This is a genomic window from Paenibacillus sp. GCM10027629 (genome assembly GCF_042676425.1).
Lineage (GTDB): Bacteria > Bacillota > Bacilli > Paenibacillales > Paenibacillaceae > Paenibacillus_K > Paenibacillus_K terrigena.
Genome location: NZ_JBHTGZ010000009.1, coordinates 911,454 through 969,124, shown reverse-complemented (window position 1 = coordinate 969,124; position 57,671 = coordinate 911,454). Strand labels below are relative to the sequence as shown.

54 protein-coding genes and 3 pseudogenes are annotated in these 57,671 nt (G+C 42.4%); 46 read left to right on the top strand and 11 right to left on the bottom strand.

Translation table 11 applies throughout. From position 1 onward, the window contains the following. Positions 1-1,027: 1,027 nt before the first annotated feature. Together pyrH and ACFQZR_RS13920 are read left to right on the top strand one after the other, a co-directional pair. On the top strand, positions 1,028-1,765 hold the full coding sequence (gene pyrH, locus ACFQZR_RS13925; RefSeq protein ID WP_379346767.1) for a UMP kinase: 738 nt from the start codon (positions 1,028-1,030) through the stop codon (positions 1,763-1,765). 31 nt (positions 1,766-1,796) lie between these two features. After that, positions 1,797-1,940 carry a VOC family protein gene (locus ACFQZR_RS13920; protein ID WP_379346765.1) on the top strand — a complete coding sequence of 48 codons (144 nt, stop codon included), beginning with the start codon at positions 1,797-1,799 and terminating at the stop codon, positions 1,938-1,940. 310 nt (positions 1,941-2,250) lie between these two features. On the opposite strand, the gene map is transcribed toward ACFQZR_RS13920, so the two are convergent. The 3 genes from map to ACFQZR_RS13905 form a co-directional block, all read right to left on the bottom strand. Then, a complete protein-coding gene (map, locus tag ACFQZR_RS13915; protein ID WP_379346763.1) occupies positions 2,251-2,997 on the bottom strand; it encodes a type I methionyl aminopeptidase in 747 nt (248 codons plus the stop codon). A 7-nt stretch (positions 2,998-3,004) separates the two neighbouring features. Then, the gene (locus ACFQZR_RS13910) at positions 3,005-3,589 is read right to left on the bottom strand and encodes a TetR/AcrR family transcriptional regulator (RefSeq protein ID WP_379346761.1); all 585 of its coding nucleotides are present in this window, start codon (positions 3,587-3,589) and stop codon (positions 3,005-3,007) included. 272 nt (positions 3,590-3,861) lie between these two features. Continuing rightward, complete coding sequence (locus ACFQZR_RS13905; protein WP_379346759.1) at positions 3,862-4,704, bottom strand: AraC family transcriptional regulator; 843 nt, start codon at positions 4,702-4,704, stop codon at positions 3,862-3,864. A 113-nt stretch (positions 4,705-4,817) separates the two neighbouring features. On the opposite strand from ACFQZR_RS13905, the gene ACFQZR_RS13900 reads away from it, so the two are divergent. The 8 genes from ACFQZR_RS13900 to ACFQZR_RS13865 all read left to right on the top strand — a co-directional run bounded on the left by ACFQZR_RS13900 (position 4,818) and on the right by ACFQZR_RS13865 (position 10,446). Next, a complete protein-coding gene (locus ACFQZR_RS13900; RefSeq protein WP_379346757.1) occupies positions 4,818-5,648 on the top strand; it encodes a phytanoyl-CoA dioxygenase family protein in 831 nt (276 codons plus the stop codon). 18 nt (positions 5,649-5,666) lie between these two features. Beyond that, a complete protein-coding gene (locus ACFQZR_RS13895) occupies positions 5,667-6,008 on the top strand; it encodes a hypothetical protein (RefSeq protein ID WP_379346755.1) in 342 nt (113 codons plus the stop codon). 58 nt (positions 6,009-6,066) lie between these two features. Then, positions 6,067-6,357, top strand: coding sequence for a hypothetical protein (locus ACFQZR_RS13890; protein ID WP_379346753.1), 291 nt, complete (start codon positions 6,067-6,069; stop codon positions 6,355-6,357). A gap of 198 nt (positions 6,358-6,555) precedes the next feature. Beyond that, positions 6,556-7,014, top strand: coding sequence for a hypothetical protein (locus ACFQZR_RS13885; protein ID WP_379346751.1), 459 nt, complete (start codon positions 6,556-6,558; stop codon positions 7,012-7,014). 331 nt (positions 7,015-7,345) lie between these two features. Further along, complete coding sequence (locus ACFQZR_RS13880) at positions 7,346-8,131, top strand: stalk domain-containing protein (RefSeq protein ID WP_379346749.1); 786 nt, start codon at positions 7,346-7,348, stop codon at positions 8,129-8,131. 347 nt (positions 8,132-8,478) lie between these two features. After that, on the top strand, positions 8,479-9,111 hold the full coding sequence (locus ACFQZR_RS13875) for a LysE family translocator (protein WP_018759652.1): 633 nt from the start codon (positions 8,479-8,481) through the stop codon (positions 9,109-9,111). Between the two features lie 238 nt (positions 9,112-9,349). After that, positions 9,350-9,790, top strand: a complete 441-nt coding sequence (locus ACFQZR_RS13870; protein ID WP_379346746.1) for a VOC family protein — start codon at positions 9,350-9,352, stop codon at positions 9,788-9,790. A gap of 164 nt (positions 9,791-9,954) precedes the next feature. Beyond that, on the top strand, positions 9,955-10,446 hold the full coding sequence (locus ACFQZR_RS13865) for a GNAT family N-acetyltransferase (protein ID WP_379346744.1): 492 nt from the start codon (positions 9,955-9,957) through the stop codon (positions 10,444-10,446). A gap of 150 nt (positions 10,447-10,596) precedes the next feature. On the opposite strand, the gene ACFQZR_RS13860 is transcribed toward ACFQZR_RS13865, so the two are convergent. Then, entirely contained in the window at positions 10,597-11,484 is an 888-nt protein-coding gene (locus ACFQZR_RS13860; RefSeq protein ID WP_379346741.1) for a helix-turn-helix transcriptional regulator, read from the bottom strand. A 255-nt stretch (positions 11,485-11,739) separates the two neighbouring features. On the opposite strand from ACFQZR_RS13860, the gene ACFQZR_RS13855 reads away from it, so the two are divergent. The 6 genes from ACFQZR_RS13855 to ACFQZR_RS13830 all read left to right on the top strand — a co-directional run bounded on the left by ACFQZR_RS13855 (position 11,740) and on the right by ACFQZR_RS13830 (position 16,230). After that, positions 11,740-12,573, top strand: coding sequence for a phytanoyl-CoA dioxygenase family protein (locus ACFQZR_RS13855; RefSeq protein WP_379346739.1), 834 nt, complete (start codon positions 11,740-11,742; stop codon positions 12,571-12,573). Between the two features lie 125 nt (positions 12,574-12,698). Then, positions 12,699-13,622 (top strand): NHL repeat-containing protein, encoded by a 924-nt coding sequence (locus tag ACFQZR_RS13850; protein ID WP_379346737.1) that lies wholly within the window; start codon positions 12,699-12,701, stop codon positions 13,620-13,622. A 394-nt stretch (positions 13,623-14,016) separates the two neighbouring features. Beyond that, entirely contained in the window at positions 14,017-14,565 is a 549-nt protein-coding gene (locus ACFQZR_RS13845; RefSeq protein WP_379346735.1) for a hypothetical protein, read from the top strand. Positions 14,566-14,764: 199 nt separating this feature from the next. After that, positions 14,765-14,929: a hypothetical protein gene (locus ACFQZR_RS13840; RefSeq protein ID WP_379346733.1), complete on the top strand. Its 165-nt coding sequence runs from the start codon at positions 14,765-14,767 to the stop codon at positions 14,927-14,929. A 245-nt stretch (positions 14,930-15,174) separates the two neighbouring features. Beyond that, the gene (locus tag ACFQZR_RS13835) at positions 15,175-15,639 is read left to right on the top strand and encodes a MarR family winged helix-turn-helix transcriptional regulator (RefSeq protein ID WP_379346731.1); all 465 of its coding nucleotides are present in this window, start codon (positions 15,175-15,177) and stop codon (positions 15,637-15,639) included. 72 nt (positions 15,640-15,711) lie between these two features. Then, a complete protein-coding gene (locus ACFQZR_RS13830; protein WP_379346729.1) occupies positions 15,712-16,230 on the top strand; it encodes a VOC family protein in 519 nt (172 codons plus the stop codon). A gap of 112 nt (positions 16,231-16,342) precedes the next feature. Here ACFQZR_RS13830 and ACFQZR_RS13825 read toward each other — a convergent pair. Then, positions 16,343-16,554 (bottom strand): annotated as a pseudogene (locus ACFQZR_RS13825) (IS110 family transposase); the annotation flags it as partial. A gap of 290 nt (positions 16,555-16,844) precedes the next feature. On the opposite strand from ACFQZR_RS13825, the pseudogene ACFQZR_RS13820 reads away from it, so the two are divergent. The 6 genes and pseudogenes from ACFQZR_RS13820 to ACFQZR_RS13795 all read left to right on the top strand — a co-directional run. Then, positions 16,845-17,057, top strand: a pseudogene (locus tag ACFQZR_RS13820) (NAD(P)H-dependent glycerol-3-phosphate dehydrogenase); the annotation flags it as partial. A 194-nt stretch (positions 17,058-17,251) separates the two neighbouring features. Further along, the gene (locus tag ACFQZR_RS13815; protein ID WP_379346727.1) at positions 17,252-17,614 is read left to right on the top strand and encodes a VOC family protein; all 363 of its coding nucleotides are present in this window, start codon (positions 17,252-17,254) and stop codon (positions 17,612-17,614) included. Between the two features lie 241 nt (positions 17,615-17,855). Next, on the top strand, positions 17,856-18,140 hold the full coding sequence (locus ACFQZR_RS13810; RefSeq protein ID WP_379346725.1) for a class I SAM-dependent methyltransferase: 285 nt from the start codon (positions 17,856-17,858) through the stop codon (positions 18,138-18,140). A 49-nt stretch (positions 18,141-18,189) separates the two neighbouring features. After that, entirely contained in the window at positions 18,190-20,664 is a 2,475-nt protein-coding gene (locus tag ACFQZR_RS13805; RefSeq protein WP_379346723.1) for a LamG-like jellyroll fold domain-containing protein, read from the top strand. Between the two features lie 591 nt (positions 20,665-21,255). Then, on the top strand, positions 21,256-23,289 hold the full coding sequence (locus tag ACFQZR_RS13800) for a DUF5054 domain-containing protein (RefSeq protein WP_379346721.1): 2,034 nt from the start codon (positions 21,256-21,258) through the stop codon (positions 23,287-23,289). 665 nt (positions 23,290-23,954) lie between these two features. Continuing rightward, complete coding sequence (locus ACFQZR_RS13795) at positions 23,955-24,704, top strand: IclR family transcriptional regulator (protein ID WP_379346719.1); 750 nt, start codon at positions 23,955-23,957, stop codon at positions 24,702-24,704. 65 nt (positions 24,705-24,769) lie between these two features. Here ACFQZR_RS13795 and ACFQZR_RS13790 read toward each other — a convergent pair whose 3' ends face one another. After that, the gene (locus ACFQZR_RS13790) at positions 24,770-25,708 is read right to left on the bottom strand and encodes a dihydrodipicolinate synthase family protein (protein WP_379346717.1); all 939 of its coding nucleotides are present in this window, start codon (positions 25,706-25,708) and stop codon (positions 24,770-24,772) included. A 299-nt stretch (positions 25,709-26,007) separates the two neighbouring features. On the opposite strand from ACFQZR_RS13790, the gene ACFQZR_RS13785 reads away from it, so the two are divergent. The 8 genes from ACFQZR_RS13785 to ACFQZR_RS13750 all read left to right on the top strand — a co-directional run bounded on the left by ACFQZR_RS13785 (position 26,008) and on the right by ACFQZR_RS13750 (position 34,480). Next, entirely contained in the window at positions 26,008-26,517 is a 510-nt protein-coding gene (locus ACFQZR_RS13785) for a GNAT family N-acetyltransferase (protein WP_379346715.1), read from the top strand. A 523-nt stretch (positions 26,518-27,040) separates the two neighbouring features. Beyond that, entirely contained in the window at positions 27,041-28,681 is a 1,641-nt protein-coding gene (locus tag ACFQZR_RS13780; protein ID WP_379346713.1) for an alpha-L-fucosidase, read from the top strand. 246 nt (positions 28,682-28,927) lie between these two features. Then, positions 28,928-29,143, top strand: a complete 216-nt coding sequence (locus ACFQZR_RS13775; RefSeq protein ID WP_379346711.1) for a hypothetical protein — start codon at positions 28,928-28,930, stop codon at positions 29,141-29,143. Positions 29,144-29,149: 6 nt separating this feature from the next. Then, positions 29,150-29,341: a hypothetical protein gene (locus ACFQZR_RS13770; RefSeq protein ID WP_379346709.1), complete on the top strand. Its 192-nt coding sequence runs from the start codon at positions 29,150-29,152 to the stop codon at positions 29,339-29,341. Positions 29,342-29,654: 313 nt separating this feature from the next. Continuing rightward, the gene (locus tag ACFQZR_RS13765) at positions 29,655-30,218 is read left to right on the top strand and encodes a GNAT family N-acetyltransferase (protein WP_379346707.1); all 564 of its coding nucleotides are present in this window, start codon (positions 29,655-29,657) and stop codon (positions 30,216-30,218) included. Between the two features lie 291 nt (positions 30,219-30,509). Continuing rightward, entirely contained in the window at positions 30,510-30,758 is a 249-nt protein-coding gene (locus ACFQZR_RS13760) for a hypothetical protein (RefSeq protein ID WP_379346705.1), read from the top strand. 506 nt (positions 30,759-31,264) lie between these two features. Further along, complete coding sequence (locus tag ACFQZR_RS13755) at positions 31,265-31,603, top strand: hypothetical protein (RefSeq protein ID WP_379346703.1); 339 nt, start codon at positions 31,265-31,267, stop codon at positions 31,601-31,603. A gap of 117 nt (positions 31,604-31,720) precedes the next feature. Next, a complete protein-coding gene (locus ACFQZR_RS13750) occupies positions 31,721-34,480 on the top strand; it encodes an endo-beta-N-acetylglucosaminidase (protein WP_379346701.1) in 2,760 nt (919 codons plus the stop codon). Between the two features lie 9 nt (positions 34,481-34,489). Here the strand turns inward: ACFQZR_RS13750 and ACFQZR_RS13745 are convergent, their stop codons facing one another. Next, entirely contained in the window at positions 34,490-34,720 is a 231-nt protein-coding gene (locus ACFQZR_RS13745; protein WP_379346699.1) for a hypothetical protein, read from the bottom strand. Between ACFQZR_RS13745 and ACFQZR_RS29005 the strand changes: the two genes are divergently transcribed. The 7 genes from ACFQZR_RS29005 (at position 34,700) to ACFQZR_RS13715 (ending at position 39,622) form a co-directional block, all read left to right on the top strand. Further along, the gene (locus ACFQZR_RS29005; protein ID WP_483874914.1) at positions 34,700-34,888 is read left to right on the top strand and encodes an ArdC-like ssDNA-binding domain-containing protein; all 189 of its coding nucleotides are present in this window, start codon (positions 34,700-34,702) and stop codon (positions 34,886-34,888) included. The genes ACFQZR_RS13745 and ACFQZR_RS29005 overlap by 21 nt on opposite strands. Positions 34,889-35,137: 249 nt before the next feature. After that, entirely contained in the window at positions 35,138-36,559 is a 1,422-nt protein-coding gene (locus tag ACFQZR_RS13740; RefSeq protein WP_379346697.1) for an RCC1 domain-containing protein, read from the top strand. 454 nt (positions 36,560-37,013) lie between these two features. Beyond that, positions 37,014-37,484, top strand: a complete 471-nt coding sequence (locus ACFQZR_RS13735; protein ID WP_379346695.1) for a HEAT repeat domain-containing protein — start codon at positions 37,014-37,016, stop codon at positions 37,482-37,484. Between the two features lie 53 nt (positions 37,485-37,537). After that, positions 37,538-37,876 (top strand): hypothetical protein, encoded by a 339-nt coding sequence (locus tag ACFQZR_RS13730; protein WP_379346693.1) that lies wholly within the window; start codon positions 37,538-37,540, stop codon positions 37,874-37,876. Continuing rightward, the gene (locus tag ACFQZR_RS13725) at positions 37,873-38,460 is read left to right on the top strand and encodes a hypothetical protein (RefSeq protein WP_379346691.1); all 588 of its coding nucleotides are present in this window, start codon (positions 37,873-37,875) and stop codon (positions 38,458-38,460) included. Before ACFQZR_RS13730 ends, ACFQZR_RS13725 begins: the two co-directional genes overlap by 4 nt. A 595-nt stretch (positions 38,461-39,055) precedes the next feature. Continuing rightward, the gene (locus ACFQZR_RS13720; RefSeq protein ID WP_379348841.1) at positions 39,056-39,241 is read left to right on the top strand and encodes a methyltransferase domain-containing protein; all 186 of its coding nucleotides are present in this window, start codon (positions 39,056-39,058) and stop codon (positions 39,239-39,241) included. 192 nt (positions 39,242-39,433) lie between these two features. Continuing rightward, a complete protein-coding gene (locus ACFQZR_RS13715; protein ID WP_379346689.1) occupies positions 39,434-39,622 on the top strand; it encodes a hypothetical protein in 189 nt (62 codons plus the stop codon). A 407-nt stretch (positions 39,623-40,029) separates the two neighbouring features. Here ACFQZR_RS13715 and ACFQZR_RS13710 read toward each other — a convergent pair whose 3' ends face one another. Continuing rightward, on the bottom strand, positions 40,030-40,500 hold the full coding sequence (locus tag ACFQZR_RS13710) for a VOC family protein (RefSeq protein WP_379346686.1): 471 nt from the start codon (positions 40,498-40,500) through the stop codon (positions 40,030-40,032). Between the two features lie 164 nt (positions 40,501-40,664). Here ACFQZR_RS13710 and ACFQZR_RS13705 point away from each other — a divergent pair, with 164 nt between their 5' ends. The 5 genes from ACFQZR_RS13705 to ACFQZR_RS13685 all read left to right on the top strand — a co-directional run bounded on the left by ACFQZR_RS13705 (position 40,665) and on the right by ACFQZR_RS13685 (position 47,135). Then, positions 40,665-41,099 (top strand): Lrp/AsnC family transcriptional regulator, encoded by a 435-nt coding sequence (locus ACFQZR_RS13705; protein WP_379346684.1) that lies wholly within the window; start codon positions 40,665-40,667, stop codon positions 41,097-41,099. A gap of 1,214 nt (positions 41,100-42,313) precedes the next feature. After that, complete coding sequence (locus ACFQZR_RS13700; protein WP_379346682.1) at positions 42,314-43,024, top strand: response regulator transcription factor; 711 nt, start codon at positions 42,314-42,316, stop codon at positions 43,022-43,024. Positions 43,025-43,028: 4 nt separating this feature from the next. After that, the gene (locus ACFQZR_RS13695) at positions 43,029-44,108 is read left to right on the top strand and encodes a sensor histidine kinase (RefSeq protein ID WP_379346680.1); all 1,080 of its coding nucleotides are present in this window, start codon (positions 43,029-43,031) and stop codon (positions 44,106-44,108) included. A gap of 357 nt (positions 44,109-44,465) precedes the next feature. Next, entirely contained in the window at positions 44,466-45,296 is an 831-nt protein-coding gene (locus ACFQZR_RS13690; protein WP_379346678.1) for a hypothetical protein, read from the top strand. 1,305 nt (positions 45,297-46,601) lie between these two features. Beyond that, positions 46,602-47,135 carry a hypothetical protein gene (locus tag ACFQZR_RS13685; protein WP_379346676.1) on the top strand — a complete coding sequence of 178 codons (534 nt, stop codon included), beginning with the start codon at positions 46,602-46,604 and terminating at the stop codon, positions 47,133-47,135. Between the two features lie 180 nt (positions 47,136-47,315). Here the strand turns inward: ACFQZR_RS13685 and ACFQZR_RS13680 are convergent, their stop codons facing one another. Together ACFQZR_RS13680 and ACFQZR_RS13675 are read right to left on the bottom strand one after the other, a co-directional pair. Next, positions 47,316-47,522, bottom strand: coding sequence for a hypothetical protein (locus tag ACFQZR_RS13680; RefSeq protein ID WP_379346674.1), 207 nt, complete (start codon positions 47,520-47,522; stop codon positions 47,316-47,318). 205 nt (positions 47,523-47,727) lie between these two features. Next, positions 47,728-48,006 (bottom strand): hypothetical protein, encoded by a 279-nt coding sequence (locus ACFQZR_RS13675; RefSeq protein ID WP_379346672.1) that lies wholly within the window; start codon positions 48,004-48,006, stop codon positions 47,728-47,730. A gap of 339 nt (positions 48,007-48,345) precedes the next feature. Between ACFQZR_RS13675 and ACFQZR_RS13670 the strand changes: the two genes are divergently transcribed. Continuing rightward, positions 48,346-48,762, top strand: coding sequence for a hypothetical protein (locus ACFQZR_RS13670; protein WP_379346670.1), 417 nt, complete (start codon positions 48,346-48,348; stop codon positions 48,760-48,762). A 493-nt stretch (positions 48,763-49,255) separates the two neighbouring features. Here ACFQZR_RS13670 and ACFQZR_RS13665 read toward each other — a convergent pair. Further along, a pseudogene (locus ACFQZR_RS13665) lies at positions 49,256-49,816 on the bottom strand (chromosomal replication initiator protein DnaA); the annotation flags it as partial. On the opposite strand from ACFQZR_RS13665, the gene ACFQZR_RS13660 reads away from it, so the two are divergent. From ACFQZR_RS13660 to ACFQZR_RS13650, 3 genes are all read left to right on the top strand, one after another. Further along, on the top strand, positions 49,801-50,325 hold the full coding sequence (locus tag ACFQZR_RS13660; RefSeq protein WP_379346668.1) for a VOC family protein: 525 nt from the start codon (positions 49,801-49,803) through the stop codon (positions 50,323-50,325). The pseudogene ACFQZR_RS13665 and the gene ACFQZR_RS13660 overlap by 16 nt on opposite strands. A 282-nt stretch (positions 50,326-50,607) precedes the next feature. Then, a complete protein-coding gene (locus ACFQZR_RS13655; protein ID WP_379346666.1) occupies positions 50,608-56,904 on the top strand; it encodes an Ig-like domain-containing protein in 6,297 nt (2,098 codons plus the stop codon). 533 nt (positions 56,905-57,437) lie between these two features. Continuing rightward, the coding region (locus tag ACFQZR_RS13650) for an LptM family lipoprotein (protein WP_379346664.1) at positions 57,438-57,671 on the top strand (234 nt) is incomplete at its 3' end.

The following is a 57,671-nucleotide window of genomic DNA, read 5'->3' as shown; positions in this document are numbered from 1 at the left end:
TGCTGGCTAGAACCAGCAGCTTACCGTGAGAAGGTAGGCACTTTATCTAAATCACCTTCAGTCATTGATAAACGATACAAAGACCCTTACTGATCAGTATTGCTAAAATTATTAAAAAAATGAACTATTCTGATGCAGTATATAGATCAATATGTATCAAAACTGAGGTTTTAATTTCGAGCCACCAAAACTAAAGGTGGTTTTTTTATTTTTTTCATACCGCCACAGCAATGTAGGATGCAACGTAGGGGAATGATATATGTTCTTGTCATCCGACACCACAATCCGACATTGTCGGGGGACAAGAACTTGTACCGATTGCCGTAAAGGACAAGAACCTAGTCCGATTACCGATTAGATAAGCATTTAACTACAGTTCACTGCTCTAGTTCATTAAGCTAACGGGCAGGATAGTGTAACAATGCATTGTATTTATGATACGGATCACCGCAATGTATTCTATAACTTATCGAATTTGCTAGCAGATTTCACTTTGCAAATTATGGTTAATTAAATTTTGAAATATTTCAGAACTAGAAGCGTAAAATTATGACCAAATATAAACTTGTAATTTTCTCTTTTTCGAAGAGTATACTTTTTGACATGCTTAATAAAGGCGGAAGCGGGAAGGTATTGGCTTCCAATGATAGTCCGTTACAGTTATGGAAGTAAGGTGTAGAACACATCAGAATGGCTTTGGAGCGGTCTAGCGAGGTGTCGAAGGGTGGGGGAGTTTACATCAATTTTGTACTTGGCACTTTCAGAAATGGCGTTAGCACATCCATCGACCGACTTTGAATATAATTTAAAGCGATACGATAACAAGTAAAATATGTAGGTTACAATAATTGCAATTTACCTTCACGTAATGTAAAATTACTTGATGGAAAAAACATGTAGGAGTGGGAGTATGAGGTGGAAACGGAAGACTTACATTCAGTCGACTTGCGTAATTTCATATTTCCATTCCATTAGGACACTAAAGCATTTATTGCTTTAGTGTTTTTATTTTATGGAGGTGTAATAATTGTCAAGGTACAAAAGGGTTCTCGTTAAGCTAAGTGGTGGAGCAGTAGCAGGAAACTCTGAATTTGGTTTTGAGCCAGAAAGGTTAGACCATATTGCGGATGAAATTATGTCAGTAGTAAACTTAGGCGTTGAAGTATCGTTAGTTATAGGTGGGGGTAACATTTTCAGAGGTAATATGGCGGAAAGCTGGGGGATAGAAAGGGCAGAAGCTGATAACATTGGAACGCTTGCGACTGTAGTAAATAGTTTAATGCTTCGTGGAGTTCTTAAAGCCAAGACCAAAAAGGAAGTACGAGTAATGACGGCAATACCTATTACTTCAGTTGCAGAACCATACATCCGTCTAAGAGCAATCCACCATCTAGAAAAAGGCTATATTGTAATTTTTGCAGGGGGGAACGGTCAACCTTACGTTACAACAGACTATCCTTCAGTACAAAGATCCATCGAGGTTAATTGTGACGCTTTATTAGTTGCAAAGCAAGGTGTTGATGGTGTTCTTAATGCAGACCCTAAATTTGATAAAGATGCAAGGAAATTTCGTTCGCTTCATTACAACGACGTTTTAAAACACAACTTAAAAGTAATGGACCAATCAGCTTTCATTTTAGCAAGAGACTACAATCTGCCAATGCATGTGTTTAACTTCGATAAACCAGGCTCGATGAAAGAAATTTGTGAAGGTAAGAATAACGGTACGATAATTAGTGGCGAATCAGTTTTAGAGTTGGAATGAAATATGTTAGAACTAGGGACCCCAACCTACGATGTTTTTCAAAACAAACGATATTCGGCAAACGCTCCAGTTTCTGAAGGAATCCGGGATTGTCATACATAACGAGGTGTTAGAAAACAACATCGTAATTTTTGAAGATCCTGATGGAAACCGATTGATGGCAATCCAAATGTAACAGTGCTAAGCTAACGGGCAGCATTCCTATTATGAAGAAATACGAGGTTTGGGAATAAAAAGACTCCTTGGTATGATGTTTATGGGTCCCCGAGTTCGGGAAGCCAATTGCGTTTGAGAATAATCGGGAAGGTTTTGAATTATTCGTAAGTTGGTTCGAGAAACTTACGACCGAACAAGGATTTCAAGACGTCATCGTCGGCATGGAACGGGATATCGTTTACATGACACCTGTAACGAATAAAGAAAGATGCTATGCCGAATACGAAAAATTAGAGGTCGACCATTTTGTTGGTCGACCTCTAATTTTTCTATTGCGCGGTCAAAATTTGTGGACCTTCAGCCGTGATGGCGACCGTATGCTCGTATTGGGCGGCGAGCTTGTTGTCCATCGTCCGTGCGGTCCAGCCGTCCGGATCGATTGTCATGAAGTAGGTTCCTTCGGTGATCATGGGCTCAATCGTGAACACCATACCTTCCTTGATACGGAGGCCTTTTCCTGGCTTGCCGACATGCATATAAGTCGGCTCCTCGTGCAGGTCGCGGCCGATGCCATGGGCGAGAAGGTCGCGCACGACGCCGAAACCGTGTGATTCCGCATGCTGCTGAATCGCGCTCGTCACGTCGCCGAGTCGATTGCCGGGCTGCGCCTGCTCGATGCCCAGGTCAAGACATTCCTTCGTGACACGCATCAACTTCTCGGCCGTCGGCGAGATCTGCCCGACCGCATAACTCCAGGCCGAATCGCCGAGCCAGCCATCGAGCTCAGCGACCGTGTCGATCGTCACGATATCGCCTTCCTCAAGTGGCTTATTGCTAGGGAAGCCATGTGCGATCACATCGTTGGCGGAGGCACAGGTTGCATATTGATAGCCCTTATAGCCTTTCTGGTATGGCTTTGCGCCGTGCTTCAACATAATGTCCTCGAATATGCGCTCAATTTCGTTGGTGGTAATACCCGGTTTGATAAGCGGGGCGATTGTACGATGGCATTCAGCCACCACTTGGCATGCCTTGCGGATAGCCTCAATTTCATGCTTGCTTTTTAAAATGACCATGTTCGTATCAGAACTCCTTCGTAATAGCTTGCATAGCGAGTCGGGCGATTCGATCGACGTCCAGGTCGGAATTGCCCGCATAGTAGTGCAGCCCACAGCAACCGACCAGCACGGCAAGCATATGGTCGACGCTGTCGTCTTCGCACTGGGCGATAGATTGGAGTGGAACGTACAGCCGTTCCATAAATTTTCTTTTGGCGTGGTGTCGATCCCTTTCAGGCAAGCCTGCATAATGTTCCGCCGCCAATTTGTAGACGAGATATGCGCGGGCGTCCGACTGCCACAGCTCGAGCAGCGCTTTACAATACGTCAACAACTGCCAGTCATCCGGGGGGCTGCCGCTGATGTTCGCCCACTTTGCGATAACTTGCTCGCATCGCTCGAAGCCGCTTCCTAACACATCTTCTATTAATAAATGCCGGTTGGGGTAATAATGGTATACTGTACCGTAACCAAGCCCTGCCTCGCGGGCGACGTCACGAATATCAAAGCTGCCGCCCGTGCGAAAGTAGGATCGCGCAGCGACGTCCAGGATCTGTTCTCTGCGCTGTATGCGTATGAGCTCATTTTGTTCTTTGGTACGGGGGCACATAGCGTGTTAACCTCCTTATATAGACCTGCAAATTTGTCAATATAAAAATAGTAACGCATGGGGTGGAGAAATGCAAAAGATTTGTTGATGTTCGATAAAATGAAGTACTGAACAATAAAGAACTAGACCGTAATAATAAAGTTGTAGACTGGGCGCTGGCGTTAACCTGAAGGGACACTATAGCTTAATAAAAACTAAGACGCGGCTGCCGGCATGGATCGGCAGCCGCGTTGCGCTAACGGGCAGGATAGATTAATCCCTTCGCAATTATTTTATGATTGATTTACCCCCAATCGTACACCAGAAGGTGAGACACCATAATAACGTTTAAATAGCTTACTGAACGTGTAAATGTCAGCATAACCGAGTGCTTCAGACACATCAGTAATGGTCATTGTAGTCTCATTCAGCAAATGAACTGCCCTCTCCATACGTAATTTTGTAATAGTCTCCTTTAAAGATAAACCCGAATATCTCTTTAAAATCAAACTTAGGTAGCGAGGGCTTAGACCTGTAGCCGCTGCCAGTACCTTATAATCGCTTGGCTCCGACAGCCTAAGCCGAATTTCATTATGCAAGCGTTGTAGAATGTGCTCATAGTAGTAATTTCGTGTTGTCTCATATGGACTGCTAAGTTCCTTTTCCCATCTTGTTAGAATCAATTTAAGTAATAAATTAAACTCTTCATCCTCCGGCTGACTTTGCCAAGCTGTAAAGTCAACCAACTGTTGTAGCAGTGGTTCCAACCGATACGGATCTTTAACTGACACAAAACGTTCCTCTGGCATAGGCAGATCGGCTTCGAAGTTATCCCTCATACGGAATGTTTTGAAATGACAGTAGATCACTGTAAGGGGATTATCTGGATTATGCATTGCACGAATTTTATCGCCCGGTCGAAAAATGAAAAACGTACCTGGGTTCACATGATGCTTCTTCTCGTTTAGCCACACCACCCCTTGCCCTGACTTGTTATACCATAAATCATAATCAGTTAACGGTGCTGGCTGCCAGGACCAATTTGGCTCACATTTCACTTTACCGCTACTTCCGCTTAAAACAAAAAAATAGTTGTCCAAGGACGATTCTTTCCTCATTTCATAACCAACTTTCAAAAGATAAGTGTATTTAAGTCCAAAAATTCATTCTTTACTTCTATCCATATATTGTATTTAACTTGATAGGATAATTACAAGGAATTTCACTCAAAATTCAGGAGGGTCTTGAAATGTCGAGGATAGAATTAAGTATGGAAGAAATCAATAAGATGCTGTATCGATATGACAAAATGCATGTGAGTCTAAATGGTGTGAATGAAATCACCGACGATATTATTCGTAAATACAAACTGCAGGGTTTTATCTCATCCAATCACCTATTAAATGACAATGAAGTGAAAACCAGTATCGATGCACTTATGTACTTGGGCCTAGTGGATGCTAAAGGAGCAAAGTTACAATTCGCTAAGCCTGAGAGCGAGTTAAAAACTGTAGAGGAACGGGAATTGGCGTTGCGAAAAATTTATGAATTTGTAAATGTAGAAGAAAAACTTCGCAACATTGCATATCATCCCAGTATAATTGGAACCATTTCCCGAATTTTTGGAGAAGAACCGAGGCTGATACAAGATATGGCTCTTCTCAAACCTCCTCATGGTGGTGGTGAGAAGCCTTGGCATCAGGACATGGCTTATGGCAATCTTACCTATACAAAAGCGGTTATTGGAGTATGGATTGCTCTGGATGAAGCAACTATTGATAATGGCTGTATGCATGTCATTCCAAAATCGCATCAGGAAGGGGCTACTCCGCACTATGCGGTCAGGGATTGGCAATTATGTGATTCCCAAGTACCAGTGGAACGGGATGTACTTGTGCCATTAAAGCCAGGAGGGGTATTGTTCTTCCATGGTATGCTCTATCATGGTACGCCTTCAAACTTATCGACCATGCGCCGTAGAGCATTACAATTCCATTATGCTCCAGCATCAGCTGAGCGTGTAAATCCAAAGGAGTACAAGCGTATGTTTACAAATGAGCTCACCGGAGCGGAATGCTAGAGGCGGAAAATACGACGAATGAAATCTAAACAAAATAGCAGCCCAAGATTGGATATTCAAATGTCATGGTGGGCGATGTCAGGACTTTTCGGTGACATGTCAATAGAAGAAAAATTTGAACGGATCTCGCAAGCAGGCTATACTGGAGTATTCGCGCGCCTAACCGAATCGGACCAATCCGATCAATGGATAAAACTGTTGGAGAAGTATTCTTTCAGCTACGGGGTACAGTCCTTTCCGAAAAGTGCAGACGAAATAAGGAAACTGATTATAAGAGCTAAGGCGATGGGGGCATCGTACTTAAATGCCCAAGTGGCTGATTATTATGTGAAAGCAGATTCAGTCAGAAATCGGTGGTAGTGATGGTCGTTCACTTCACATTGCGACGAAGTCCTTTGTTCAATGGTGGGTATTCGGCATGCGTAACTGGCTGGCGACAGCAACTGAGAACACTTCTTTACCTGTTGTTTGCGAACTGGGGCCTCCCGAATACGCGGTAACTCACTTAGATACCAACAGTCAAAGTAGAGTGGAAATATCTGACCGCTGGAATGAGTCTCTACAATTGAAAGCGTTGTTGAAGGAAACATGGGAACTGGCTGTTCTAACTAACAAGCGACTTTCTATCAGGAGCTCTTTAAATTCAGCCTTATCGCATATGAAAAATTGGCTCATTGAATTTCCGAGGGGTGATGGCGTTTCAAAGTAAAGGATTTACCGTTATGAAAAAAAGTCATACGTAACGTATGATCACCAAGCGTTAAGCTAACGGGACACGATAGTACAATGACAAAAGGCTGCCGGCAGCCTTTTAAGCCAACGGGCAGTTATGCTTAACAATCTAATTTGATAAAATGAAAACAGCAATTCGATCAAAGACTGTTGATGTGCTTTGAAATGGAGGTTTATGAGAAAACTAAGAAAACACCTATTGAATCTTGCGTTGGGTGAGTTAGCAGCCGCTTTTTGTTTTTTGGTTGTATATAAAATTTATTTAGACTTCGGACTTGCGAGCTTGCTTGCGCTATCATTCCTAGTGTTTATATTATTTCAAGGTGTTTTGTATTGGGTATATAGAGCTTATTCAACTGGTAAACTGAAACCATCTTTAATGCTGAAAACCTTGATTGTGCTTAGAAGTACGAATCTTATTCTAGCTGTGTTAGTAATTGTTTTATTGATTATGCTATCCCAGAATAAAAGGGACCTAATTGTAGGTATGTTAATTTACGTTTTTTTCATGATAGAATATATAAATTATTATTGGTATCGTTTAAGCTACGGAAAATCAGGTTTCAATATTAAATTGCTTATTCAAGCTGGCTTACAGCCGTCGAGTATTCATAAATTATTAAAAAGAAAATAAATCTCTATACAATTGATAACGAGAGCGCATTAACAAAGAGCTGCCAATATAATTCAGCTAACGAGGAACGAAAGTTGAGGAGCTTGCTTGAGTCAGCTCCTTTTTGTTTTGTTGAAGTAACGGGCAGGATAACGTGGATTTCTTGAGCGGTATATTTCGGCAGGCTTGGTATTGCGGAATATGATACAGTTGATATATTTCTAATTATAATCTGCAACATTATCCATTAGGATTGCGTTTACCTAACTGAAGAGAGTGTATCGCAAAGAAGTTTTGACTACAGAATTGAGCTAGGGTCCAAAGTATAATAGAACCGTGGGAGTAATCATCTATGAAAAAAACAAAAATCGCACTAACACTTTCTTTAGTGTGTACCTTACTAATCGGTAATCCAGCGATAAGCTTCGCCAATAATTTTTCGAATAAGGTTGACAATGGAAAAGTTGAAAATGGACGAGTGCTGATTCCATTACGTGCTGTTTCAGAGAAATTCAATTCAGAAGTGATCTGGATTCAGGCAAAAAAAAGCATTACGATTATTCGTGGTAATCGAGAGCTATTGCTGCATGTTAATTCTCGCACTGCTTTATTAAATAACGCTGCTTTCAAGCTTGATGTGCCAGCAAAAATAGATAATGGAGTAACTTATGTACCAGCACGTGTTTTTGCTGAGGCCTTTGTCGGAACAGCGCTGTGGTCCGAACAAGAACGAAAAGCAACCATTACGATCGGACTGCAACAGGTCTTTATCCATACAGAGTCACTCAAGTCTTGGAGAATGAGTCAGGAGAGAATAAACGTGCTTAATACAAAGATAAATGAAGCCACCGATCTCTCAAGCTATTCGCAAATTCGAACATATTTCAGACCTTATTTCACGGACTCATTTATTAACAAGATTATTCACAGTAATGGCATTAAAAATAACGCTATACTAACAAAAAAGGCCGATATTACCTACGACAGCACCACAGCGGCGAGAATGCACCAATCTACTTACTTTGAAAGTGGTCCTATCAATCTCGAGCTCGTTGATCGTTATGTATTCTATAAATTTGTTGATAACCAATGGAAGGTAGACGATGTGAATGTGGGTAGACAAATAATTGAGCCATAATACGGATATTAGCAGTTCATTAAGAGGCTGTCTCGATGGGTCAAGAGAGGACGGTTTCCAAGTAATGATGAACCGTGGCTAACAGGAAATAAATAGTTTAGAACTCGCTAGCAGCCGCCGTTACTATCTAAGCCGTTGAACATTTAAGTGTTCAACGGCTTTTTTTAATTGATACATGTTAGTGATGTAGCCGTAGCCAAACAGATCTTATGGAAGGTCAAATCTATTCGGGTGAATACATAGGCGAAAAGGGGCAAGTAGTACATGTTAATCAATTGACTTGATGTCTTATCTATAGTATTGTTTCTTCTTTATGTATTTCAAAATGGGGAGGCGGAAGTAACAAAATGTTTGGAATAATAAATTACGAAGTATTTTTGCTTACAGGAATTCTCTTAAATCTAATTCCTGGGGCAGACACAATGTATATTGTTGGAAGAAGTGTTTCTCAGGGTAGGAAAGCTGGAGTGTATTCTGTTTTCGGTATTATTAGTGGATCTTTAATCCATACTTTGTTAGTTGCTTTTGGATTGTCAATTATACTTACAAAGTCCATTGTATTATTCAATTTTATTAAAATAGTTGGAGTTATTTATTTAGTTTATCTGGGAATTAGAATGTTACTGGATAAATCAAATTTAAATTTTAGTGCATCGAAAACAAATAACCACAACCCCATAAAAATATACTTACAAGGGATGTTGACAAGTCTTACAAATCCAAAAGTATCTTTATTTTTCTTATCCTTTCTTCCACAATTTATTGATACAAAGGCTTCTGGTCCAATCTCATTCATAATTTTAGGACTGACATTTTCATTCACTGGATTGATTTGGTGTCTTTTTGTTGCTTATTTTTCCTCTTTCATCACTAAGAAGATAAATGTAAACCAAAGAATTGGTACCTACTTAAACAAAATAACTGGGATTATATTTATCGGATTAGGATTAAAATTACTTGGAACGAAAGCGCCTCAATAAATTGGCAACATAGTTAAAAAAATTTACTTCGCTAAGCTAATAGCTTAATAAATACCTAAGACACGGCTGCCGGCATGGATCGGCAGCCGCGTTGCGTTAACGGGCAGTTTAATCAAAATTATCCACTCCTATTTTTTAAAAAAACGAGAGTGGTACTGGAGGAAGATTCTGGATAGGTGCCGAATACAGTATTATGAATGAACCTACAATCGATCCTGAATCCGAGAGGAGAAACAAAATGAGTGAACAAATCGGTGAGAAAAGAACCCAACCGTACATTATCGATTTAATGACACTGTACCTTCCAGCCAAAGATCCATATCTTACTGCAAAATGGTACGTCGACGTATTCGGATTTGATCCTAATGCGTCTAGTCATTCCCCCCTCCAACCTAATACGGATTTAGTCGTACTACATACCGCAAGTGGTCTATCCTTGTTTTTTATTCAGTCGGAAGATAAATTAACATTGAACTTTAATAATAAAGATGGGTATAATCACGCCGTTCTCCTCTTTAGGGTTAAAAACTCAGAGATAGAAAAAATTTATTTGCGAATGAAAGAACTTGGTGTTGAGTTAACTACCGATGGAATAAAGGATCGTGGTGGATGTGGCAGGGAAATAGCATTTTACGATCCAGATGGGCGGAAAGTAGAGATTAACACGTATGGCACATAAAGACTATGCTAACGGAAAACTATAGCTTAATTAATACCTAATACGCGGCTGCCGGCATGGATCGGCAGCCGCGTTGCGCTAACAGGCAGGATAGCTCAAGAGAAACTCGAATGGATTTATGTGGTAAAATATAAATATTTGATATTTTAGGAGGAAGATTGTAAATGTATGATATTTGTATTAAAGAAATTACAAAGGATAATTGGGAAGAAGCATTTGAACTATCAGTGCACGAGAGCCAAAAAGCATTTGTTCCTAATGTTGCAGAATCACTAGCGTTTGCTTACATAAAACCTTGGGATGAGGCTTTAGATCCTTATGTTTTATATGAGAATAATAGAATTGTTGGTGCGTTTTATATTAGCTATACACCAGACAGTGAGGACAATTATTGGATTTGTGGATTTCAGATCGATAAGACACTTCAAGGTAAAGGATATGGAAAACAGTCTTTAACTAAAATTATTGAATTTATAAAAGAAAAACACAAAAAATGTAAGGTTATATCTTTAACAGTAGAAAAAGAAAACAAGCAAGCTATCGATTTATATGAGAAAGCTGGGTTTATAAGCCAAAATCAAGTAAATATCTATCAGCAGCCTATATATAAGTTAAAGATTGATACTTTCCATTATTCAACTAACGGGACACGATAGTTCAATTCCTCTTTTCGAAGCAGGAAAGTATCTATTTAAACTGGGGGGTTAAGATGAGGTCCGTGAAAATAATGTTATTAGGAATAAGCATGATGCTTTTTGCAGCAGTTTGGGCGCTCGACCCAGGTGGAGTCCCTCCGTGTCGTTTAACTATTTAACTCGTGTATGCTTGCGATACTCCGAAGGAGACATTCCCATATAGTGCTTGAAAAAAATGCTAAACGTATTAATTGAAGTAAAATTCAATTCTTCTCCGATCAGCGTTATCGATTTATCGGTCTCACGCAGATGGTATTTCGCTTTGTCAAGGCATAAATTACGAATATACTCCCCGATTGTCATTCCGGTAGTCGTTTTGAATTCCCGGGCCAAGTGAGAACGGCTAATGTGGAGTTTATCCGCGATTTCCTCGATGTTATGGTCGTATCGGATTTCCTTGTGCAAGTAGTCCATCAATTTGATGATGATCGGTCCGAGCGTTTTCGGCCTGTTGTCGCAGGGCAGCGTACGGTCGAGGTGCAGCCGAAGCAAGGTCGCCATCAGCTGAAGAAACAACCCATGCACCATTTCCGTACTGCCCTGCCGTTTGTTTCTCACTTCACCGAAGATCTGGTCAAATAACCGATTGATCTGATGGTCCTTATCCTTTACGATCCGATCGACCCCGATATTGTAATATTCCGCCTCAATAGCGCGCATCTTGTCTAGCTTGAATCCCATATAATACAGCCGAAAATGCGAAATCCCGTCCGTCAGTCCATAATGCCTTTCCCCGGGTTTCGTGATAAATAATTCTCCTTGATTTATCTGATACATGGATTTATCGATAAAATAGGCCAGCTTTCCCTGATCCAAATAGCAAAGTTCGAAATGATCGTGAAAATGGATATTTGTCTTCCAATCTATGGTCGTGTTCATCCCGATGTAAAACAAATTATCTAGATCTATGAACGGAAGCTCAAATCGCATTTCCGTATCCGATTCCACTACTCTGGCGTTCAAAGGCTTAGCATACTTCTCGGGTTTCTCTTCTACCATTCCTCCTCACCTTTCCGGAGCGATGTCTTTTTGCTACATCAATGATAGAGCACGAGATTGCAACTGTAAAGGCAAGCTTGAAATCGAAACAGGGCTGACCTTGGTTTCTTCGACACGCCACTCTCATCAAAGCATGATCAAAATCTTTAAAAATGCAGAAATGATGGGTAAAGACCTTGACTGGAGTTCAATTTACAATGGAGTTCTGGAATAAAATTTCATCCAATATGCTGTGGGAAAGGTGTGAGCGTAGCTTTGAACAATTTACTTCAAACCAAATGCCTACCGGAAAAAGAAGACATCCGGTTCTTCGAGGAGAACGGATACTGGGTGTCGCCGAAAATCTTTTCCGATGAACAACTAGAGAAGATTATTGAGCATCAGGAAAAAATATATCGCGGAGAGTATGAAACCGGGAGAGAGCCGGTTTGTAACTGGCTCGATGGCGTCGACTACCCGCGCGCGCTTCGCAAAACGGACAATTCGCATTGGTCGGATTTGAAACTCCGTGCAGTGGCGACCGATCCGACGATCGGCGCCATCGCCGCTAAGTTGATGAACGCCGACGTCATTCGGCTGTGGCATGACCAACTGCTCTATAAACCCGGCAGGGGGACAGGCAAAGAAACGGCAAACGTCGGCTGGCACCAAGATTATGTCTATTGGCAAAACTGTATGGAACCGACACTGGTAACGGCCTGGGTCGCTTTCACCGATGTGGATCTCTCCAATGGCTGCATGCAGACCGTTCCTCGGAGCCATAAGTGGGGGCTCGTGAACGTCAACAACTTTTTCGAACAAAACCTCGAGAAGCAGCAAGCGGAGATGGAATTGCCGGAGAATGAAGTGTTTACGACGGTTCCGCTCGTTATGAAGGCCGGACAAGTAAGTTTTCACCATGCGCTGACGATCCACGGCAGCGGTGCCAATGTGACTGAAATGCCACGCCGCTCGATGGCGGTACACCTGATGACCGGTGATACGCGCTATCGCTTCAATCCGAAAGGTCAGCATTTCAACGCACTAATTCTTAACGGCAATGATGGAGATCTGTATGAAGGGGATTCATGGCCGGTGCTCTATCCTTAACCGCCATCATGATTAGCTTATAAAGAGAAATAAAAACGGGGGCCATCCCTCAGTCATCGTTTACACTAAAGTTGTATAGACGTTATTTGCTAAAAAACCAATAAGACTAAGTGGAGGTATCTAAGATGTCCAGCCAAAATCCGTATCGCTACGAAGTAAATCACGATTGGGCAAAGCTTCCTGATGGTGTAGCGTTCGGCTACACACACGGGATCGCCTTAGACAAGCAGGGCAGAGTTTTTATTTTCAATATGAGCAAGGACGCCGTAATGATGTTTGATGATGAAGGCCATTTTCTCCAATCGTGGGGAGAGGAATTTGCAAGCGGAGCACACGGTATGAAGATACATGAGGAGCATGGCGTCGAATATTTGTACTTATCCGATATTGAGCGCGGGCTAGTTATCAAAACGACGTTGGAGGGACGTACCGTTATGACCCTATCCGCTCCTAACCATCTGGATTTGTATGGACCGGGGGAAGATGGCGTCGAACGGAAATTCGTGCCCACGGATGTTGCGGTTGCGCCAAACGGCGATATTTATGTAGCCGATGGATACGGCCAAAGCTACATCCACAAATTTAATCCGGATGGCACGTATTTACTTTCTTGGGGAGGCAAGGGGACCGCTCAAGGTCAACTGGATTGTCCGCACGGCGTTTCCATCGATATGCGAACCGGAGAGCCTCTCGTTTACGTAGCGGATCGGGGAAACCGACGCATCCAGGTGTTCTCGTTAGACGGAGAGCCCCTGCAAATCATTAGCGATGATCTTCATGCGCCATGTTCATTCTCTTTTCATGGAGAGGATCTATATATACCGGACTTGATGAGCAGAGTGACCATCTTAGGTCAGAACAACCGATTAATCAGCCATATTGGGGAAACAGAGGATTACAAGAAAGAAGGCTGGCCGAACCTCCCAAAAGGAAGCGTCGCCGACGGTACCTTCAGCTCGCCACATAGTGTGTGCGTAGCGCCCAACGGTGATATCTATGTGGTGGAATGGGTGGAATACGGCCGGGTGACGAAACTAAGCCGAATATAAGAGCAAAGTACTAAATAGCTGTTCCGATAGGAAGTTTGTAACAGCATTTGTTTTGTTCACACTTTTTACTGTAAAACGGGGCAACATGAAGAGGCCCTTTCATTTTGACTATAGATATAATCATCTAAAATGTGGGTATAACAGGGAGGTTCCCTATCTAATTTCTTATCGGAAGGCCTAAAGGCATTACACATAAAATCGTCCAATTTATTAAACTAACGGGACACGTTTGTGAAATGGATAGAGGGTTCAGACGCCATCTGAATCTCTATCCATTTCTTTTTGTTGTTTAGAATAAACATTTTGCTCGTGAGTCACAGCATCATGCATTTCTCATTTCATTTTAAGAAAAGTAGGGTATATTTTAGTGAACATAACGATAGGGGGGATCAACATGAATATACGGGAAAATAAGATACCAAAACAGACGTGGATCCCAGCCAAAGAACAAATATGGGTGATTGCTGCAGTTACAGTATCCATATTGATTGTACTATGGGGACTCTGGAGCATGTTACATCTCCCGTCTACTACCCTCCACAACCGCCGATTCGAACATACGTTTAAGAACTATGGCTCGATTGCAAGATTAGCTTTATTCTTTGTGTTAGCTAATTATGTGCTTCTTTTCATCGTCAAGCAGCATATATGGGATCGTATGGGTACCATAAAAAAATTGATCGTTTCCTTGCTCCGATTTGTTCGAAGGTGGCATACTTCTGTTGCAGTACTTGCCATCGCTTTTATTTTACTTCATGTGGTTGCTGTCTTCATGTATGGTTTTAAATTTAATTTCACTAATATAAGTGGATTACTTGCGTTTTTAGTCTTGCTTCCAGTGCCGATTTCGGGGTTGTTTCGATATAAGAGGCTAGATCGAAAGTGGCATTTGCGATCGGGGCTTGCATTTGCTGTTTTATTTTTGATTCACGCTTTTTTATAAGGCTATGTTAAATCCTATTGTTGATATAATGACCAAATGCAATCCGTCTTTGTAAAAAGGTGGTTATTTGAACTGTTCTACCCTATAGATTAATAAATAACTAAATCGCGGCTGCCGGCATGGATCGGCAGCCGCATTGCGCTAACTGGCAGAATAGTTTAATTACACATGAATGGCTACCATCAAGGTTGCCTTTCAGATGTGGCCGCCTCAGCCCGAAATCAAGGGGCAGATCGTCGAAGGATTGGACGCCGTTCTGCTCCGCATAAACACGTTAACGCCGACACTGGAGGCGAGCGAATCCAAGCGGACAGAAGCTCATCCACGGCTCGGAGGGCTGCAATTGAGCGATACATACTCATAGGACTGCACTGCCGAATCGTCCGTTATTCAGTGACGGTTGAGGGAAAACGAGGGACATCCAACGCTCCTTAACGTGATTCCATAGAAGTAGCCTATGCCGGGAGTGACGGGCGGTGTCTCCAATAATCGGATGACCTCCGGTTCTCTTCTTTCGTTAAAAGGAGAAGGATCATCCAGGAATTGACAATTTCCAGGGTAACGGCTATTTTATAATTAGAATTCTAACTATATAAAGGTGGCACCGATATGTACGACAGAGAAGGAAACATGCAAGGAGCCCCGTGGGAGTGGAACCGCGGGCCAATCGGACGGCTTCTGAAGGTCGCCTATCTGACTGTCCGCCGGGAAGCGGAGGAACAGATCCGCGAAGAAGGGCTTACCCACACGCAATGGAGCGCGATCGGCATTCTGCATCATTATCCGGGAATGGCGGCTTCGGAGATGGAGCATATTCTAATGATCGAACGTCCCAGCGTAACGAGCCTGATTAACGGACTTGTGAAAAAAGAACTGGTTGTCCGCCGGGAGGATCCTCACGATGCCCGGTACAAAAGGCTGTACTTGACAGAAGAAGGATTGCGGACGGCGGAGAGAACCGGGCATGTAACCCGGACGGTAGACGAGCGTGTCAGACAGGGCATGAGTCCGGAGGAAGTTGACACTCTCCGGTATCTGCTGGAGAAGTTGGTCGGAGTGTTCGGCAAGCCTTAACCGTCCGGGCGGCCGATTTTATATTGCCATATAGTTAGAATTCTAATTAAATCGACGGAAGGCAGGATGATCATGAAGAAATACAGCAGGAAGGAAAACGACAGTAACGACATATTACATGATGTGCTAGCATGGGACGGTTTCCATCACGTGGCGCTTGTCACGCGGGATCTCGACGCCACGATCCGGTTCTATGAGAACATGCTCGGCATGGAAGCGGGTACCGTCTATCCGGCAACTCCCCGACGTGGGAGGCATACTTTCATCCGGCCGGGCAGAAGTGCGGATACGTGGGGTATCCATTTTTTTGAACACCGGGAAGCGGAAATTTTCCAAAGTCTCGACGCGTTGAAGCGTCTGGCGGAGGATCCGACCGGTGCTGCCTTGTTCCAATTCCTGCCCGGCGCTCTTCAGCATATTGCGTTCCGGCTGCCCACCGAAGACCAAGGACTTGCATTGCGGCAAAAGCTTCTTATGCAGGGAATCGTCGTGACCGACATTTATGATCAAAGGGCAATACGAAATTTTATCTTCCCGGACAACAACGGTATTCAGTTGGAGGCGGCTTGGCCGAAGGATGACTGTGAGTGAAACAACAATCTGGGAACGATGCAGCAAGAAGGTATCCCTGTGGTCGTCCCTGCAGATCCATGTCTTCAGTTATAAATTAGCGCCGGATAACCCCTTGCTTCAGCTATAGGGATGTAAGGAACCGTCGCAAATTGGTTTTCTTGGCGTTATGGGAGATTAAAGGATTAATAACAATGTACAAATACTGGTGTTCATCCAGGAACTGAATAACCCCTCAAGGTCATGATTAAACCTGAAGATCTTTCCGTGAGGTATTCCACGGTCTAAAAAAGCCTGTGCATGGCTCTCTCCCTTGGACACATCCAACCCAATCACCGGATTCACGACATTACTCCTGAATCAATTTCACCTGTAACCCCTAACCTTCTTGTCTTCCACACTATCGCATGTGATACGGGATCAATGTCCCAACCAGCCTAACCATGGTTGAACAAGTAGGGGGAATGAACTGAATAGCTCTCGGGATCTAAATCCCGCGGGCAGAACCGTTCGATTCCCGGTTACCGCAATCTTACGACCATACAAAAAAAAGGTCGACCAGAAAGATCTGGTGACCTCATAATACGAACGGTAGGATAATTCAAATACTTCACGAATAATTATATAGTCATAATCGACGCTTTGGTGAGGCACTTGTAAGAAAAGAACGGTTCGAGAAATTAGCTGAGTTAGCGGCAACCGTTAAAGCATTATTGCGACTATCCTTCGAATATTATTTGGAACTTACAATATGTGAAGCTGTTGATTCCGTCATTTCGCAAGAAAATGATCCAAAGGAGCAACTGATAAAATTATTAATGAGACCTGTGAAATTTGAAAGTATTTAGTCTGACTGTTAGCGTTAAGCGTTACACTAACGGGACACGATAGCTAAATAAAATAACTAAAACGCGGCTGCCGGCATGGATCGGCAGCCGCGTTGCGCTAACGGTCAGGATTGTTAAAAAATGAATATATTTACAAAAGAACAAACGTTCTGTATTATAAAAGGGAAACATATCATAACTAAGGTGGTTTCCCAATGAGTGAACAAGTTGTTGAACGGTTTGTTGATCGGATTGATGCGGTTTTTCTACCTGTAAGGGATCTTCAGGAGTCATTGGAATGGTATCAAAAAGTGTTTGGTTTTGGTCTTCGCTGGAGCAATGAAAGAATGGCTGGACTAGCAATTTCACCAAATTGTGGGTTTCATTTAGTGCAAATCCCGGATTTTGAACCTATCAATAAGTACACCCCTTTCAATTTTGTTGTGAAGAATGCAGATGAAGTTAGGGCGAGTCTGGGGCAACTCGGAGTAGAAGTGTCCGAGATAAGAAATGGAGAACCTAGACGATTTGATCTTACCGATAATAACGGGAATATGATCAGCGTGATTCAAATATAGATTTTGCTATTGAGCTAACGGGTCACGATAGTTTAATTCGTAATAAGGTACAGCTAAAATTCTGATCAAGTTAGTTTTATTGAAAGCATATATCAATCGAGGTGTAAAATTGGATAAAATTATTCTTTCTAAATCATATGATATTGATTCGCATCGTAGGGCAAATACTAAACCAGTTGAGTGGAAACTGGTCGAAAGAGAAGAATTTCTGAGTAAGTTACTATCATCGGATAAAAAATAGTTGCTTGAAATTGGTGCTGGTACTGGAATTGATAGTATTTACTTCAAAGAAAACGGTATTGAGGTAACAAGCGTTGATTTATCCACTGAGATGATACGGTATTGCAAGGAAAAGGGACTACAAGCATATGTTATGGATTTCTATCATTTAGACTTTGCGGACAATACCTTTGATGCTGTATATGCCTTAAATTGTCTGTTACATGTTCCTAAAAATGAAATTTTCGATGTACTTCTGGGAATAAGACGAATAATGAAACCTATGCTACGGCTTGATTCTTTATAGAAGCGACAGAAAGGGCAGATATGAGCAGCACGATGGCATTTAGATACTGATGAGTCGTTACTTTCTGAATGCCCATATATGCGGTCGTGTTCATCGACAAATTTATCCTAAAAAAATCGTATCGGGGGAAATTGACAATATGCAGCTGGTTTATGGTCAAACGATCACCGCCAGTGTTATCATGCGTGATGGTTCAATGGGCAAAAATCCAACATTTCAATGGCAAGTACAGGAATCACGTATGAGCGATCAATATATTAATGTAAAATCAGGTGGTACATCCAACAGCTACACCGTAACGTTAAATGATATTGGTAAAAAATTGCGCGTTGTAGTTACACAACTAAATGGTGACAGTAAAACATCATTGCCCACGAGCACAGTGTTAAATACCAACCCCCTTATTGCATCTATTAAATTCGATAATCATTTAATGGACGATGCAGATCAAGAGCATTTGTTGGTTGTAAATGGAGAATATCGTTATGTAGACGGTGTAATACCAGGGACCAAAGCTCTGCATTTAGAAAGCGGAAACAGCAATTATGTCGGTACGACGCATAGCTTGAATTTTGGTCATGACAGTTTTACCATATCCTTCTGGTATAAGGGTGACACGAATGATACTCAGGTCATATGTTCAAACAAGGATTATAGTAACGGCTCTAATGCAGGCTGGGCGATTTACACATCAGCCAATTCGGTCGAAATGAATTTCGGATTCCCGACCGCATCAGTAAACAACATTTCCTTTAGTCGCAACACGTTTGATGCTTCCGATTGGCGTTACGTGACCTTTGTTGTAGACAGAAATAAAATGCTCGCGTTGTTGTATATTGATGGTTACGAAATGGCTGAAACTACGCTAGGGCTAGGAACTTTAGATACATCGAACCCATTAAATATAGGTTGCGACGGATTGGGCAACTTCGGCGGTAATTCATTCGATATAGCAGATCTGATGATTTGGGAAGGCGCTTTTAGCAGTGATGTAGTTCAAGCGAATTATACTAGTTACGCTGTAAATAAAGTAGATATGAGCGCTCTTAACGACACAATATCAGAAGCAAATACAATAATAGCAGCCGGTCTCGGCAACGGCTTCAGCGAAATCGATTTTGATTATTTGAAGAAGGTTTTGAATACGGCAACTTCGGTTGCAGCAACGCAAAAAGTAAAATTATATACACAGGAAACCATCAATTATTACGTACGTGAACTAAACAATGCCTTATTTATCTATCAAAAAAGCAACAAAACATTAACTCCCGCCGATTTAAATATGATTGTGGACAGCGACCCGGAAATGAGTCCCAGTGCAATCAAGCGCGTGGAAGAAAGTTTCAGAAAAGAACTGAGCGTATTCCCGCAGGCCGATGTCATGTTTATTCCTGGCGACGTTACCGGTGGTAACAATGCCATAGAACACCTGTGGATGAAAGAGATGACAAGCGTATACGACAATCTTAAAAATGAGGGTTTATTTGACAATACCGCGTTTTATATAATAAGAGGCAACCATGATATGGAGGGCGCTGAAGAGTTAATACCAGTCGGTTCGGCAGGCGCGTGGAACGCCTCTACGAATTCGTACGACAACAATTTCTTTAACGATTCTTATAGGGTAAAGGTAAAAGGATATAATATTGTAGGTTTTGACGGCAATCATAACAACAACAATACGGTGGGGAAAACCTGCACTTTCCTCAATCAAATTACACAAGAAGAGGATTACGATCCAACAAAACCGATATTTGTATCTTCTCACTTCCCTATAAGCGGAACCGTGTGGTCATCGGAATGGAGCAGCAAGGCAAGTAATCAGGTAGGTAAATATATTGCCGACAACAATTTGTCCCAGGTGGTGTATTTATCAGGTCATACGCATTTCGACCCTACCGACGAACGTTCTCTCTATCAAGGGGCGGCTACGTATCTCGAATGCGGTGCGTCAACATATTCCAGTTATATTGATAGCGGTCCGTACGGCGATTATATAGAAGGTGCGTATATCAATTACAACACCGCACCTCGCATCGCGAATTTCTTTGAGGTTTACGGCACCAAAATGATTATCAAACAGTATAATTTAAGTACAGATCAATTTGTAGGCATACCTTATGTAGTAAACGTCGGCGAAGGCAAAGATGCCTTTACATACAGCAGGAGCGATACAAGAGAACTCATTGCTCCGCAGTTTGATGAAGGTATTAAGGTCAATTCTATCGATTGCAACGAAGTTACTTTTACAATAAAGCAAGCAAATGACAATGTGCGCGTATTGGAATATAATATTCAGCTGATCAACAAGCTCACCGGGGAAGTGGACAAATCGTTCAACAGCCTTTCGCTGCCGCTAGATCATCCATACAATGAATACAAGCAATATAAGATTACAGATTTATTGCCGAATACTCCATATATAGTCAGGGTATTCGCCGCGGATTCCATGTATAATCGTTCGTCGCAGGACATTGACATTATAACTGACGGTGTAAATAAACAGCTTCGCTGCGCCTACTAACATAACATGGGTGGCAATCGGAACGGCGAAGGCATGAAGCGTGAATGCGAACGTAGCCAGGAATGTCGATTTAAAGAATGAAGATACCTACATATTTAATCTGAGGAAAGCCTGCTGTGTCAGGCTTTTTATTTTTTATGTAGGCAAATATGTGGTAATAAAGAATAAGACTATTGTACTGTCGAGTGACAAGAAAGTGTACCCAAGAATATGATCCGATTGTCGTTCTTTAGATTATAATCATTAAGATAACGGGCAGTCTAATTAAACAATTCAATTAGAGTATTAATGACTTTTTCGCGATTGATTTGGTTTTATCAGATTTTATCGTATGAAACAGGTGGTAGACACATTAAAATGTCAGGATTTTATAAAGATGTGTCCGTATAAAATAAATACTAGACGTATGGAATGACCTATTATTACTTCGAATACCCCACAATATGCGGAGATGTTAAGTGAAATACCAATAATTAATTATTAAGAGGTGCTTTATGAGAGATCATGATTCAGAGTCCGAATTGGAATGGCCGAACCTTGTAAAAACAAAAGTGGAGTAAAAGCCTGAAAGCAATTATTTCACGACGTATTATGACTAAGAGAGGCGTGATTATAGAAATGAAAAAAATCTATGTGGTAAACAAAACTCATTTTGACATTGGTTTTACCGATTTAGCAGAAAATGTCTTGCACAAGTATTGCCATGATTACATTCAAAACGCAATCACTTTAGCTGAAGACTTAAGAAAAGAGGGCAAAGACTTTGTTTGGACAACAGGTAGCTTTATTATTGAATATTACTTCAAAAACATGGATGAAGAAGCTTGTAAAAAGCTAGACGACGCCATAAAGAAAGGTTACATTCGCTGGCACGCAATCCCGTGTACGTTTGAATCTGAAACTATGACACCTCAAACTTTACATTACATGACTTCAATCTCAAAGAAGTTAGATGCTCGTTATGGATACAAAACAACAAGCGCAAAGATGACTGACGTCCCAGGACATACTATCGGGATTGTTGATGAGTTATATCGTCAAGGAATTAAATTCCTACACATTGGTGTAAATGGCTCGAGCTCAATTCCAGAAGTTCCAGATACATTTTTATGGAAGAATGGCGAAAGTGAGATAATTGTCTCTTATTCAGACGACTATGGTGGCGTAATCGGAATTGATTGCATGGATAACAAGCTGGCGTTTATGCATACTCATGATAATAGTGGTCCAGGAACAAAAGAGAAAATTAACGTCTTTTTGTCAAAAATGGCGAATGAGTATCCAGACTATGAGCTTGAAATGACTTCAATGGATCAGTTTGCAAATGAAATTTGGGAAGTACGTGACCAACTGCCAGTTATTACAGAGGAAATTGGGGACACATGGATTCACGGAATGATGTCTGATCCGAAAATCATTCGTGATTATCGGATTTTAACTAATTACATGTTTGATAACAAAATAGAGAATGATGATGCTAATTTCTATGCGATGTTAGTTCCAGAGCATACTTGGGGAATGGATATCAAACGCTATTTCAGTGACTATATGAATTATGAAAAGAAAGACTTCCAACGAGCGCGTAGTTTAGATCAAATTACCGATCTTGATTTAACCTACGCTTATGGAATTGTTAAAGATGCAACTGTTGGCGAAATGCAATTCACTTATAATGAGTGGACTGATCGTTCGTACAAATTTTATGAGTCTTCATGGAAAGAACAACGCAAGAACGTTGATCGTGCGATAGCTTGTTTGGAGCCTAAAGATCAAAATAACATTAAAAAACTTATCGAAGTTCCATATCATATCTTTGAAAACCAAGGTATTGAATGTGGTTTGGAAGAATTGATTTCGGTAAACGGGTATCAAGTTATGTTTGCTAGCGATGGTTCAATTAACCACTTAGAAAAGGATGGAATACTTTACTTTGATCAGGACAACAAACTCGGGGTTCTGAGCTATACAATTGCTGGGCAAAATGACTATGATAACCTACGTTACAACTATTTGCGTGAATTACAACATAATTGGTGGGCAATTGACTTCTTAAAACCAGGAATGGAAATTCAAAAACGCATTCAATTGAATGAAAATTTCACACCACATGTTGTGAAATTAGTTAAGGAAAATGATTCGATTATTGCAACTTTAAAGTATAGCCAAAGAGCTGTGGAGGAGTATGGTGCTCCAAGAGTTGTAAAGGTTAAATATCAATTTGGAGATAAAGTTGAAATTGCACTTTTATTAAAGGATAAAGATGCAATTCGTTATCCAGAAATTTATTCTTTTGACATTACACCACGTTTGAATTCGCCGTACTTAACTAAGATTCGTAAAATTGATACCGTTATTTCACCTTTTGAAGTGGTAGGTCACGGAAATAAGTTGCAACACATGATTGAAGAGTTAATTTACGATGGTAGCGATAAAAAAATCAATATTAAACCTATTGATGCCCCTCTTTTGGGAATCGGAACAAATAACAATCTAAGTTATAACAACAAATACCATCAAGACAACAATAAATTTACGTTTACACTCTTGAACACAACATGGGGAACTAATTTCACGATGTGGTATGAAGAAGATATTTTCGCTCGTTTTGAGTTAGTGTTGGGATAAAAATTTCCTGCGAACATAATTCACTCTGTTCACAAACAAGAAATAGGATGAATAGAGAAAGAATGCAAAGTGAATTAAACCAATTGATTAGGTTAGCTGTCAAAGCTACGAATAATAATCAATTAATTATTCATTTTGAATCTAAAACAACCAGGTCCTTTTAATTAACGGGACACGATAGTTCAATAACAAAGCATTTTTGAGCAGGCTACCTCAGCCTGCTCATTTATTAAGCTAACGGGCAGGATAACGTAATAAAAGGTAGAATTAATTCAGAATATGGTCCTACAAAATGAGTCAATAGGTTTTAAAGTATATCCATCAAACACTAAAACATCGTATATATTGATATTGTTTTCTTGGAAAGTAAATTGGTCCACCAACTTATGTAAACCGAGTGCATGTGCTAGCTTAATTAAATATGCAAAAAAAAATGGTTGGGATTATACAAAAGAAAAGAGAGTAATGAAAATAGACCAAGGCGATTATCTTGTCAATGAATTAAGATTTAATTCCATAATTAATTATGCTAACGGGACATAAAATGAGCAGACTGCGTCAAAAGCCAATTCCTGTTTGGCGGCGTGAAAAAACACTTCGATGCGACAGCAGAATTGCTGAAGTTGTTCGAGTATAGTACAGCTTGTAGAAGATAGGTGGAGGGTATGGAACGAAAGTATTGGGTGCCGGCGTTGGAGCGCGGGCATGTAGTATTGGCTTGTATCGCACGTCATCCTTCGAAGCTGAGATTGATCGACCTGTGCGCGGCAACAGGGATTAATAAAAGCACGATGTTCTCGCTCTTGCATACGATGGAGTCGTTGGAATGGGTTGAGCGCGAGAAGGGAGATACGTACTTATTAGGCTCGACGTTCGCGTATCTCGGCAACGCTTATTTCTCCAACATAGACGTCGTGAAGCTGTTTATGCAGCATGCTGCCGCAGCGGTAGCCGTTGTTGGTGAAACGGCGCAATTGGCGCGGCTTGAGGGAGAGCATGTCGTTTACCTCGCGAAAGTTGAAGCACCAACGCCAGTCCGTTTGCTCTCGGAGCCAGGAAGACGGATTCCAGCGTATACCACGGCTTTAGGCAAGGTGCTGCTTGCCGCAAGGGGGGATGCTGAAGTGGAGCGATTGTATCGCGATCAAGCCTTTCTTCCGTTGACTAGCAATACGTTGAAAGATATGAACGAGTTGCTGCTGCTACTGCCACGCATACGAGAACAGGGGTATGCTGAGGATCTTGAAGAGGTGGCGGCGGGATTCTGCTGCCTGGCGGTGCCTGTTACCGACGTATTCGGGCGCGTTCTCGCAGCGGCAAGCTTCTCGATCCCGACCGGACAATGGGACTCGAAGAAAGAGCTGGCGCGCGACGAGCTCAGTAGATTGTCGGGGCAATTGTCCTCGCTCTTATAAATCAAACAAGGGTCGTGCCGCATGAAGATGTTCATGCTGGCGCGACCCTTTATTATGTGTCCGAATTAGAATACAGGCACGTATTCTGGTTCCGATGTGTTATTGATCAGTCCTGCTTGAGCTAGAATTTGCTGAAGCTCAGCCTTCTTGCTCTCTGGCAACGGCAGTGCTGGAGCCAACAATTGTGTGGATATGTCTAATCCGCGCATACGAATGGCTTCCTTCACGACATTGACGAAAGGCGCATCAAGCGCGTACATGTAAGGGATGTACGCGAGCTTGCGTTGAATCTGCATGAGCTCATTCATGTCTTTCTTATGGAAGGCGTTCCAGATGCCAAGTGTCAGTTCAGGCGCAAAGTTAGAGCTTGCTGGAATGGCGCCATCTCCACCGAGAATAAGTACATCAGCTAGATACTCATCAAAGCCTGCAAATACCGAGAAGTCAGGACGAACGGACTTCACTGTATGAATCATCTCACGCATATGCGCAAGGCGATCAACGGTATCCTTGATACCCACAACATTCGAATAAGTCGTTGCTAGACGTTTAACGAATTCAGGCGTCAGATCTTGACCCGTCAGCATCGGAAAGTTATACAGCATGATAGGCAGCTTAACCGAACGAGCAACTCGAGAGAAGTGCTCCCATAGTTGTGTCTCGCCTAGTGTATAGTAGGAAGGATTAATGACGATAACTCCGTCTGCACCTTCATTTTCCGCATATCTGGACAGCTCTTCCACTTCGTCTGTGCTGTTAGCCCCAGTACCGATCCATACAGGCACGCGCTTGTCTACAGCTTCAACTGCGAAGCGGGTAACTTCCTTGCGCAGATCCATCGACATGTTGGCGAATTCGCCTGCGGTACCCATAAAGAATAAGCCGTGAACACCCTGCTTGATCAAGTGTCCAATGAGAAGGGTCATCCCTCCGCGGTCAAGTGTCATATCTGGTTTGAATATAGTTGAGACTGGCGGCATAATACCGCGAATTGGCAGGTTCACTGTACTTCACTCCTATCCATGATCTGACACCATCGTAAAATAGAGGTGACTGGTGGATGTATTACAAATGTCACACTTCGCTTCAAAAAGAAAACTAGGTTTAGTATACTAAACTGAATTCATCACATACTTGAGCAAGCCCTCATTATCGTAGCACTCGCAGATCGGCTTCTGAAGAGGATAGCACGTCCTATCAGTCAGAAGCGTCCTGAGTCGCTTGGATAGTTTGGTTAAAACCGATTTTTCCCAGACGTCTCATACGGTGTGTGATAGTATGTAGCAGAGGTGAAGGATGAATCATGGAAATTAGACTTATGCCTGTAAAGATAGAGCAAAAAGAAAGCCTATACAACTTATATCAGTATTACCATTATGATTTTTCCCAATATACCGATGAAGATTTAGGCTTAGATGGACGGTTTGAAATAGACTTGGATCATATTTGGGAAGATCCAAGATGGAACCCTTATTTGATATGTAGTCAGGATAAAATCATTGGATTTTTGATTATTCTTTTTGAGAATTACGATACAGACCCCGATCCAACTCACGTCATTTATGATTTTATGATCCTACGAAAGTACCGGAGAAGAGGATTAGGTAAGATTGCGGCTGTTCAAGCGTTTGATCTATACCAAGCTAATTGGAAAGTTGTTCAGATGAAGGCGAATGAACCAGCAATACATTTTTGGCGGAATGTAGTGAACGAATATACTTCTGGTCAATATAGTGAAGTATTTCGAGAAGATATAAGCAAATTTGTGCAAGCGTTCAATAATAGGACTCCGTCCCATTACCCTTTAAAGTAACGGGACACGATAGCTTATAATAAATAACTAAAACGCGGCTGCCAGCATAGATCGGCAGCCGCGTTTCGCTATCGGGCAGTTTTACTTAGTTATTTTTTCGTACTTTCTTTTCAATAATTCGAATCCTTGCTTAGCGTCCAAGGAAATGTCTATGGTTAACAATGAATACCCCGAGCTAGGATCAATTGGTCGGGCATTTTCCAGTTCATATACGTTAGTTCAATAATTAACTAGAAGGTTAGTGACATCATGTGGCATCATAATAACTGTAATTTGACTGGAAGGAGAATGGAATTACACCATTCTGCCTCTATAAAGGTAGTTTATTTTGCTGCAGTCCCTTTCAAATCTTACACCAATTTCAGACACAAAATACTCCCTATCATTGTTGAAAAAGTTGTTTTTTATATGATACATTTTATCTAGTAAAAAAATGCCAAAACGATTTTCCAACACATATGACAAATAGTATTTTTGGATTTAACCGGATATAAAAGATAAATTTTAAAGTGAGGGATAATGAATGCAACTAATTTTACCAACAAGTAGACAGTTATTACATTTAGATCGTGAGTTTTACTGCTTTATCCATTTTTCACTAAATACTTTTACCGACAAAGAGTGGGGGTTTGGAGATGAATCTCCATCTATTTTCAATCCAACACAATTTGATGCAGACCAAATTGTTTTAACAGCAAAAGCTGCTGGCATGAAAGGGCTTATTCTCACATGCAAGCATCATGATGGATTTTGCTTATGGCCAAGTAGATACACCGAGCATAGCGTAAAGAACAGCCCATTTAGAGACGGAAAAGGTGATGTTGTTTTAGAATTGTCGCAAGCTTGTCGTCGTGCAGGATTAGAATTTGGTGTTTATTTATCTCCATGGGATAGAAATCACCCTGACTATGGCACCCCAGCTTATATTGACTACTATCGTGCACAGCTAAGAGAGTTGTTAACACAATATGGCGAAATTTTTCAAATTTGGTTTGATGGTGCCAATGGTGGAGACGGTTGGTATGGCGGCGCAAATGAACAGCGCAAAATTGATCCCACTGTTTATTATGACTGGGAAAACACATGGCAAATAGTGAGAGAATTACAACCAAATGCAGTGATATTTTCCGATGTTGGCCCAGATGTTAGATGGGTTGGCAATGAGAGAGGTGTAGCCGGAAACCCTTGTTGGTACACGATTTTTGATAATGGTTGTGCTCCTGGAGTAGCAAATGAACACAATCTAAATTCTGGAAATTTAGATGGCGATAAATTTCATATACCAGAGTGCGATGTTTCTATAAGGCCAGGCTGGTTTTACCATGAAACACAAGATGACCAAGTAAGATCTCTAAAAAATTTGATTGACCTTTACTTTCACTCAGTTGGAAGAGGTGCCACATTTAACCTTAATCTTCCACCAGATCGCCGAGGATTAATTCATGAAAATGATGTGGCTGCACTCAAACAGTTTAAAGCGCATTTTGATGCCACTTTCAATAACAATTTAGCACAAGATGCTACTGTTTCAAATCACAATGAAGATACAGTTTGGTATTTTGACTATGACTTGTCTAAGATAGGCAATTGCAATGTGGTTGAGCTTCGTGAAGATTTAGTTTATGGGCAACGCATTATTAAATGGGAATTGGAAGCATTTTTATATGGAGCATGGCAACCTGTTGTTTCTGCTGAATCAGTAGGATACAAAAGACTTATTCGTTTTGCACCTATTTGTGCCACAAAATTCCGAGTTAAAATTATAAATTGCAAAGCTGAACCAATGCTTTGCGGATTCGGTTTATTCTTTGAGCCATCAATTGATACCGATGACAAAAAAGTTGAAACTGAGTATATTAAACCTGATAAAGCAGAAAAAGTTGATTCTCGCACCATTGTATTAAGTTTTAATAATCCAACAAATATTCGTGGAATTAAATATTTACCAAAACTTGATAATGTAGTTTCTAAATATCATATTATCTTTGCAGATGAAAGTGGCAAAGCTGTAAAAGAATGTAGCGGAGAATTTGGCAATATGTTAAATAATCCATGGCCTCAAGTTGTATTTTGTGCTGGTGTTTTTTCTAGTATAACTTTCAAGGCTGTAGACTTTTGCGTTGGCAGCGTTATGAGTGTTGATGATGTTGCAATTTTAAAGTAAGAAGTTTTAACCAAGCATACTACCACGGGGATAAATTGAACTGCACCCCATTTGTTAGACACCATCTAACAAGTGGGGTGTATTTTTGTGGAGTAGTTTACTGAAGAGGAGAAGCATCAAGCCGTACAAGCCTATAAAACGGCAAGGAGCCCACGGGGGATAGAGCGCGGATCGGTGTGAACCACAAATATAAACTAAAGCGATTCAAAGTAAAAAAACAGGGATCACAACGGACTCTACAGCCAAATGAAGAACAACGGAGCTAAGGTATCGGAGATTGAAGATAATGGGGCTGTGGTCTTAATTTTTATGCCTATGACCCAGATGGAAATAAACTTGATATATGGGGTGGCTGACCCAAGTAATTTTGTCATTCAACTAACGGGACACTATAGCTTAATTAATACGCGGCTGCCGGCATGGATCGGCAGCCGCGTTGCGCTAACGGGCAGGATAATTTAGCAACTAATGTTGAAGTTTATAAAGCATTGGTGGACTGTAAGAGGACAAGAACATATTCCAAATGGAATCCGTGCTATGCGCGGTTATTTTATTTTATGGGTACAGGTTCTTGTCCTTTGCTCGAGACAAGAACCTGTACCCATTGCCGTAAATGGACAAGAACTTGTACCGTTAGCCGTGCTAGCATTCTTCACTTAAATCCTACAACAATTAGAGAAGATGATATTGTCAGAAGTCAAAAACATGGGAGCATTAAAATACGTGATGAGGTGAGAAAAACAACTTAGAAAGAAAGACAATTGTCGAGTGACAAGAAAGTGTACCGATTAATACCCGCGTAAACCGCAGTTTTTTTATTTTATCGGTACATATTCTTGTCAAACTGCTGTAACAACAATATTACCGATTGTCGTTCTATAGTTAGTTGTAATCATTAAGCTAACGGGCAGGATAATGCAAAAGTTTCGCGAATTGCCTACATATGGAATTGTTTGCGAAAGGAGATTATAGAATGAATCCAATACTAGTAGATTTTCCAAACCAATTTACAACTGAAAGGTTATTGATTAGAACACCTCTACCTGGTGATGGCAAGGTAGTGTATGAGAGTATAAACTCATCGATCAATGAGCTCAAGGAGTGGTTGTCGCTTTTTGCACAGAACGAACATTCTGAACAGTCAATCGAAGCAATACTACGAGAAGACTATGTAAAGTTTATTAAGAGAGAAGCTCTTAGACTTCTGATATTTGATAAAGAAACTGAACAATTCATTGGTTTATCTGGATTGAATAAGCCAGATTGGGAGATACGTAAATTTGAAATCGGATACTGGATTGATACACGTATGAGCGGAAATGGGTATATGACTGAAGCAGTTCAAGGAATAACCAATTTTGCCTTTACAGAGTTGAAGGCTAGAAGAGTAGAAATTCGTTGTGATACTTTAAATTATAAGAGTAAGGCGATTCCAGAACGATTAGGCTTTCAATTAGAAGGAACATTAAGATGTGATGATTTGTCAGCAGATAAGAGTCAGATAAGAAATACTCATATATACGCTCTAGTTAAATAAATTTAAAGCAATCAGTCAAATTTCCTAACGGGACACGATAGTTGAATCATGATATCGAGGCAGCTGATCAAACGATCAGCTGCCTTTTTCATTGAAGTAACGGGCAGGATACTACGGAAGTTGATGGAATTATTTAATAATCAAATATATAAAAGAGGAGTCGCTAATACAATAATCGAGAACGACACCTTCTGTAAAATCTTTATTGATACTGATGAGTAATACGAGTATTTGTATCATTTAATCAATAAATTGGTTAATGTAAATACGAGGCGCGACATTAATGAAACATTGGATTTATCTTTAGTAAAAAACGATGATTTTGACGCTATCCAAAGATTAGACTTCCCTTATGGTTTTCTACATTCAAGGTATTATCTTGAAGTTGAACCAAATGGATATTTTGAATTTCAAAGATACATTATGTCTATTTCTTTGCTTCTTGAAAGTCTATGGGCAAGCGGCTTAAATGCTGTTGCAGCTTGTAACTTTGAAGAGTTACTCCCTAGAAAAGGTGGCTACAATTACGTAGGCGATTAAGCTAAGGGACACGATAGTTGAATATCATACATTGTTGAGCAGGCTGTCTAAGCCTTCTTATTTTTATTGAACTAATGGGCAGTTGAGCGCAACAAAATTATCAATTTACCATTATCATCGAGATGATCGGATTGTCACAATCGGTGGTGGAACCTTAAATAATCCTAAGGAGATGTCGGGTGACAAAAACATAGTAGCATTAGAAGCCGCTAATCATGCGGCTTTTTATTTTTATGATATCAAGTTCTTGTCAAAACACGATGACAAGAACTTTGTTACACACCCAATATGATCTCATCGGCAGTAGGCAAGTTAAAAAGATGCCATTGTTGTTAAGCAAACGGGCAGGATAGTGTAATTATAGAAACTAAATTATTAACAAGTTTATTAGTAAGTCATGTTTGCGACATCATGTGGCATGAAAATAACTGTAAGTCACAAAAACAAAGTTAATGTGGAATGAGTAGGGAGAAAAGTGGAAATGGCCAAAAGAGGAGATTCGATAAATGAGCGAACTTATTATCGAGGCGAAAACACAACCTGCAATCATTGATGTAATGACATTGTATCTTCCAGCAAAAATCCTTATCTTCCTGCAAAATGGTATACGAATGGAATTAATCACACTAACTTTACATGAAAATCACACCATCTTCACTGATAAATCACACTATCTTCACTGCCGACTTGATAATATAAAGAAGAGGTACACATCTGGAACATCCGGTATACTTTTGGAGAACTATAAGTCGAAAAAAGAACAAATCACATTAGCATACAATGTAGATTTGTTCTTCGTTGGTGTTACAATAATCACTGTAAAAAAAGGGAAAACAACCCTTTAAGAAGGGTGATGCCGAATTGGAAGCATCCTGTTTTGAAAGCCCTTTCAATATTTTTTATAAAAAATGGATAGGCCACAACGATTTAGCATCACAACAACAAAATAGGAGGAAAGTGAATTGAAGAATAGAAAAACAGCACTTGCAGAAGCATCCGCCATGATCCCCTCGACGGTTCCTCATTTTGTTTTTGCGGTGGACTCCATGCCACCCACGGGCGATGCCGCATTCGGAAAAAACCAACCGGTGACCCACGGATACCGGGCTGTCGATATTGAGAATTGGTCACCGGAAACCGATCCGAACGCCAAGCGATTAAGAGCACATGTGCCTTTGCAGCAAAGAAACGATGCGTTTGCCGCAACCCAAGCGAATCCGAAGCTGAGTCCGAATACCGAGTTTTTCAACCTTACTGGTGATTACGATGACGCTCCCCGTGGCGCAACGCCTTACAATAACGAGTTTTCGAACTATCTCTTTAACTTCTGGCAATATACCGATTATTATGGAGGCTGGCATGGGACTCCTACGGAAGACGTACCCTCCAGCTTATATGATCCGAATGACGCCGGGCATAACGGGGCATTTGAGTACGGCATCGTAGACCTGCCTAATCCCGCTTATACCAATGCGGCGCACAAAAACGGCGTAAAATCCGTAGCCTGCATTTTTATCCCACGCGGCGGACAACCTTATGATCTGCTGTTGAAGCAAAGAGAAGACGGAACGTTCCCGGTCGCGGAGAAGCTAATCGAGATGAAGGAATATTTCGGCTTTGACAGTTATTTTATTAACCAAGAAACGTCGATTAAACCGGAACATATTAAGATATATAAAGCATTTACGAAAACATTGGTGGATGCGGGCGTCTATACGCAGTGGTATGACACGGTAGATGATACGCAGGGCAAATTGACCTACCAGCCTTCACTTATTTCTTCGCACAGCTCGTTCGTTCGTGATGACGCAAATGGAGGAATGATTAACAACTCTATCTTTATGAACTACAACTGGAACTCGCACGACGGATGGAACAATGGAGACAGCACAGATCAGAAGTATATTAAACAGACCGTCGAAGAGGCCAAAAGTAGAGGAATCGATCCGCTTAAAACCGTCTTCTCCGGCGTTGAAGCGGGAATGGGCCGCTTTGGAGGAAGTCATAACTCGACTCGTAACTTGGATGTCATCTTAGATCCGGTGACAGGAAATCCAATGACCTCCATCGCGACGCTTGGCGGCCTTTTCGTCCAGCAAGCGCTTGACGAAAATATAGGCGACCCGAGCAAAAATGACGACCATCAGTGGATGATCGCCGAGCGCGAGCGTATGTGGTATACCGGCGTTAAGATCGATCCGACCAATACCGACAAGCAGAAAGGATATGAAAGACCGGATGTCGGTGTGCAGGACGCTTCGGAATGGACAGGGATATCAAGGTATATTTCAGAACGTTCGGTCGTTAATGGAAGCGCTTTTTCAACAACCTTTAATACAGGCCACGGCATGAAGTACTACGTAGACGGAAAAGTATCAAACGATGACGAATGGTCGAACATCAACTTGCAGGATATTTTGCCGACGTGGCAGTGGTGGATCGATAGCGAAGGTACCAAGCTTCAAGTCGATTTTGATTACGGCGATTCCGTGGAGAACGGCGACAAGTTCACCTATAAGCCGATCGGCGGCTACAAAGGCGGAAGCTCACTAGTCGTTAACGGCAGCTTGGACGCCAAAAATTTCTTACGTTTATACAAGACGGATTTGGACGTTAAGAAAACAACAAAAGCTTCGATTACGTTTAATAAGTCGTCGGCAAGCGATCGCTCGGAAATTCAGCTGGGACTTATTTTCAAAGACAATCCGAAACAGGTTGAATATGTATCCGTTCCTAACTGCGGTGAAAAAACAAATGGTTATACGACAGCGGAATTGGATTTGCACGCTTACGCAGATCGGGAACTTGCCGTAATCGGACTTGCGTTTGATCCGAAGGGAGCGGCCATTGAGGGCTACCAGGTGAATATTGGAGAACTTAAGATAACGGATGGGAAAAACTATACACCAAGCCAACCTGCCGGTTTTGCTATAGAAAATCGATATGATACCGGCGAAGCCGATGTCGTCTGGAACATGGAAGATTATAGCGAGGTGAAGCAGTACAATCTCTATGCGCAGCTGAAAAATGGAAAAGAGGTATTTTGGGGCGGCGTATACGGCAGCAATTTCTATATAAAGAGCTTGGAGCCGGACGTTATGGCCCTCAAATTGACTGCTGTCGGCATCGATCAGACCGAGAGCAAACCGGCCGTCGTTGCTATTGACGACAAGGACCAACTCTCGAATGTTAACGTCATTGCAACGGTCGAAGGATTCGATATCGTCTGGGACAAGCATAACCGCGCAAGCCAAGTTCGGTTTGACCTAAGCTTTACAGACGGAAGGAAGGATACGTATACGAAAACCGTGGATTCCGCATTGGGTTTGTTCAAATGGGAAGTGCCGGTGAAGGACGATGATCGTTACCTATTGAAAGTATCCGCCTTGGATAAAGAAGGGGGAGTGCTTGACACCGTAAGTTCTTCAGGAAAAATGAAGGATCTTTATTCTGAACCGTTCGATGGTGGTTATTATATCGATGGTGATAAGCTTGGGATCGACGTCCCGTCTTCGAAGGATTGGTGGCATATGTACATTACGGTCAACGGCCAGCCAGTTAAGCCAACGGAGAACGATCAGGGTGTTACAACCGATTATTTTATTCGCGGATATCATGATCTGAATGGACTTCCTCTGCCGGAGAAGGGATCCGTCATCAGCATCGTTCTGGAGGATTATATGGGGAATATGTCCGAAATGAAATCTATTCCTTATAATTAAAAGAATGCATTAGCACCTCAAAAACCCGCTCGCTGAGCGGGTTTTTGGTATGTTATCGATAAGCTTCATTCCTTGCGAGTAGGCGTCAATCGGGTACCGAAGGAGGACGTGTCCAAATACGGCATCGTCTCCTCCGTCAGGGCGAAGTGCGGCACGCATGTCGCCAATGGGCTCGTAGAAAAGCCCGCGCCCGAGAACGCGCCTTCCGATTTGGCCATCATGGGCCGCTACGTGCTCCAACGACCATCTTCCCCGTGCTGGAGAAGCTGGAACGCGGCGCCGGAGGCGAATTCCAGCCGTGCACCGACACCTAAAATTTATGATATGGTCACTGAACGGATTATCAACCTATTGGAAAAAGGTATTGTCCCGTGGCGCAGACCTTGGAAAGTAGACACGTTAAGCTGAAGCGTATTACAAGTAGGGCGAAATTTTGTCCTTAAACCGCTCAGTGGGTGCGGAAAGAATTTTGTTACGCTAACGGGCAGCATAGAGCAACTAAATTTATTCAATTTCGTAAAAATAATAGGGTGTTGGATCGACCGTTTGAATGCAGTAAATTAACATTTATAACGCCTGGAGTTGGTCGCGAGCATGGACTTTTTTACATTTAAGGTCTTGCGGGTGCATGTACTCATTTTAGTTTCATGCTGCCTATTGTTATTGTTACCAGATGTTGTTGGGGCGGAGGAAGCAGGATCAAACGAAGTGGCAAAAGCGGATGATTTACGCTTTTTAGTGGCAACCCAAATCGAGGCCGGTGATGAAGCAGCTTATGCTATTGGAACGGATGGTACGGTATGGGGATGGGGCGGGGGGTATGGATCTCTAGGACATGGGGCAACGACGCCTGCCTTTCTTCCGGTGCGCATACATATCGAGAATGTTCGGCAAATCTCTAGTGGTTACCGGCACACCCTCTTTTTGAAAGAGGATGGAACGGTATGGGCGGTCGGCGGAAATGAACACGGACAACTTGGTATTGGTAGGAAAAGTGACGGTGAGGAGTTGTTTACTGAACCGGTGCAAGTACTAGGGCTGACGGACGTTCTTCAAGTGGCCGCTGGAGACAATCACAGTCTGGCCGTTAAGCGAGATGGCACCGTCTGGGCTTGGGGTGGCAACGAGCAAGGGCAACTCGGAGACGATTCGAGGAAGAACGGCTTGCAGCCGAGAGTTGTGGAAGGCTTGCCTAAAATGAATAGCGTCGCAGCAGGCCAGTATACGTCTCTTGCGCTAGGGAACGGCGGCGAGATTTGGGTATGGGGCATGCAAACTTTCGGTCCGAACGACATCTTCCATATTCGCAAGCCAACCCAGCTTCCATCCGATAGGGAATTTAAAGCGGTAGCTGCGGACTCGTTTCTGGGAGCTGCGCTCGACAGCACAGGCGCCGTCTGGGTTTGGGATAACATCAATTCTAACTGGAAGAAGGCAGATCTTCTGCCCGTCCGGATTCCTAATCTGAATGATGTCGTCTCCTTTACGACAAGATCAGCGGTCGATGCGAAGGGCTCGGCATGGAACTGGCAGTATGATAATGGAGTTATCCGCCAGTTCAAGGCACTTGCGTTGCCGACTAATCAGGCTAAGGTCATCTCAGAGGGCAGCCGCAATATTTATGTGCTTATGCGTGACGGGAGTATCTATTCGACGGGGTTTAATCAATTCGGTCAAACAGGTCAAGGCACACTCGACATTGAAATTAAGGATTTTAGACCAGTCCGCAAGGCGGCTGCTATTATTTTGAACGGCGAAAAGATGGAGCCTGCCGTGCCACCGCTTATCTTGAACGAAGTAACATACGTCCCTTTACGAGGCGTTCTTGAAGCGATGGGCGTCAATATCCGATGGGATATCCCTAGCAGATCCGTGATAGCAGACAAGGACAATAAGCGTATTGTCTTCAATACGGTAAGCGGGCAAACAATAGTCGACGGGAATGTCGTGCAACTCGATGCTAAGCCTGTCTCCGCACACGATAGTTTGCTTGTTCCGTTGCGATTCGTGTCAGAAACACTTGGCACTAAGGTAGTTTGGGACGCAGCAGATTACTCGGTAGAAATTAAGACGTCGTGAAATCGTCAGCCCGTTCAACTAACGGGACACTATAGCTTAATAAAATAACAAAAACGCGGCAGATTAGTCACACAAACGCTAAACTGTTTACTGGGAACATAAACAAGTCATAAATCATAACGAGCGTGAAGGAATTAAATTAACTTGGCGTACTTTCGAACAATTGAAAGAAAGGCCCTTATACCCCGAAGGGATATTGGATTTCCTCATTGAAAGAATGGAATCTGTATCTCATCTAGTAATTAGAAAAAATTACGATGAAGAATAAGAACGGATCCATATAATCCACAATGAATACTAGCACTGTGATTGCGCTAACGGGACACAAGAGTTGAGGAGCGTGCTTGAGGCGGCTCCTTTTTGATATGTTGAAGTAACGGGCAGGTTAGTGCAGCAATAAGGTGTTACCTGTTACAATTAATAAAGATGCATTTTAAAGGAAACAGGTGGTCTTATGAATAATCCGGCTCTGAATCTTGATAATGAAATAAAATCCTTTAAGAAATGGGCAGACGGAGTAGCTGTTAAACATGGAGAATGGGAAACCGATTACCTTCATTGGGATAAGATTTACCTTGCTGTAGACGAAGTGTTAATACAAGTGCCTATTGATGAATGGAATGCGGATGTTTATGAGTTAATACTCTACACATTGGCAAGAGATAACGAGTGTGAAAATGTAATACAGGCACTAACTGAATACCCAAGCGTTATAAAAAGCCTTGCATATAAAGCCTTAATGTATGAGGATTATGAAGCACGTTGGCAGGTAGCCTACGCACTTGGAGAAATTGCGGATATAGATAACAACGTTGATGAACTTTTAAGAATGTTTTTACAAGATAAACACGAATACGTCCGAAGAAGAGCTTCGTTTTCGATAGAGAAAAGGATAGAGGACGATTCAACTAACGGGACACGATAGTTAAACGATACATGGAGTAGATTGCCGCGGCAGCAATTATGAAATAACAATGGTTGGACACTCAAAGGGGGGGAGCAGAAGCTCTTGCAAATGCAGTTACTACTAATACCAATGCGATTACATTTAATCCTGCTATTCCATATCCCAATGTATATGATTTACTTAAGAAGAAATATAAAGGAAATGCTACAAATTATGTAGTAAAGGGTGAAATATTAAATTATGTATTAGGAACAGCATCCGTAGGAAAGACAGAATACTTACCAATTCAACACAAGTGGACGACGTGGGAGTTTTTTACAAGAGGAGTCGATGCGATCGTGAAAAAGCGTATTGAAAATCATTCAATGGATTCAGTAATTAATGCCCTTAAGGGAAAAGGGTATTCATGAAAAAAATACTGATTATTGTAACTGTTTGGGGATGTTTCTTGTCGTTGGCAACATTTGCTGTTTTTAATTTGCCCTGGTTACTTTTGTATGTTGGAATCAATTCACTACCAAATCCGCCACAACCATCCATCACATATGGAGAATTTCCTTTTAAACTGGTATATGAAATTGATGGAAAACAGAGAGTGATTGAAGATACTTTGATTTGTGAATATGATGGTCTTGGAAAGAATGAAGGGATTGGGAAATACATTAAGTGGAAGAAAAGTTATGCTAGTGGGAATTCTCAAGTATTACTGCTAAATGCTAATAATGTTAAAGGGATTATGTATGGAAAAGAAGAGGTAGTAAATCAGGAAGTATATTATGACCCAGGTCCATCTGAGTATTACATGGGAGATGATGAATATAAAGGGTATGAACCATCCATTCCAGATGCATCATTTTTAGAGAAATATTCACAAGGGAGAAGTGTAAGTGGGGTTATAAATGCTAATGAACTACTCGAAAAATTTCATATTAAACTAATAAGTTGGGAATCTAGTCCTCCTATTAAGAATACATTTATTGAATCAGAAAAGTAACATATTATTCTAATGCAGAACAGCCTACAACGAGCAAATATGCCTGCAAGCTATTATATGTATCATGAGAAAGCTGGTTAATATCATCTACGCAATGATGAAGAAAAAATCAGCTTATGTGATGCCGACGATTCCAAGAGTGCAAGCAGGATGATATAATTGGTGGTAATTGGGAGTGTTCTTCCAGTTACCACCTTATTTATTCTAAGTTCCGCTTTATAAACTAGGACCATGGATTAAACTAACGGGACACTATAGCTTAATAAAATAACTAAAACGCGGCTGCCGGCATAGATCGGCAGCCGCGTTGCGCTAACGGGCAGTTTACAACTAATGATGTTTATAATCACATCAAGAGAACAAGTCATTTGTTTTTTGAAACTGCCTAACTTACAGCTTCGTATGAACAATAAATGAAATGTCCATTGTGTTTTGTAAAAGAAGATCCATGAACGGGAGGAAAAATATATGAAAAAAATAGAACCGTACAAGGGGATTGCGGGTATGTATGAAGAAATAAGGCCATCATATCCTGATCAATTAATTCAAGACGTGATCTCAAAATCGGATTTGAAATCTAAGTAGATTACTTGAAATTGGTGCGGGGACTGGAAAAGCAACAATTCAATTTGCAAGTAAAGGATTTAACGTTCATGCAATAGAGATAGGAGAAGATATGGCCGAAATCTTAAAAGATAAATGTGCCGACTATCCCAATGTTACATTGGATGTTGTATCTTTTGAAGAATGGGATTACCCTAACGATCAAAATTTGAGATGATTTATTCTGCTCAGGCCTTTCACTGGCTAGATAAAAATATCAAATATAAAAAATGTCATGAATTACTAAAGGATAATGGTTATCTTGTTTTGTTTTGGTATGCTCCGTATGATGATAAATTATCTGTTACTAACGAAAAAGAAAATAAAGTGAATTTTTGATTTGATTGAAAAGGTAGAATACACACAAGAGGTGAGAAATAATCCTAGTCAGTATTTATTGGCCAAGAAATCGATTCCAGAAGTCGCCTCTATCCTTGATGGTTTAGATAATAAAATAATTGAAATGATGGATAATGAAATCGAAGAAGTTATAAATAGTTACGTAGGATATGTTAGCGGACTATTTAAATTTACTTTGTACATAGCTAAAAAGAAATGAGCTGATTCCAACCCAACATTTACGAGGGCGTTTGGAGACCTCAGTATCCAGGTGCGTTACATAAATAGCGAGCCAATAGATCGGAGTAGTAGCGGCCTCAACCGCAGATCAACTGCAGTTGAGTCGACTCGTGCCCAATTTTATTGAACTAACGGGACACTATAGCTTTATAAAACTAAGACGCGGCTACCGACATGGATCGGTAGCCACGTTGTGCTAACGGGCAGTAGACTTCGGTGTGACCTGGGCAACCACGTTCGCGATAGTCAACCCGTATGGCTGTTGGCCACAACATACCACTTGGTATAAGCTGGACGGACGCCCTGTAGACTGGTGGAGGTTCGGTGCATAGTTTATGCGTCTCTCAAACACCACGTGAGGAGGACTAGATAGTGGTTTCATGTTGTTTACGCTGAACCTACCGGTATCCTGTTGGACAAATCGAAATTTACATCTTCAATAAATTCGATGACCTCCCCATTGGGACTGTGAATGAGCGCGTTCGTGACGAGTAGTGGCGGCTCGCCGAGCGATAGGCGCGACGGTTCAACGTAAGATTGGGCGCCATGCGCAAGTGCTCTCTGGTACATTTCCTCGACATCATGAACATAGAAAGCGAGATGCAATAGGGCGCCGTGGGCTATCTCATCATCAGACATAGCTTTCTTTCCTTGGGCGGGAATGACGGCATCATGATCGAAAATCTCAAGACAAGTTCTTCCGTCAGGCGAGACCAGCATGGTGGCTTCACGGATTTGGAAGGACGGCAGGCTCCAGTGGTGACCCGTCTTGAACCCTAACACTTCCGTATAGAATGCAATCATTGCTTGATAATCTTTGGCTTGAATCGCCACATGGGACAGACCTTTGATGCTCATCGTTTCATTCATCCTCCTTTATACTCATGTATTAATTATATTAGGATGAAGTCGTGCGATGAATGCGAAAAGTGAGGAGATTAGCGTATAATACATATTAAAAGTAAGGTGTTTTAGGCAAAAAAAATTATTATGTAAAATCCGTGTCTGGAGGTGCAGATGGTATGGAATATTTGATCGATGACGTGGATCGTAAGATCATGCAATTGCTGCAGCGCAATGCACGCATGCCTGTTTCACAGATCAGCAAAGAAGTGTCGATGTCTCAACCATCCGTGAAAGAAAGAATCTTGAAGCTGGAAGAAAGGAATATCATTGACGGGTATTCTGCCGTATTCAATTTGCGGAACCTGAGCAGAGGAACAACGACGTTTATTCTTTTCAAAACGGAACATTGCCAAGACATCGTCGATTTTTGTGAGAACGCAAAGGAAGTAACGGATTTATACCGCATCAGCGGAGAATATAACTATCTGATCAAAGTGCAAACGACAACCATTGAGGAGCTCGCCCATTTCCAGGACGCACTGACTAATTTCGGCGTATCCAAGTCGCATATCAGTATGAAAAATATAATAGAGAACAGAATTTTACTCTAAATCAAAATGTTCAATATGAAAACACGAAGTCGAGCTGGCGAATCCGCGATTGTTCAGCGATCATTTCGATCTTCGTGAACTTGCCATCCACAATCTTGAGCTTGAGTACAAAGAAAGCATTTTACCAAGAGGGAGAAACGATTACGCCGACAGTTCCATTCACGAGCATCGGCCTTGCCCCCTGGGGACGACCAGCGAAGCCCTTGGCCACAGCTTCCGCACCGAGAACAACTGGCCATGCTGCGACTGGTGGAAATGCAGGGTCTTGGCGGAGCACTTGTTATAGGTATAATTATCTGTATTGCTGGACTTGTATTGTTCTATTTCTATTATAATAAAACAGTTGATTGAACTAACGGGACACTATAGCTTAATAAATATCTAAAACGCGGCTGCCGACATAGATCGGCAGCCGCGTTTCACTAACGGGCAGGATAGCGCGTAATAGCAGGAAAAAGGAATCCAAATCCTGAATAACTAAGTAACTGATGAAGGGAAGGGTTTATCTCCGATCACGATTCCCTATCGTGTCATTAATTATTATGAAAAACTGAGGTGATTATTGTGGGAGAGTTACTTTCACGAATGAAACATAAGCACGGAAGGATAATTGATGGAAGGCAACATTTCTGGGATGTAGAGAAATTATGGGAGTTATCTAAGAACTTACCCGTTCATAAAATCAAGATTGATTTAATAAAGGAACTTGATCAGGATTGTTGGTTTACAGATAGTAGGAGTACACCAATTCCAACTATACGCAATGTTGCGTTTCATTGTCAGCGGATTATCAACGCAAACATGGAATATCCCATATTATTATGTTCAGATGGATAATTAATTGATGGGGGACATAGAGTTGCAAAAGCATTAATTGATGAAAAAAGTGAAATTGATGCCGTGTACATTACATTGCCGACGGCGGATGTGATTCAATGAAGAACTCTAGTTCTATAAAGTTGCCTGCCCCAAAAACTGAATTTGCTTTGTACATCAGCAATAAACCGTGACATCGAGATTGTAATGATTATGCTAATGGGACACGATAGCTCAATAAAGACTAGGGAGGTCGCCAAATAAAACGAACGCATAAAAAACAAGCATCCAGCTGCTTTAAAGGGATGTTTGCTTTTTGTCTATGCTAGGATTCCTCGCAGAGGTGTACTTATTTTCGCGGACTTCAAATGTTTTTTATTTCAGAGGAGGTTGGAATCGTGCGGAATGAAGCGATATTAGTGGTCGATGACGAAGAAGGTATACTGATTATGCTGGAGAATCTTCTTCGAAAAGAAGGGTATATCCATATTACAAAAGCCGGTTCAGCTGCTGAAGCACTCCTGGCTGTGCAAACGACAAGGTTCGATATGATTGTTCTGGATGTCATGCTTCCGGATATGGATGGATTTTCTTTATGCGTGGAGCTACGTAAAATCATAAAAACCCCCATTCTATTCCTAACCGCTCGCTCCAGCGACTTGGATAAGCTTCAGGGTCTGTACCTTGGCGGAGACGATTATGTAACCAAGCCGTTCAACCCGATGGAGGTTATTGCACGGATTCAGGCTCATTTAAGACGGAGCTCTTTGTATGCGTCCGACGGTTTAAGCGCCGAGGATGTATATCAGTACAGTACGTTTACGGTTAACCGAACAACCGGGCAGCTGATCGTGGGCAATGTGGATACGCCTTGTCCGGCCAAAGAACTTGAACTTCTGCTCTACTTTTGCAAACACCCGAACCGGGTATTCACAGCCCAGCAATTATACGAGCAAGTGTGGGGCACCATGGTGCTGGGAGATGAGAAGACGGTCGTCATTCATATCTCCAGACTCAGAAAGAAGCTGGAAGTCGATCCGACCGACCCCCAACTGATCGTTACGCTGAGAGGGATCGGTTATAAGTTCGTTCCGCCCATGGGAGGTTAAGACAATGAACTTTATGCTTCGTATCGCGTTGCAACTGCTGGCTTTCTTTTTCTTGTTTGTTTTCATGCAAATGACCACGGCCATGACGGTCCAGTTTTTTTGGCCGCAAGGGGTTACGAACCAGAACGCTTTAACGAATGATTTAAGCAGCGATCAAATTTATGTGCTGGTCTTGTGCTCCATCCTTTTCCTTCTAACCCTGCTACTAATCGGCTGGTACCTGGGGAAACCCGTTTATTTCATCATTGTTTGGATCAGACGTCTCGCAAGAGGCCAACACGATTTGCCTGTACGCTGGGATGAGATCCACTCCCGCAAAAGCGGAAAGTTGAAAATTCCGTATGCAATCTACAAGGAATTGTTCGAGCATCTGCAGATGCTTGCGAACACGCTCCAAAGAAACGAGAAGGAGCTGCAGGAGTCGGAACAAGCGAAACAAGAATGGATTCGGGGGATATCGCACGATTTAAAAACACCGCTAACCTACATATCCGGTTATTCCACAATGCTGATCAATGCGGAGTATCAGTGGAGTGAAACGGAACAGAAGGAATTCCTGTCCATCATTCAGCAGAAAGCGGCTCATCTGCAAGAGCTGGTGCAGGATCTCAATGAAACGATTCAGGGACAAATCCCTTTAAAAGCCGTGGAAATGGATATCGTTGAACTTGTACGCAGGACGGTGGCGGATGTCAGCAGCGCGCCTTGGGCGACCGGTCACCATTTCATGATGGATGCGGAGCCTGGTCAAATTTCGGGATCTTGCGATCCGAAGCTGCTGACGCGCGCAATCCGCAATTTGCTCGTCAACGCCGTTGTCCATAATCCTGAAGGCACCAGGATCGCGGTTCGTATTTCACAGCTTCATGACCGGGCGTCGGAGATCCGGATTGAAGACAATGGGATCGGATTCAGCCAAACGCTTGATAAAAACGATTCGACCGTAAAATCCTCCGAACGTTCGGGTCTTGGACTGTCCATTGCAAAGCAACTAATTGAAGCCCATAGCGGAGATTTGATTGTCACCAGCAAGCCAAACGAAGGAACTTCACTTTCGATCAGGTTACCACTAGCGCAAAGTTAGTGTGAAGTTTGTTTTCCGTTTACCTCCAGTTTACTTGCACTCCCTATACTAAAGGAAACGTTGTAAAAGGAGTTGTGATCTTTTATGGATCCCGTAAATTGGAATACTGCATCCCATCCCGTGAAGATTGGGTCGAAGGCTTCAAAATTACGCTGGTGGAGGCGTTGGCCGGAATGGGTCCGGCACGCAGCGATTGTTTGGACGCTCATCTATGGCGTGCTGGGATTGTATTGGTCGCTTGGAGGCTCAGCCTTTCCATTCGGCATGGAGAACGACCCGCATGCGCAAAATCTGTTCTTAAGACACGCCACAGCCGAGGCCGCAGGGTGCGTTATCGCTATTCTCTGCTTTCTTGGCGTGATAGCGCTTTTCATATGCAAGTACAAAGCGCGAGGTTTTATCCGAGGGATCCTGATCCTTTATGCCTGGAGCGCTGCAACGATTCTCTGCTTTGTAATCCCGGATAGCCGCTTGCTTGTTACAGTGGCTTACACGCCCATTAGCTTGATTGGGGCGATTTTTTTCAAGTTACCGGTACATTATTATTTCGATCACATCACATGGCCGGTGATCAACCAACTCATTAGCATTGCGGGCGGTTGGCTATGGGCGGGGACGGCATTGTCCTTCCAACGGAAGTCCATTAACGCTTGCAGCTATTGCGGACGTAAAAGCGATGCGATCCGTTGGATGGCTTCCGATTCCGCGGTCCGGTGGGGAAGGTGGATAACTTATGTGGCGATCCTTGCTCCGGCTTACTACGATATTACCCGCATAGCCTGGCTGCTTGGAATTCCTTTAGGGGTTACAAAGGAATTTTATCAAAGCCTTCAGGATTCAGGGGCGGTATGGGCTGGAGCGGGCCTTGCCCTGGTATCGATCAGCGGCGCCATGCTTATACACGGGCTTATAAAACCTTGGGGAGAAGTCTTCCCCCGTTGGATTCCGTTTATGGTCGGGAAGCGCGTCCCTCCTGCTCTGGCCATCGTTCCTGCCGGGTTTGTCTCTATCCTGTTTACAGTTACCGGCACTGGAGCTGTCCTCGATTTCTCTTTTAGCAATTTACAGAATTGGGGAGCATCAACGCCGCTCCTGCTGTTTCCGATTTGGGGAATCGCGCTGGGGGTCGCTACGATTTTCTATTATTACCGGAGGCAAGGGCGCTGCCATCATTGCGGTCTAAAATAGAATAAGAAAATTTGATTATCCAACTAACTCAGGATAGGTTATGGTTTTTGACAAGACGCAACATTAGGCTAGTCGATTGAATAGCTCGCTCTTTACCTCGCGGCGGTTGAAGTGATTACAGAATTCATCCTAATACGCTTGCAAGAGCTTCGAGTCGGTTATTGAAAGAGTTGTTAATATTGCGCAAAGTATAACGTAATCGGAGTACGACAAAGTTTCGTTTGCTAAGCTAACGGAAAAGTACGACAAGTTCTGCCATAAGCACTATAGCGTGAAAAGCAGGAGATTAATGATTAATCAGTAATCTTAACTTTGCAACCGAGGATGGGAATGACGGAACCATGTTTCCCGAAACCATTCCGCCAACTCCTGCATGCGTCATGTCTGACAGGACTTGGGGTATGAAGTTCAGGTGGATTCGGCAGAACGGAGGCTAAAACCACCCTTCGGGAAGGATACCAACGGATATGCCGCGGCTGAAAAGCTGGATACGGTGAGAATGTTCAAGTGTAGGAACTGACGAACTTCCGAATGTACGGTCTAAAGTTAGAACGTATGGAAACATACGGACCATCACACGATGGGGTGAGTGGCGTAAAGTAAAAATTTTTTCTATGAAATACGCTATGCCGGACCATGACGGAATTCAGCTCACAGGTCTAGAGGAAGCACCTAAGTTCAGAACGGATAGCTAGGTTGCTAGGGACTGTGCGCCATGTCGTGCACAATAAGAATTGTTCGGTCACCGGGCCAACGTCCTTGGAAATACGTTGAGAACAACGCCTAACCTGAATCCGAAAGGATGAGGGAATAATAGCATGGCGGTAAAGCGTGGAGGAGTCGAAGATGGTGTAGAAGCAAGCCGCGCAAGTTCTGATCGATATGGTTAAAAGCTATACTGCCTGAACCTGAATGACTAGGGATGGAATGCAACATCTGGGGATACACCGTCTAAATACTCCCTACTTCTCGCATATTCGGAATCAAGTTCCGTCCGAAAAGAAATCCAAGGCGATAAGCCATTGAACAATGAGTTCAATTAAGGTCATGAGTGGGAACCCAAGTCGAGCCATTACGTTCTTTCTGCGCAAAATATGGGATTGCCTAACGGGGGAAAACCCCTATGGTAACGGAGTCTTCATAGTATCCAAAGTGGCGGTTGTAATGATGGCTGCACAGGCGGACTCTAATATGTGCCGCTGGTACTGGCGATAAGTTTTAACTCCGCTAATTTCGAAAAAGGGCTCATTCAGTAATTAAATTTCTTTTCTAAGATAAATTGATCAGGTTGTGTAGGAGGGGAAGATGATGAACATGAGAACGGCAACAATAGATAAGGAAGAGAGCAAAATGAATAGGAAGAGAAACCGATGGCTTTCCTCAAAGGTATGGGGATATACGGCGGCTGCAGTATTACTGCCTTATGCTGTACTGAAAACTCTGTGGGCATTCGGAATCACTCTGGGTTGGTCTGTTAAAGGCGTTTCAGAGCTGCACATTTCTATGCAATCGGGGGATCCTGTCATATATTTCCTTTATAAAAACGGGATCGATATCACCACTCTTCTTGCCTGTATAGCCTCACTGCTTGGACTATCATTGGTACAATCCTGGGGGAGAAAAATAGATCGCCGGTTGATACTTTTGCCGGCATGGCTAGGCGGTGCGGCATTCACTTATTTTGGATCCGCTGGCTTGAATCTTCTTCGTCATGCAGAAATAGGAGATATGCATCTTTGGGTCTGCATCCTTGTATATGGCGGCTTTCTTTTATGGGGTGTAACAACATTGCTGGCAGCCGTGTCATTCCAGTATCGGGTACAGCTGACATACGTGTAAAAACAGCTCATAGGCTAGATTTCGTTTCCAATTACCGGCATTATTATGTGTAACGACCGTTCCGAATCACACTTAAGTACGTTGTGTGTGATTTGGAAAGCTTACATATATAGGACTCTATTTCAAAGTGTATTCGGACAAAAGGACATTCGTTTGTGAAATATACATTCTACTCCGTCATTAATCGATTATGACATCAACAAACTGTCCACCATTTTTTAGTGCACGTTCATGTATTCTTGTCATTCTAAGTGTATCTTGTACGCCCTTTATTTTCCCTTGGAGAAACAGATCGTCATGATCGTCCTGGAGATTCAAATGAAGTTCCTTTAAATATTTTTCAAAATACTCTATGAGGTATTGAATGGATTCCTTTTCTTCACTCATGTCCTGTCACCCCCGATCCTTTAATTAAATTCAGAGAGCTCAGTATATCGCAAAGATCTACCTGAACCTACTGTCGGCAAAAATTCGCGGAATTGACGTGCCCAATCGGCAAGAGTTGTTCTCGAGCTACCTAATCGCTCTGAAATATCAACCATTTAAAACGTCCGCTTTATATCCATCCAATCACCTCCGTCGTTTTCCGTCATCATTTCATCCCATCACGTCGTCCTCGCTCCGTCTTCTTTATACGATCCCGTATATGTCCAACATAGATATGATCTGGATTATTAGGATCAAATTTTCGTTTCATTGCATGTTCAAACTCATCGATTAACATTGCAAAATCCCTTACATTTGGCTCAAGTCCAAACAAACGCTTCATGCCCCTGTCGTGACGAAAAAAAGCTGCCTTTGCTTCTTCACAAGAATAACCTATTCGCTGCAGCTCAATTATCACACCTTGAGCGTAATGTTTTCTCATCATGCGTCGGCTTGTCATCGTCATCCTCCGTCGTTTTCAGTCATTAATTCCAATTATAACAAAACAAGCGATCTATCAAGAAGTCTGGCACCCTCCTGAAGATCGACTGTTTACATACTTGGTAAGATTCGCTTGTTTCAGGCTAGAGTTATGGTCAAACTAGTGTCCAGTGAAAATAAAGTGTTAGACTGACGTTCCGTCATTAAGCTAACGGGCAGGGTAGTTCAAAAGTTTCGAGAATACCCTACATATGGAATTATTTACGAAGTGCGTGAATAAGACGTTATGAAATGCTCGCAAATCAATATAAAACATATGATATGAAAAAATGGAAGGATTAACATGACGAATATTCTAGCATTTACATTTGTAATTATTATGCTTGTTGGTATAACTTTAACAATAATTAATAGAAAGAATAAGGGTGCTATAGTAATCATAGTATTGTGCATTTTCGCGGTCGGTTTGCCGATCTTTTTCTTATTGAATAATGAGTTATATAAACTACATAAAGCAGAAATAAATAGAGTAATAGAATTAAGAGGAGGGAGAGTTGAATCAATTCAGAAAGAAGAATCAGAAAAATCACCATTTAATGGAGCAAGCGGATCGGGAAACACAATTTATGAAATTACATATGAATACAATAATCAGAAATTAATTGCGTGGTATCGAGGAACGAATGTAATGAATGATATTCATGCCAAGCCAAGTAAGGGATATGAAGAGAAATGGATATTTAACGAACTAAATCAGTAACTCAGGGAAGGCAACCACTTCCTATAACACCACAAATGGTCCTGATTTAGAGTAGTTCGATGAAGTCAGACGATTTCCGATAACACCGTATCTACACTGCGGGGGAGGCTAAGTCCGTCGGACACGGCGCATAATGTCGATTAAACTAACGGGACACTTTATCTCAATAAAGACACTACGGTAGCCGCGCCAGTATGACCGACTGCAGTTTTCTAATCTAATGGGCTAATGAGCCAGTTAGGTTTATCTGGATGAGCTCGTATTCTAATTTCTGATAAGCCTGAATAACCTTATACAGAACAGAATACTCCTCATGGGAGAGGGAGGTCCGGATGAAGAGTCATCTTATCAGGATCGGAGGAGATAGCATGAGCTTTCTGGAGATCCTTGCATTGCTCACGCTCCTAATAAAGATCATTGAGTTGACTCAAAAAAAGGACTAATTATTTTGTTCAGTAAATGGAGGGGCTTTTTAATGCTTCCTCCATTTTAAATGATCACGTCCTCCAAATGCTTCTCCAATTTTCGGTAATGAGGAATCTGTGAGTTCTCTGGAGAGGTACATTGCAACCTGCCTCGGAAAGGCCACAGCTTTTGTTCGCTTGCGCTCCTTAAATACTTCAGGTCGCTACCCATAATATTCTGCTACATATTGCTGGATCTTAGGGATTGTCACAACTTGTGGGGGACAGGAGGGAATAATATCATTTAAAGCATCTACTGCTAATTCAACGCTAATTTCCTGGCTAACTAGGGTAGAAAATGCAACAACACGAATGAGAGCACCTTCTAACTCACGAACATTTGTGTTGATATTGCTTGCAATGTATACCATTGCTTCATGAGGAATGTGAATATTCTCTGCCTTAGCTTTTTTTAACAAAATTGCAATTCTCGTTTCAAGGTCTGGAGGCTGAATATCTGTTATGAGACCCCATTCGAAGCGTGATCGTAATCTTTCTTCTAGTGTTTGAATTTCTTTAGGCTTCCTATCACTTGAGATAATAATAGCTTTGCCTTCCTCTAGAAGAGAATTAAATGTGTGGAAGAATTCTTAGTGATGGGCCATGGCTTACTCTTGAAAATGGGACAGATCTTATGTTCTGTGAAACAAAAGATGAAACCAGAATGAAATACAAAGTTGGCGAAGACCCTAATTTTCACATGCCAATGTTAATGTTCCAGGTTGAAGACATAGAAAAACTGCATAGCTCTTTGAAAGAGAGTGGAGCCGAGGTTGAGGAGATTCGAGACAACAGAGGCTGCGGATTGGAGTTTTATTTTTATGATCCAGAAGGGAACAAACATGTTGCATGGGAAATGCAAACCGTGGTTACTAGACAACTGGATAAACTTGTCTTTACTAACTGTTATTTTGAAGGAAGTGTAAGTGAATTCTTGTCGAAAGTATCTGCAAATTCTCGCGGAACATCAAAAAAAGTCAATTTCCTTGATACTAATAAATTAAGGGAAGAGGACCCAGAGGGTTTTCAAGAGGTTATCGATATTTTACAAGAATTTAATCTAAAACATTCAGAATCATTAACTATCATTGGTCTTTAGAAAATATAAAAGTATAAATCAAATTAAACCATTAGAAGGGAATGAACAAGATTTGATCGATTCAGGAATACTCTCCCTTTCCATTGTTAGAAGGGGCATTCAAACAAACTTCAGGGAGAGGTGAGGAAAAGAGGCTGCATGTTCAGTTTCAAGCAAAGGTTGTCCGATGATGCATTTTGGTGCATAAGATAAGGACTTTTTTTTATTATGTTAGGTTAAGCGCTTAACTCATATCTGAGGAGGAACGAGATGTTGTGCTTAAGAAACAAAAAGTGGATAAGCATGATGACAGTTATATCTCTATTGCTCTGCCTTGTTGTACCGAATGGCGTTGTATTAGCGGATGAAGCCAATACGGCTCCTGCTGATTTAGGATTAGTAGGGGAATGGAAGTTTGAGAGTATGGTTGGAGGTGTAACGCCTGACACCTTCAGGAACAATGATATTGTAGTTTCAAAGGCTGCACAGGGAAGCGGTAAATTCGGTAAAGGTCTGCTACTTAACGGATATGACAGCTATGCTACGATACCGAATCATAACTTAATCAACACAGGCAGCGATTTCTCTCTGAGCATGCTTGTTAATTTCGACTCTACGTATACGAATCGGAACGTGGTGCTGGTACAGCAGCAAGGGGGAAGTAACACAACCTTGCTGAAGCGCAGACCCGATGGTCGTATGGAATCATCACTCGGCGGAATAGCCACAATTGGAGCAACTCCAATCGAACCAAAAAAATGGTACCATGTCGCGCTTGTGCGTGAAAGCGGAACGGTGAAGTTGTACGTCAATGGCGCCTTGGACATGACGACAGACAATACACAGATGGACTCGAATACAGGGGAAATCCGACTTGGTGCGGATACATTCCCGGATTCTTCTAATGCGTGGCCTGGATATATCGACGAGGTTCAAGTGTATGACCGGGCATTGACGGATAAGCAAATGCAGCAAGCGCCAGGACTGGTCTGGCCGGCGATTACACTCAGTGGCAGCGCAGATATGACGCTGTCTACCAATGAGGCATATGTTGAAGCCGGAGCAACAGCGACTGATGCTGTAGACGGCGACCTTACAGCTAGCATCCAAACGACAGGCAATGTCGACACGAGTAAGGGTGGTATATATACCATTAAATATACGGTGTCGAGCAGTCGGGGAGATAGCGCAACTAAAGTGCGGACCGTCAAGGTGGTTCCACCCAAGACGCTGTCTCGCGCAAGTCGGATATTGATTGATAGAGGACTACAAATGCAGACATGGATGCCTACAGAGGAAATGGGCAGACCATTCGCAACGCCAGAGGAATGGAAAGGAAGTAATTTTACAACGGCTACTTATTACGAATGGCCTCTTTACAACAAAAGTTTCCATAAAGCTTTACCGGATACGCAATGGGCACTTGTTAAAGGTCTGGACGGAGGTCCCAAAGATGCCGATAAGAATGGGTTTCTCACCCCGGATCAAGCAGCGAATTTAAACAACTTAATTACGCTCTGCTTTGGGGATGAAGAAACATATAGCGAGGATGTTTTGAAGACATTCACGGATTGGTTCAAGCTGAGTCATCAGTTATATCCGAATGTACTTGCCCATAGCAATCAGCAGTCACGTCAGTGGCAGAGAGATAGCTTCGAAACGTACATTAAAACGGCAGAACCTGATTTGCTGACTTTTGATGATTATATGTTTTCGACACTTGGTACGGATAAAAATCTGTTCACAACCGTACTTAACAATATTAATGATCAACGAACAATCGCCTTGGGAGGCTACGATAGAACAGGCCAAAGCCCGATTGCTTTTGGTCAATATTTGCTAGGCTTTAAGACAGGCAAGGAACCAGCTGATGTTGGTCCGTATATTATTACAGAGTCACAAGTGTACGGTATACCATTTGCAACACTAACGCTGGGTGGGAAATGGCTGAGTATGTTCCGCTGGGAATATGATAGCAGGTTTTTCTTATTCTTTGATAAAGATAGGAAGCCTACGCCGCAATATTATCAGTATGCAGAAATGGCCCGCCAAATTAAAAACCTAGGACCGCATCTGGTGAGATTGAACAGTACGGATGTATTTACGGTACCTGGTCAATATAAGGATGCAAGCGGGGACGTTGTAAACAATAAAACACCGAAAGAAACACCTGTACTTAATAAATTTAACAGGCTTACGCACCCTTACTTAAGAAACATGATTGTCAAAAATAACGGCACAGAAAATAACGGACTAAATGGCGATGCACTTATCGGATTTTTTGATCCGCTTCCGGATACGCAATCATTCTTCGGATCAACGGATATGGAATACTTTATGGTTATGAACGGATTGACGACAGGAAACGGACTCCTGCCGGATCAGCAGCACGGATCAGGCGCTGAGACGAAACAAACCATAACAGTAGAGCTGAATTTGGCTAAATATACGCCAGATGCTATTAAACGAGTGAGCAGAGATACAGGCAAGCTGGAGACGGTTGCGCTTAAATCTCTCGGCGGTAACCGTTATCAGCTGAACGTAACGCTGAATGGCGGCGTGGCTGATTTGTTCCAACTGGACAAAACGAAGATCAACCCTAGTTACGTGGCTGTGGAGTCAGCCAGCCTACCTAGTAAGTTAGAGCTCAATCCAGGCGAGACTAGCGCTCTAAGCCCGGTTGTGTCACCTGCTAGCGCTACGGAAAAGGGCGTGGAGTGGAGCACCTCCAACGAGAACATCGCGAGAGTTGACGCAAACGGCAATATTACGGCTGTAGCTGGAGGGAAAGCTTTCATAACAGCTACAACTGTCGATGGTAACAAAATGGCTAGGGTTGAGGTTGCGGTGTCATCAATGGCGATACCGGTCACGGGGATCACGGTAAGTCCTGCGGATGTGACGCTTTATAGCGAGGATTCGGTGAAACTGACAGCATCCATTATCCCGGATTATGCAACGAATAAAGCGTATATGTGGTCAAGCAGTGACGAGACTATTGCGCGGGTAGATCAGGCGGGTAACGTAACTGCCGTTGCGTCAGGTAAGGCTACGATTACGGCTACAACCGTTGACGGAAGCTTTACAGGAACTAGCTCCATTACGGTACTCGATGCATCTAGTGAAGCTTCGATGTCGGAGTTAATCGTTAATGGAGGAAGCGCGGATCTTTCTTTTAACAGCAATATGTTGGATTATACATTCACCCTTAATGCAAGCGTGGATACAATGACGCTGCAGCCTCGGTTGAAGAACAGCAAAGGAACAATAGAAGTAAATGGTATGAAGGTGAACAGCGGCCAATTGATTACAGCCAAAGTTCCACTGGGCAACAGCAAGATCGTATTCGTTACGAAAGCGGTTGACGGAATCACGTCAAAAACGTATACCGTTACGGTGAAACGCAACAAGAACGTTGCGCTTGAAGCGAAAGCCGCTCGTGCGACTTACACGGAGCATGGAACTCAATGGAATATTAATACGAATGATTACACGGAGGGTGAGAATTTACCGTCTGCGATGATTGATGGCAAAGTCGAAACGTATTTCCAAAGCGCGAGAATAGAAGAGTTAAACCCAAAAGGTGAATTTAATCCGGCTCATAAGATTTTGCTGGAATGGGATGAGAATAATCTTCAGGACTTCAATAAACTTGTACTCGTTGTCAACAAAGCGCAGCGACAAGGGTTGACGGTTCTGGACATTACGACGACCGAGGACGGAAAAACTTGGGATGAGTTAAATTCGAACAAATTAACCTGGCAGACTGATAGCGAGGATGAGTACGAGCGTATTACGATTGATTTGGCCGACTATAAAGCGCACTATGGGCCTGATTACAAAGGTATAAGAGGCATTTATATACTGCTGTGGAAAGCCAACTTGAATGAAGATAAGCGTTATGCCATATCCGAGATGGAACTCTACAATGATAAGGATGCGACGGAACCAGTAGCATTGTCGTTATCTGATATTCCGGCAACCGGGGTGAAGGTGAACCCGCCGTCTGCCGAACTTCTTATTCATGGAACGACGAAGCTGACTGCTGTGTTTGAGCCGGTAAATGCGACCAACAATTCCGTTCAGTGGAGCAGCAGTGACGAGCGTGTTGCAACCGTTAACGGAAGCGGTATGGTTACTGCCATAAGTGCGGGAACGGCGATCATAACGGCAAAAGCAGGGGAAGGCGGCCTTCTTACTTCTTCAAGTACGATTAAGGTGATGAATCGAGAAAGTGATGCGTCGCTATCAGCGCTGCTGGTGAACGACGGTAGTACGAATATTGATTTTAATAGCAATAAAACCGAGTATACGATTAACATCGCTCAGGGCGCGGACACCCTAACATTGAAACCTACGATGAGTAAAGCTGACAGTACGATGAAGATCAACGACATTGCAGTTACTGCAAATCAATGGGTCACGGCTAAGGTACCGATGGGTAACAGCAAAATCCATATCGTCGTTACTGCAAAAGACGGAGTAACGATCAAGACGTACACCATTACGGTGAAACGAAATAAGAATATTGCACTTGAAGCGACGGTGGTCAATGCAACATACAACAATCATGGACGTGATTGGAGTGCCACCGATTACGACAACAAGAGCGAGCATTCACCGCTTAAGATGATCGATGGTGACGATAATACGTATTTCCAAAGTGCAAGCATGCCAATATTAAACGCAAAAGGTGAATTTGATCCTCCGCATCGGCTTATGTTGCAGTGGAATAGTGATGATCTCAAAGATTTCAATAAACTAACTTTAGTCGTTAATAAAGCACAACATCAAGGATTGAAGGTACTGGATATTTCGACGACAGAAGATGGGGAGGAATGGCAAGAGACCAAATCTAGCGTCTACCTAACGTGGGAAACGGACAGCCCGGATACTTATGAACGGGTAACGATCGATTTGCCTGATTACAAGGAAATTTACGAGCACGAAGGACATGAATATAAAGGATTAAAAGGTATTTATATATCTCTTTGGAGTGCGAACTTGGATGATACAGACCGCTACGCCATCTCCGAATTTGAACTATACAATGAGAAGGATGCGACAGAACCGATAGTATTGACGGTAAACAATCCTGTGGCAACTGGTGTAACGGTGAATCAGCCATCAGCAGAACTTCTTATTCATGCAACGGTGAAGCTGACTGCGGTATTTACGCCAGCAAATGCGAGCAGCACACAGGTTCAATGGAGCAGCAGTGACGAGCGTGTTGCTACCGTCGATGGGAATGGAATCGTTACTGCGATTGGTGTAGGAACGGCCATCATCACGGTAACGACTGTGGAAGGAAATCATCTTACCGCGTCAAGTACAATTACGGTAAAGCCTGATCCAGTAAAGCCAGATCCAGAAAATCCGTATCCATACTACTCTCCGGTAACGCCACCTACAGTGATTGTAGAAAAAGGCTCAATCAACTTGGTTGTGACGAAGGTAGATGCAGCAACTGGTGAAGCGAAAGCAGCCGTTGTCATTACGGACTGGAATAAGGCAGTTGAAACGGCTTCAACAGATGCAGCTGGCGTCAAAGTCATCAAAATTGACGTTCGGAAAGCAGATGGTGCAAAATCCTATGTCATCGAGCTTCCGAAAGAGGCAATTGCCTCGAATGATGTCAAGACGAGGATTGAGCTTTTCACAGAATTCGGAACAATTAGTGCTCCAGCTACTATGCTGAATTCCATGGATTTGACGGGTGTGAATAGCATTGCGCTGTCTATAGCTGCTGGGGATATATCATCATTGGATCCTGCTGTGAAGACGCAAATCGGTAATCATCCAGTTATCGAGCTTAGCGTCAAAATCGATGGGAAAACGGTTGCTTGGAGCAATCCGAAAGCTCCGGTGAAAGTATCGATCGCTTATAAGCCTACGGCGGAAGAATTAGCCGATCCAGAGCATATTGTTGTATGGTACATCGACAGTACAGGTAAAGCCGTGTCGGTACCTAGTGGCAAATATGATCCGGTAACAGGTATGGTTACGTTTATGACTAACCACTTCAGTAAATATGCGGTAGTTTTCGTCCACAAAACATTCAATGACATCGGTGGCTTATCATGGGCGAAAAAACAAATTGAAGTAATGGCATCCAAAGGAATCATCAACGGAACATCAGAAAACGCATTTGCCCCGAAAGAAACGATAACGAGAGCTGATTTTGTTGCGCTTCTCGTGCGGGCTCTTGAGCTGAAGGCGGATGGTATCGAGACGAACTTCTCCGATATTCCTGCTTCCGCCTATTATTATAAGGAAGTAGCAATTGCCAAGAAGCTAGGAATCGCTACCGGCACGGGAGATGGCAAATTCAACCCGTTGCAGCCGATATCCAGGCAAGATGCGCTTGTACTGCTTCATAAGGCGATGAAGGTCGCTGGCAAACCGATCGTTGACGGATCTGCTTCTGATCTGAATCGTTTTGTCGATAAAGGAGAAATTGCTTCATACGCACTAGATCGAATAGCTGCACTTGTCCATAGTGGCATTGTTAAAGGAGACGGCGTCTCTGTTCATCCAATAGCTACTTTGACTAGAGCTGAAGGGGCAGTCATGCTATACGATATGTACAATAAAGAATAATTTGCTTATCTAATCAAGCTGTTCCTCAGTCATTTTGATGACTTAGGGGCAGCTTTTTTTGTTGCCGGGATGTAAGACGACAAGAAAATGTATCCATTTGAATCCGCTATTTAAGCGGATTTTTTATTTTATGGATATAACTTCTTGTCCTTTTTAAAAGACAAGAAGTTATAGTGTTTTCCAATACTGGACACGAAGAAGATACCCTTTCCACAGTTGCTAAACGATACAGATTAATGTTCTATTTAACATTATACAATGCATATCTATGTCTCAAAATTCGGCTTTCTTTACATGTTCATATCTGAACAATGAAAGTTGCCAAAAACAAGCTTCACGCATAGGCAGTAAGCCTGGATTGTTGTCCTAACAGGGGACGATAGTTGAATGACAGACCATTGTTGAGCAGCCTGCTCATTTTGTTAAGCTAACGGGCAGGATAACGGAATGAATTTCGTCGTTTAGAGAAACCCCGCCACAGTCAAAAAAATTTACAAATGAAGTATAATATCCCTTATGAAAGGAGGGGCGTTGTGAAGAGGATAAACTTATGGATGATCAGCGTAATCACGTTATTCGCGATTAGCGGCTGCCAGGGGCAAAAGACTTCGTTTAAGGCGGATACTTTCTCGGATAAGGATAAGTACATTGTTAGCATACAAAATAGCAAGGCCCTGTGTTATGGCGATTTGAGAGCGAATATTGAGTCGATCATTCAGGACGGTGGCGATAGCGGGCACCCCTTCGTAATGTATCATTCGGGTGTA

What these genes read in the sequence shown, in the direction of transcription:
- ACFQZR_RS13755 (WP_379346703.1), top strand. Translation starts at nt 31,265, where the DNA reads ATGAGCGAACTTATTATCGAGGCGAAAACACAACCTGCAATCATTGAT.
- ACFQZR_RS13870 (WP_379346746.1), top strand. Translation starts at nt 9,350, where the DNA reads ATGAGTGAACAAATCGGTGAGAAAAGAACCCAACCGTACATTATCGAT.
- ACFQZR_RS13795 (WP_379346719.1), top strand. Translation starts at nt 23,955, where the DNA reads ATGGAACGAAAGTATTGGGTGCCGGCGTTGGAGCGCGGGCATGTAGTA.
- ACFQZR_RS13920 (WP_379346765.1), top strand. Translation starts at nt 1,797, where the DNA reads ATGTTTTTCAAAACAAACGATATTCGGCAAACGCTCCAGTTTCTGAAG.
- ACFQZR_RS13725 (WP_379346691.1), top strand. Translation starts at nt 37,873, where the DNA reads ATGAAAAAAATACTGATTATTGTAACTGTTTGGGGATGTTTCTTGTCG.
- ACFQZR_RS13710 (WP_379346686.1), bottom strand. Translation starts at nt 40,500, where the DNA reads ATGAGCATCAAAGGTCTGTCCCATGTGGCGATTCAAGCCAAAGATTAT.
- ACFQZR_RS13770 (WP_379346709.1), top strand. Translation starts at nt 29,150, where the DNA reads ATGTTGAAGTTTATAAAGCATTGGTGGACTGTAAGAGGACAAGAACAT.
- ACFQZR_RS13655 (WP_379346666.1), top strand. Translation starts at nt 50,608, where the DNA reads ATGATGACAGTTATATCTCTATTGCTCTGCCTTGTTGTACCGAATGGC.
- ACFQZR_RS13815 (WP_379346727.1), top strand. Translation starts at nt 17,252, where the DNA reads ATGAGTGAACAAGTTGTTGAACGGTTTGTTGATCGGATTGATGCGGTT.
- ACFQZR_RS13875 (WP_018759652.1), top strand. Translation starts at nt 8,479, where the DNA reads ATGTTTGGAATAATAAATTACGAAGTATTTTTGCTTACAGGAATTCTC.
- ACFQZR_RS13685 (WP_379346676.1), top strand. Translation starts at nt 46,602, where the DNA reads ATGATGAACATGAGAACGGCAACAATAGATAAGGAAGAGAGCAAAATG.
- ACFQZR_RS13675 (WP_379346672.1), bottom strand. Translation starts at nt 48,006, where the DNA reads ATGATGAGAAAACATTACGCTCAAGGTGTGATAATTGAGCTGCAGCGA.
- ACFQZR_RS13845 (WP_379346735.1), top strand. Translation starts at nt 14,017, where the DNA reads ATGAATATACGGGAAAATAAGATACCAAAACAGACGTGGATCCCAGCC.
- ACFQZR_RS13900 (WP_379346757.1), top strand. Translation starts at nt 4,818, where the DNA reads ATGTCGAGGATAGAATTAAGTATGGAAGAAATCAATAAGATGCTGTAT.
- ACFQZR_RS13880 (WP_379346749.1), top strand. Translation starts at nt 7,346, where the DNA reads ATGAAAAAAACAAAAATCGCACTAACACTTTCTTTAGTGTGTACCTTA.
- ACFQZR_RS13890 (WP_379346753.1), top strand. Translation starts at nt 6,067, where the DNA reads ATGCGTAACTGGCTGGCGACAGCAACTGAGAACACTTCTTTACCTGTT.
- ACFQZR_RS29005 (WP_483874914.1), top strand. Translation starts at nt 34,700, where the DNA reads ATGGGCCGCTACGTGCTCCAACGACCATCTTCCCCGTGCTGGAGAAGC.
- ACFQZR_RS13805 (WP_379346723.1), top strand. Translation starts at nt 18,190, where the DNA reads ATGAGTCGTTACTTTCTGAATGCCCATATATGCGGTCGTGTTCATCGA.
- ACFQZR_RS13840 (WP_379346733.1), top strand. Translation starts at nt 14,765, where the DNA reads ATGTGGCCGCCTCAGCCCGAAATCAAGGGGCAGATCGTCGAAGGATTG.
- ACFQZR_RS13765 (WP_379346707.1), top strand. Translation starts at nt 29,655, where the DNA reads ATGAATCCAATACTAGTAGATTTTCCAAACCAATTTACAACTGAAAGG.
- ACFQZR_RS13660 (WP_379346668.1), top strand. Translation starts at nt 49,801, where the DNA reads ATGTGTGGAAGAATTCTTAGTGATGGGCCATGGCTTACTCTTGAAAAT.
- ACFQZR_RS13680 (WP_379346674.1), bottom strand. Translation starts at nt 47,522, where the DNA reads ATGAGTGAAGAAAAGGAATCCATTCAATACCTCATAGAGTATTTTGAA.
- ACFQZR_RS13895 (WP_379346755.1), top strand. Translation starts at nt 5,667, where the DNA reads ATGAAATCTAAACAAAATAGCAGCCCAAGATTGGATATTCAAATGTCA.
- ACFQZR_RS13865 (WP_379346744.1), top strand. Translation starts at nt 9,955, where the DNA reads ATGTATGATATTTGTATTAAAGAAATTACAAAGGATAATTGGGAAGAA.
- map (WP_379346763.1), bottom strand. Translation starts at nt 2,997, where the DNA reads ATGGTCATTTTAAAAAGCAAGCATGAAATTGAGGCTATCCGCAAGGCA.
- ACFQZR_RS13695 (WP_379346680.1), top strand. Translation starts at nt 43,029, where the DNA reads ATGAACTTTATGCTTCGTATCGCGTTGCAACTGCTGGCTTTCTTTTTC.
- ACFQZR_RS13670 (WP_379346670.1), top strand. Translation starts at nt 48,346, where the DNA reads ATGACGAATATTCTAGCATTTACATTTGTAATTATTATGCTTGTTGGT.
- ACFQZR_RS13785 (WP_379346715.1), top strand. Translation starts at nt 26,008, where the DNA reads ATGGAAATTAGACTTATGCCTGTAAAGATAGAGCAAAAAGAAAGCCTA.
- ACFQZR_RS13780 (WP_379346713.1), top strand. Translation starts at nt 27,041, where the DNA reads ATGCAACTAATTTTACCAACAAGTAGACAGTTATTACATTTAGATCGT.
- ACFQZR_RS13860 (WP_379346741.1), bottom strand. Translation starts at nt 11,484, where the DNA reads ATGGTAGAAGAGAAACCCGAGAAGTATGCTAAGCCTTTGAACGCCAGA.
- ACFQZR_RS13735 (WP_379346695.1), top strand. Translation starts at nt 37,014, where the DNA reads ATGAATAATCCGGCTCTGAATCTTGATAATGAAATAAAATCCTTTAAG.
- ACFQZR_RS13830 (WP_379346729.1), top strand. Translation starts at nt 15,712, where the DNA reads ATGAAGAAATACAGCAGGAAGGAAAACGACAGTAACGACATATTACAT.
- ACFQZR_RS13835 (WP_379346731.1), top strand. Translation starts at nt 15,175, where the DNA reads ATGTACGACAGAGAAGGAAACATGCAAGGAGCCCCGTGGGAGTGGAAC.
- ACFQZR_RS13850 (WP_379346737.1), top strand. Translation starts at nt 12,699, where the DNA reads ATGTCCAGCCAAAATCCGTATCGCTACGAAGTAAATCACGATTGGGCA.
- ACFQZR_RS13800 (WP_379346721.1), top strand. Translation starts at nt 21,256, where the DNA reads ATGACTAAGAGAGGCGTGATTATAGAAATGAAAAAAATCTATGTGGTA.
- ACFQZR_RS13910 (WP_379346761.1), bottom strand. Translation starts at nt 3,589, where the DNA reads ATGTGCCCCCGTACCAAAGAACAAAATGAGCTCATACGCATACAGCGC.
- ACFQZR_RS13885 (WP_379346751.1), top strand. Translation starts at nt 6,556, where the DNA reads ATGAGAAAACTAAGAAAACACCTATTGAATCTTGCGTTGGGTGAGTTA.
- ACFQZR_RS13775 (WP_379346711.1), top strand. Translation starts at nt 28,928, where the DNA reads ATGAAGAACAACGGAGCTAAGGTATCGGAGATTGAAGATAATGGGGCT.
- ACFQZR_RS13705 (WP_379346684.1), top strand. Translation starts at nt 40,665, where the DNA reads ATGGAATATTTGATCGATGACGTGGATCGTAAGATCATGCAATTGCTG.